Here is a 51,791-nt window from a genome sequence, read left to right as displayed (position 1 = left end):
CGGCGGTGCGGGCTTCAGTTCTTCAAACAGGTCTGGCTGCATTGGCTGCAACCTCCACCGGCTTCACCAGCACCTCCGGTACCAGCACGACGTCGCCACGGTGCAGTCGCACGAGCGCCCGGCAAAACGCCTCAAGGATCGTTGAGCCACCGGCAATCCGGCAGAAACCCACCGGCCCTGCATCGTGGGCAAAGGCGCGAAACTTCGGCGGCTCGCTGTCGGTAACCATGCCGAAGCATTTCGCATACTTGTCCATCAGCGGCCCGCCCTGATTCCAGTCCGTAGAAGGCCGGTAGGCGTAGCCGGTCGATGCCAGGGCGACACGCCAGTAGGTACCGTTGTGTGGGGCCGACAGCTTCACCTCTACACCCAACACCTGCGCCACCGCCCAGCCCAACGCCCAACCTTCCAAGTCGCGCAGCTCCACCTCAACCACGCTCATTTCGGCATTACCGAATCTGACGAATAGGCCTGAGCAAAAGCCTCTTGCAGCCGCTCTATCAAACCGCTCACGTCGTTCCGCTCCCACACCGCAAAAAGCTGATCTAGATCATATTCGCCGTCGCGCATCGACGTGTGGAAATCCAATGCGAATGACACACCTTCGTCCTCGGCGGTGATCAGGATGTGGTCACGCTCAGCCGATCCGCTGGCGTCCACTTCGTCGGTAAGGCTTGTGTACCGAAAATCCTTTAATTCACCATGGTGGTCGATTGATTCCAGCTTTACCATCGGCTCACGGATGATTGCAGGGTCGTACTTTGAAAAGACCGTTCCCTCTGGCATCGCCAGGAACGTCTTGAGGTCTACGATCCTCATGCTTGCTTACTCATGGCTGTTACCTAAAAGACTGATTGACGTGATAGAAACCGGCCCTAGGTTGTTTCTCGACTGGATAAGGTTTTCCAGCGCCTCGATATCTTTCGCCGTGGGCGTGCCTTGGAAGGTCTCAAAGCTGCGCCCGGATCCGCGCGCTTGGCCGTAGCCCACCAAATAGGTGTGCTTAGCCTCCCCCTGCGGCGGCAAGCCCATAGCTGACCGCAGTTCGTCGGCCATTTCACCGCGCACCGCCCGGCCCTCTTTGGCGTCACGATCAAGCGCATTGAGCACCATGCCCAGCACGCTCCTTAGTTTTTCATTCATCGACAGCCCCCTCTGGCATCGTCTCCACCACAATCACGCCGTATTGCTTCAGCGCGTCAAATAGATCGCTCACATACGCTCGGCCATTAAATTCTGGCCCGCCGTCAACATCCTCAAACGTCTCGTGGTACTTCGGATCATTGCGGGAGGGTACGCGGACGTAGCGCAGGTAAGTGTCTGCTGGCCGGGCGTACAGTGGTGCATCATCCGGCAAGGATCGCCCAGCAGCATTGAGGTACGCCCGCACCGGTAATGGATCGTGGTACACCCGCCCCACTACCTGATCAGTCACCAGCGCCTGCTTGCTCAGCAACCCAGCGCCGTCGTGGGCGGCGGTCATGGCATTTTCTTCTTGTCTTGCGCACATTTCTGGCACCCACCATCCGCTACAAAATCAAGAAAAGTGTGCGTGCAGTCCGACGCCAGCCAATCGGGAATGGTGAGTTCCTTCGTTGGCAGTTCAGGTGCCACAGTTATTCGACCCGTCCCATTGCAAGGTTCGCAAATAGTCGTCGGTGCTTCATCAATGCCGGTTCCGACCGTTCCATAACCGGCGCAGCGCTTGCACAGACTATCCTTGCTCATATGTTCGACCCGCTTATTGTCGGTCATCGTCAAACGCCCCCATGCCCTTGTTCGCTGATATGGCGGTGCTTATTAGATCGCGCAGATGCTCTATCAGTGGCTTGTGTTTACCCGGCACCCAATTGATTGCCCACTCGTTAATGGTGCCTCCGTTGTGCAGCATCCACTCACTGCTCGCGCGCTCTTTGGCCAGCTGTTCGTGCAGATCGTCGATCAGGTTGAAGTCCGGCGCAGCGCCAACCGGTGGCTTCCACAGTTCGGCGCCGTTGTAGGTGTAACCCTTGGCTTGCAGCGTTTTGATCGCCGCCGTGGCCGCCGACACTGTGTCGATGGTCAATACTGGGGTTATGGCGCACAGGGCGTCTATGTTGTTGGCGGCCTGTTCGGGAGTGAACACGCTCAGACCACCACCGTAAGCTGCATAATCGGCTATCCAGGCAAAAGGCTCTGTACCGATCCCCGGCGCAGCGCTACTTACAGCGGCATGAAATGCCGCACTGATGCCAGCGACATCCGGGTTGATGATCCGCAGCAGCTGCCCATATTGATCGCGGCTTATGGTTGCATCTGCCGCCGAACGTCCGTCTTTCCACAGCACGTTCAGTTGGCAAAGCCCGGTGCCGTGCTCGAGTTTTTTTCGAAGCTCCTGCACGTCGTCATCGTCATTTTCAGCCTCTCGCACCGCTTCAACCAGCGCCAGCCCGACATCCGTCATTTCGTAGCGACCGAAACCGAGCGAGCGAACAAGGCCTACACGCGCCAGCGACTTCATACGCGCTTTGGGCACGTCGTAGCCTTGGTCGTCTTCACAGGTTTCGTGGAACCGGAGGACGTCGGTACGCTGCTGCTCAGTGAGCGCCAGCGGCAATTCGATTGTTTGCTCAGTCATACCGCGCTCCAGGGAGTTAGTGGTGTTTCGTAGGGGAGTAACAACGGGTGCAATGGGTCGCCGCTTTTGGTCACGCCGAAGTGCAGCACCGGCTTCCCGGAATCAATCAGGCGTTTCATCAGTTCCGGGGGAGCACGGCGAAGCGCGCGCGGGATCTTGCTCAGGCGCCCCCAGCACGGCACCAGAATGTCGGCTTCGGCGATGATCTGGATTAGGTGCTCGCGCCACTCCAATCCGAAGGGCTCGTCAACACGCACCAGCTCGTCGACGTCGGTGGCTCGGTAAGCGAAGACATTGCCGACAATGAACCGGTGGCCACCATTCCGGATGGTGAAGCCGCGCCACTTACGCACGGTCTGATCGTCCAGGGTTGCGTCGGCTGTCGATGGGTTGATCCCGAAGTAGGCAATAACCTTGCTGCCTTCAAACGGTAGGCCGCAATCACGGTCAAGGCGGTACCGGTACTGCCCGCACGGGCTGATAATCGCGCTCATGTTCAACCCCAGCGATACGTGATGGCGTCAATGCATGCGTTCCACTCGTTCGCCATGCAGGTCTGCGTATAACTAGCATCACGGTATTCGTGCGGGCCTTTCCTATCGGGCAAAATCACTGTAACTGGCGGACGCTGGCCAGCCTGGTCTGCAACCCGTTCAAACTCGGCGGCGTAGTCGTTGCAATTGCAGTCAGCCACATTCGTTTCGCCGACAGGCTCACATTGGCATAACTGCGCTGTCAGCTTTTCATGCAACGTGTCTTGCATCCCCTCTTCAACTTCTGCCTTTGTCAGCCCGACGATGCGCACCTCGCTGCTGGCTGGATCTCGATACTTGAAGGTCAGCCCCTCCTGCCCTGAAATGCCTTGATGGGGCTTGAGGCGAAGCCCCTCGACCGCCTTGCTGTAAATGAACTTAATCTGATCCCACGAGATCGTGTGACGTTGGCTGTACTCGCCCTCACCATCGCAAATCTCGCAATGCTCGTTCGGCTCATCAAGCTCGCCGCAGTCGGGGCATTCATTCGTCACCTCTACTTTGAACTCCCCCAGCAGAAGCGCTTTAGCTCCATTCTCCGCAGTCAGCCTTTTGGGCATGATGCAGTAGCCATCAGGTATCGCGACCGGATCTTGCCGGGCGAGCGCAGGCGCATCGAGCAGGGCGCGCAACTCCCGTGCAGTCGGGTCACCCGCCATCATGTATTCGGGCGTATCACACTGGCCGCCCGCTTCTATGATTTGGTCATAGCCCGCCTGATAAATTCTTTTCATGGCGAGCAGTGCTTGCTCAAGAGCCTTTCGCGACAATCCGTCAATCGTTGGGTTATTCATCAAGCTCACCATCCTGTTCAGGCGCTATGAACTCGCAGGAGTCGCAGTGCCATGCGTAGTTGTTCTCTTTCAGGGTTCCGGTATCGCAATTCGGGCACTTGTGGCCTTCCGGCTTTTGAATAGTTGCGGGCAAGGCTTTCAGCCAGTTGCGCAGCGACTGATATTCCGCGTTGCGATAGCTGCCGAATGCGTAGGTGAATGGCTTGGTGTGGTTGTGGCCATCACGAGCCAAGAAGTCGATACAGCCTTGCTCGGTGAAACAGGCGGTCACAAACACGTCGACGTCCTTCACCGCGTAGCGCTGCCAGCCCTTCACCTCTCGTCCGGCGGCGTGTATCGCCTCCAGACGCCGGGTGGTGCGCTCGTCTGCCGTGGTGCCGCTGTCGGCGTCGTACCACTCAATGCGGTCGTGGTCGTGCGTGTCGAGGGTGACCATTGCGCGCTTTTCCATGACGGCGAACAGCGGCTGATCAGTGTGGCGGTTGTCTTGCGAATTGATCAGTCGACCAACAGCAGCGGGCAAGGCCAGCTGTGCGCGGAGGCTTTCAATCTCATCGCGCGCAGCGCTCGCCCGGTTAACAGCACGGTCATACTCGCCCTTTGCCTCGCCAAGCTCGGCGCGCAACCGCTCAATTTCACCCTCAGCTGTCGCCAGTTTGGTGTCGCGTTGATGTGCATCAAAACGCCGCTGCGCTTCATCGTCGCCAATCTTGATGTACTGGCGGAAGTCGTGACGCTTGAGCACGGTCTTGAACAGGTGTCCGATATAGCCGCGCCCGCCATCGGGCGTGTTCAGGTTGAATTCGGGCTTCTGGCTCATAGGTGCAATCTTCCTTTGATCTCGGTGTACTGATCGGCGCTGAGTTTGTTGTGGTGAATTGCGTCACGCAGCAGGGTTTGTGCAGCATCGACATGGGCAGCGGTCTGGCCAGCTGCTAGCTTTTCGACTGTCTGCTCAAGGTGGACACGGCTGGTGAAGTTGATCCCGTGCGCCTTCCACGGGAATTTCTGCTGGCCAGCGCTCACTGGTCACCGCCTTGGCTCTGATTGGCGGCGAGGAACGCGGCGACCGCGGGTGCAAGGGCGTCATTTGGGCGATCCAGACGCAGCAGGCACTTTTCCAGCAAGCGCAGAGCCTGGGCCAGCTCCGAATCATCATTGGCCGCGCGCTCCACCACTTGCGGAGTGTGGTGCGGCTTGCCGTATGCCAGCCCTTGAGCCTGGACGCAGCGCAGCGCTTCACGCACCGGCATGCGGCTGGTTCCATAGTGATTGGCGATAGCCTGCTGATTCAGCTTGGTGCCGACCGGCAGTGTTCCGTCATTGATGACTTGGGCGAGTTGTGCAGCGATAAACAGACCATCTACAGGGCCATCCGGACGCGGCCCCAGCGCTTTCAGTAGAACTTCACACATGAGTTTCTTCCTTCGCTCCGTCGTGCAAGCACAGCCGCTGGCCCGCCTGCTCGTAATGCATGTCTTCAATTGCAAACTGTTGATCAACCGTGAGCAGCGGGTTGCAGATGTTGCAGTGCCCGGCCACCTTGATGGCTTGAAAGTGAATCGACGCTGAGTTGTAGTCTCGATAACACGAGGGGCAGCGGATCCCTTCTACGCCGCAGCACTCCAGCGCTTTGTCTGGATCATCGTGAGAGCCTTTGCAGGCCGGGCAGACATAGACGCTCGTAATGGTTGGGGCACAGCATTCCTTTGCGTCTTCAATGCTGTCGTGAACTGTTCGGCAAGATCCGCAGCGGTGTCTCTCTTTGACTTTTATGCTCATTGCTGAAGCTCCCTTTCAAACGCCGCCCATGCTCAGGACGGCGCCGTTCCAGTTATCAGGCCTTGGCCCGCTTCAATTGGTCGAGCAGCGCCGTCGGCAACCCCTTCAGGGTCAGCGTGCCGTTCTCTTCGTCGAATTCGATCTTGGTGCCGAGCAGGTGCGCTTCGAAGCTGATCGACAGCCCCTCAGTGCGCCCGGTGAAGCGACGGAATTGATTGAGGGTGCGCTTGTCGGCGGGGATCTCCGGCGACAAGCCGTAGGCGGCAGCGCGGGCAAAGTCGGCGAACGCTTTCGGGTTCTCTTCGTCGATCACCTCGGACAGCTCGTCGAGGGTCACCAGTCCACCGATCTTGGCTTGACTGCTGGCGTAGTCGAGTAGGGTCTTGGCCTTCTCGCGCGCGGAGTCATCCGGCAGCTCTTCGCTTTCGACAAAGTCTTTGAAGGCCTTGAGCAAGGTGCGGGTTTCGCCGGGGCCGTCGACGCCTTCCTGACATCCGATGAAGTCGCGGAAATAGTCGGTCGCCTTGCGTCCGTTCTTACCCTTGATGAAGGAAATGTACTGCCTGGATTTGGGGTTGCTCTGCCACTCGGAAATGTTGATCCGCGCCGCCAGGTGCAACTGGCCGAGGTCGAGGTGCCGCGATGGGGTCACGTCCAGTTCATCGGTGACCGACACGCCGTCGCTGTGATGCAGCAGCGCGATGGCCAGATAATCGGTCAGGCCTTGCTGATAGTGCGCGAACAGGGCGTGGCCACCAACGGACAGGTTCGATTCTTCCATCAGTCGCTTTAGGTGCTCTACGGCGTCCCGGGTGAAGTCGACAAACCCATAACCGCCGGACAGGTAGCGATTCAGCCAGCCACTGAACGGAAAGGCGCCAGACTCAGCATGGAACAAGCCCCACGCTTTGCCCTGCTTGCCGTTGTAGGCCTCGTTTAAGTCGCCCAGCAGGTTCTCAGTGGCATCCGATACAACCAGCTCGGTGTCGCGGGTGTGCAGCATGGCCGGGGTGCCGTCCGGCTTCTTGTCGATGTGGAAAACGATGGCGTGGCGCAGTGGCATATTCAGATTCCTTGATGGATGGCGCACCTACAGCGGTGCGCCAGCGGCTCAGTGGCCGTAGGTGTGGTCGCCTTCACGGCAGTCGATGATCAGTTTCGCCGCGCCGAAATACATGGCCGCGATGTACCGTTTCCACTTTGATGTCATGCCGAAGTGGCGGCCGATTGGCTCACCTTCCAACAGGGCGGCAAACACTTCGCCGTATTCAAACCCGCGGTCGGTATGGCCCGTGATGCGAACGCTGATGCGGTTGGCATAGTCAAAATCTGAGCGAGGACGCTCGTGCAGACCATGCGCGGCGCGATAGCTGGTTTCTGGCTCGGCATCGAAGAGGATGTGGATGTAGCGCTGACGAGTGCCGTCGCCTTCGCTGATGGTGATATGGGGAAGGTGCCAGCCCTTTTCGGCGGCCTTCTCCTGATTCGCTTCGACGAACGCATCCAGCAGCTGATTGAGGCTGATGAACTCCGGGATCATGTCGTCGTGCAGAACCTCATTAATCGCCTGCTCTGCGCGCCGAAGCATGTCGCCGGTCACGCCCGCATCCATCCAGCGGTCTTTGAGTGCTGTAATGATTAGGTCGTTGTACCGCGGCAGCTCGATGACGTTGGCGATATTCGAAGGCAGTGCATGGGCGATCTCTTCGCGGATCTTGCCGCTGAAGGATCCGTGAGGGGCGAAAGCGTCTTTCAACGCCTCGGTAAACAACCGCTCCACGCAAGACTGGATAATCTCGCCGGGGCGGTCGCTGCTGGCAAAGGCAACGACATGTTCTGTCAGCACCTCTTCCAGCGTCTTTTTCTTCGATGCTGCACACATAGTGCTACTCCCTACTTCACACTCGTGAAAATCAGTCGGCGGCGTGAGCGATGTCGAGCATCACCCGGCGCCCTATGAACGGTTCCAGACGGCGCGCCAGCAGCGTGGCCAATTCCTGCCAGCCCGCTTTTGCGCCGATCCGACTGCCCTCCAGTGCCTCCACAAGAATCACCGTGTTGATCTGATCCATTTCCACCGCCAGACCCGCTTCCAGCCGCTGCGCCAGCTCGGCGGCAGCGAGCGCCCAAACATCTGCGCCAAACAACGGCTCTTCAGCCGCTTGGAAGGTTTCAAGCATCACCTGAGCGGTGGACAGGAACCGAAGCCGGTCGAGCAGAACACCCGCTGCGACCCGGCTGATAAGCATTGGTGAATTCATCGTCAAAGCCCTGGATGGCTAACCGTCCACGACATAATGACACAACATCACAATAACTCAATAGCGTTTTTATGTTGTTGCGCTCGACAATTCCACGAGGCTAAGCAGCGCCCCGGTTGTCGTGGTCTTGATACTGCTCGCTCTCGTACCACTTGCTGAGCAGCGCACGAACCTCCACCGGCACCACGCGCCCGGCCACCTCGACCATCTGCACACAAGCCTCCAGCAGCACGATCTCCCGCGCGTATTCGGCGATAAACTCGGCCTTGTTGCCGTGAACAGCCTTCATCGTTTTGATGGGGCCGGTACCGGGCTGGTGATGACCCGCACACAGCGGCAGTACATACCAGTGCGCGTGCCTTTTGGTGCGTCCGTCACAGTGGTGGATCGACACATACGCTTGCTCTTCGTAGTTGCGCCGCCTGCCGTCCAAGATGCAGCAGATACAGCCACACACGTCCGCTACGGTGTCGTGCCATTGCTTCTCGCCAATCGTCTTGCTTCTTCCGTCCATTGCCATGTCTCACCACCCCTACGCGGTCAGTCGCTCTTTCATCGGGCCGCCCACAAGCTGCCCGAGCTTTGCTCTGGCCTCTTTGGCGACGTTGGTAATCTCGGACTTGGCGCCAGCTTTTGGAGCGATGGCGGGCGCGACGGTCGTAGGCGCGGCCTTGGCGGCGGCCTTGGCGGCGGCCTCAACGACACGCTCTGTGTCTGCACGGCGGGCGCGCTGCTTTTCCTGCGCCTGCGCCTTCACCACGTAGGATTCACAGTGGCGAAGCAATGAGCTGATGGGGTGGCAATTGTCGGCAATGGCGGGAGTCTTCACCGCCTCTACGTAGTAACGGGCGGTAAGCGGGGCGATGTCTTGCCCGATGCGCTCGACCACCTTGGCCATCTGGCCGCCCAGTGTGGCGTTGAAGATCGGCCACTGGCGGTACTTGGCATTGAACGCCATGGCATAGGCGAGCCAGGTGCGGAACGTTTTGCTGGCCGGGTTCTGGGGGTAGTTGTCCGGCGCCTGCGACAAGGCTTTGCGCTCATCGTCGCTCAGTGCGCCCACTCCCACAGTGTCACCCAGTGGAATCGGCGAGTTGGCCGCCGATTGTGCAGTCTCCGCTCCCACAGGGTTGGCTGTGAGATTTTTAACTGCTCTTTCAGTGCTAACTGCTTGTTTATTATTAACTAAAGCGTCGGGCTTTGCCGGATCCGGCTGAACCGTATCCGGCAAATCCGTAACCGGCGCGACCGTTTCCGGATTTGCCGTAACCGGTGGCGCCTTGTCCTTTTTCTGGCTGGCGATGAAGGCCGCGCCCGCGGCCAGATCCGGGGTTTCCGATACTTCGTAGGTCATACCCTTGAAGGTGCCGCCCTGCCGGTCGTACCGGCGAATGACGTACCCGGACATCTGCAGCTCTTTGAGGATCCCGTAAACCTTGTCCCGGCCCGAACGCTTGCCCAGGCAATTGCGAGTGCGAGCCAGCAGATCCTCGACGCGGACTTCCCAGTGGTCTGGCTTGCTGAGCAGGTACACGAGCATGCCGCGAGCTTCCCAGCTCAAGCGGTTGTCTTCGATAGTGGTGGTCGGTAGGACGTAGAACTGGCTTTTACGTGCGGCGCGAATGATGCTCACAGGCACCCCCCGAATTGGCAGGTTGCATGAGCAATAGGCGAACTGATTGCGTTGATCCGGCGCGAACGCCTCTCAAAACTGGCAAAAAGAAGGATTGCAAAGCACAGGGAGGCTTTGCTATGGAAGCAATTATGGTAAAGTCGGGGCACGGTGTTCGACATCTCCTGATGTTATTGGGCGATGCGGCAGTTCCCACGGCTGATAGCTTTGATAAAAAGCAGGCCTAAAGCATGGAAGGCTTTGTGGTGCAAATGGTCTAAACATCGTATGCGTCTAAAAAAAGAACCTTCGCTTGCAGGCGGGATAGGTTCTTTTTTTTTGCCTCTAATTCGGTGAATCTTGGATAAGCTGCGCGCTGTATACCATACAGGCGTATTGCCAGCCAATTAATCCCGTATCCCCGGACAATGTAAATACTGTTCGTTTGAACAGCCCTCCCCCGATCAGGACTCCCGAGGAAGCTTTTTCAGCTTCGCGACCGCCTTTTCATAGAACGCTTCCGACACACCCCGTAGCCCTAAACAAGCTTGCTCCAGCTGTGCATAGTTGCGCTTTCCCACCGCTTCTACCGCCGCTTCTCCGCGCGCATCAGCCATACGCTTCAGGCGCTTAGCTCGATACAACGACGCCCGCAATTCCGGGTAAGGATAAGGCTGATCCAGATAGCCAAACGGCAGCCCCGCGGCCTCTTCGACCTTATGCGCCAGGAATTCGGGGAAGCCTCCCCTGTCTTGCATCGCCTGAGTGATTTGGTTAGCAAGGGAGTGGCATTCCGTCTCGGGGAGATGCGTGAACAGCGCGCGGATTCCCTTCGGACTATGCAGGTCTGCGTACAGGCTAAATCGCTGTTGTCGTGCCCGCTTCCCGGCGTCAACCGCTTCCTTCGCGGTGCTGGCGCCTTCAAACACTTCTAGGTTCATGCTCAAGATTCCATAAGTAAACCGTGGGTAATTTACGCGCAACCCCATAAAAACGCTATTAAAGTTTGGGAAACCTGTTTACTCTGCGCGATCTGGAAAAGCGAGCCGCAAACAGAGCCGTCCGGGGATCATTCAGGACAGGACAAGATAAGAACGGCTCCGATTGAGAGGGGCCATTCCCAGTCAAGTTCGTGCGCGGCTCAAGGCCATGCAGCCACCATCAGTAAGGAAACAGCATGTTTTTCACGAATCTTTTGCTCTACCGCATCACCCAAGCCATCGATCTTTCTGCCGATGCTCTGGAAGCGGCCCTGGCCACCAAACCGGCCCGCGCCTGTGCCAATCAAGAATTGACCACCTACGGATTCAGCGCCCCATTCGGTAAAGGCGAAGACGCCCCGCTGGTGCATGTCAGTGGCGACTTCCTGCTGGTGAGCGCCCGCAAGGAAGAGCGCATTTTGCCGGGCAGCGTTGTGCGTGATGCCGTGAAGGAAAAGGTCGAAGAGATCGAGGCCGAGCAGATGCGCAAGGTCTACAAAAAAGAACGTGACCAGATCAAAGACGAGATCATTCAGGCCTTTCTGCCGCGGGCATTTGTCCGCCGCTCCAGCACGTTCGCCGCGATTGCTCCGACGCTGGGCCTGATCATCATCAACAGCTCCAGCCCCAAGCGCGCCGAGGATCTACTGTCGACGCTGCGCGAAGTGCTGGGCACGCTACCGGTGCGCCCGGTGACGGTGAAGATGTCGCCTACCGCCACACTGACCGACTGGGTACGGACGCAGAAGGCAGCCGATGACTTCTACGTGCTCGATGATTGCGAGCTGCGTGATACCCACGAGGATGGCGGGATTGTCCGCTGCAAGCGCCAAGACATGACCGGCGAAGAGGTGCAGCTGCACGTCAGCACCGGGAAGGTCGTCACGCAGCTGTCGATAGCTTGGGAGGACAAACTGTCGTTCGTGCTCGACGACAAAATGGTGATCAAGCGACTGAAGTTTGAAGACTTGCTGAAGGATCAGGCCGAGAAAGACGGTGGCGAAGATGCCATGGGCCAGCTCGACGCAAGCTTCACCCTGATGATGTTGACCCTCGCCAAATTCATCCCGGCATTGCTGGAAGCGCTGGGCGGCGAAGAGACCCTTGAAGGTGTTTACGCCGTAGACACCGCTGCTGGCGTGTCAATGACCATCAGCACCCCGGAGGGCGTGACGATGACCATCGACGGCGACGACGAGCTGCTGGTGGAAGTAATCGCCTTCGTCCGCGAATCGGGCCGTGCGTCCACCAGCGCGGTGCAGCGCAAATTCAAGATCAATTACAACCGGGCCGCGCGCCTCATTGAGAGCATGCAGGTCAAAGGCATCGTGAGCGCGATGAACGAAAAAGGCGCCAGAACCATCTTGTAACAGCACTGCCAGGCGGGCCGCTGCGCCCGCCGCAACGCCAAGGATTAGCGAAATGATCGTGAATTTTGATGGCCGCCGGGATACCACCAGCGGCGATAAACCGAACAAGCCAGTGAAATGGACAGGCAGTTTTGTCGTAACAGATGCGTCCGGGAATAGCCTTGAGACGCTATGGGAACCCAACGGCGTCCCGCGCATGAACTATCAGGGCGCTCGTAACCGCGCCAAACAAGTGATCGAGAGCATGAAAGCGCGGCTCTTTGAGCAACACAAACAGCCTATCCGCAAGGCGGCTTTCACACTGACGACGCGATGAGACATTACGAGATAGAAGGCGCCGACCTGCGACTACCGCAGTTTCTGGTTTCTCCCCAGGTTGGCACCCGGATTCAAAGCGGCAAAGCGAGCCTGATGATCTTGCCATTCCGCCCACAACCGTCGGTGTGCATGAGCTCACTGGAACGTCTTGGGCTCGAGAGTTTTTCGGAAGACGACTTGCTGTCAGCGGCGCGATTGGCCTTCAGCTGGGGGTTTATCGCCCCACCGATTCGTATGGGATACGCCTTTGAACTTACACATGAATTCGTACCGGAAAAGTGTTCAAAAATTGGTACGGGGATAGTGCGACAAATGGGCATAACACGCCTACTTGATATAACTGCAAAGCACTGGAAGTTATGCGGCTACACCAGTCGAGAGGACTTTAATTCTTACTGGCACCAGGCTGCTGCCGACTTGAGCGAACACTCTAACCCGTGGTGCTGGCTTATTGAATTCACATACAAGGGGTGAAATATGGCTATACCTGTGATCGCCGCGTTGTTGCTTCACGTCATATGGCTTGCGCGCCGGTACCAGCACGCTACGCCGAGCGTAATGAAGCGAGTGCGAACACTTGCAGCTGTCACTTCGCTGACGCTGACCACTGTTCTGTTCTGTTTGATCCAGAACAATGTGAGCCAATTGGCACACAGAAATATTTATTTTCAGGTCGGTTCAGCCAGCGGACAGGCAACGCCTGTCACATCTTCTCCTGATAATTCAATTTGTTACACGGAAAGCAGCAATCTTGACGATAATGGTAAATGACAACTACCGTCCGTCGTCTAATTGCAGTGCTATTGGAACTTAGCTTTTCGCTTGATACCTTAGCGAGTGTGGGGCGCAGTGTGGGGTCAGCTTTTCCGGACATCCGGAAAACCCTTATTCCACAAGGCCTACAGGCCGATCCTGCCGGGGATACACCATCCCCGTAGCTTTCGGTAAAATCTGCGCCTCTAACCCCCAATGAAGTACGGACTGGGAAAGCTCCCACAACCCCTGTCACTCAGTCCGAGAATGGAAGCTGCAAGCAATGCGAACCCATACCGTTACACCCTGCAAAAAGGTCGAAAACTATGCCGCTCAATCAAAAGGTTATCGCGACGATAACAGTGCCAGGTGTCTACCAGGATAAAAACGGCCTGAGCCTAAAGGTCAGATCCGCCAGTTCAAAATCTTGGATCTTTCGCTACACATCACCCTCTGATGGCGAACGCCATGACATGGGCGTAGGCGCGTTCCCTGAAGTCAGCCTGACTGACGCCAGGAAGAAAGCGACCGAACTACGCGCCTTGGTCAACAAAGGGATTGATCCTCTTGAGCAACGCAAGGAAGCGTCGAATGCATCGGTAACCTTCGAAGACGAAGCGCTCACTTTCATTGAGCGCCATCGTGCAGGGTGGTCGGATAAACATGCCACTCAATGGCTGAACTCTCTGACCGAATACGCCTTTCCTGTCATCGGCAAATTACCAATCGGCTCCGTTGAAACGGCGGACGTGATCAAGGTTCTTGACCCTATTTGGCTGGAAAAACCTGAGACGGCGCGGCGTGTGCGTAACCGTATGGAGCGCGTGTTTGATCATGCCAAGGCCTATGAGCGTCGCGACGGTGAAAACCCGGCGCGGCTGAAAGGCCATCTGCAAAACCTCATGCCGAAAAACCAGAACACGGTCAAGCAGCTGGAAAGTATGGAGTTTTCCCGCCTCCCGTCTTTCATGTATGTGCTGGAAGGCGAAGACTCGCGCACCGCCCGTTGCTTGCAGTTCCTGATTCTGACCGCCTGCCGTACCAGCGAAGCGCTGGGCGCGAAGTGGGAAGAAATCGACATGATCAACCGCGTGTGGACGATTCCAGCGGCGCGGATGAAGAACGGCGAAGAGCATCAAGTGCCATTGAGTGAAGAGGCGTTGCAGGTACTGCGCGATACCGGCTCCCGCGGTCGCAGCGAGTACGTGTTTCACGGCCCTCGCTCGACGTCGATGCTGCCGGACAACTCACTGCGCCGCCTGCTGCGCAAGCTGGGCGAACACTGCACGCCGCACGGCTTCCGCTCGACGTTCCGCACCTGGGCCGATGAGAAAACCGCGTTCTCGTTCGAACTGTGTGAAATTTCGCTGGCCCACGTTGTCGGCAACACTACGTCGCGCGCCTATGTGCGGGGCAACCAGCTGGAAAAACGCCGTCCATTGATGGCGCGCTGGTCGAAGTACGCAATGGAACGGGTGACCCCACAGCACCCGGTTATGGCGAAAAAAGCCGTTCCCGAGCAGTCCGCGCGCCTACAGTAACCGGTGACGCAATAAAAACCCGGCAGCATCCTCGCCGCCGGGTTTTCCCTTACACCACCCTCCGCACCCTGAGCCAAAACCTACAAAATGTACTTTTTGGGTCGTTTTGAAGGCATTTAGCCATCAAAAAGAGTATCCCCGGACATTTTTTGTCAGAAAGTGACGCGGTGTGTCACTTTGCCACCTTGCTCTCCACGGACAGCGGGCCACGCCCCTGCATACCCTTCGCCGCGTTCTGCAAGTTGATGCAGTCGATCACCTGGCTCGCACAAGACGTCAGCGCGTCTTCCGTTTCATCAATGGCGTGATACGGATCCTCATTGAGTTTGAGCGGCGGTCGCCCCGGCAGACGGCACGGCACCAGACTCGCGCAGACCGGTGGCGGCGGCGCGATAAGCAACGGGGTCGGTGGTTTCGGGTCTTGCGTAGCGCAGCCCGAGAGCAGCAGGCACAGGCTGGCGGAGGTAATCAGCAATCTCTTTGTCATTGCGCTTGAGCTCATCAAAGTTGCGGTTTATCTGCGCCGACTGTGTGGCCAGCGTGCTTTCCATCTGGCGAGTCGCCTGGCTGACTTGCGCCAGCTGTTCCTGCACCAGCGTGCGGTCATTCAGCGCCTGAGCCAGCAGCTCGTTGTGCTCGGTCAGCGTGGTGACGCTTTTGGCCAGGGTGTCGACCTTCTGCTGTGCGGCGTTTTCGCTCTGCCGGTAGTGGTCAGCAGCCCACAGCGCCACCACCACGACCAAAGCCCCACCAAACAAGCCGTATACGTTCATGCCTACCTCTTCGGCGCCTCGGCGCTCAGTTATGCCTTGTCCGGCTCATCGCGCGGCGCCAGTTCCTTGCGCGGGCGCTCGACGGCTTTACCCGCGACGTAACCGGTGGTTACGGCCCCCAGTACCATGCCGGAAATGACCTCCAGTGAACCGGCGATGATCCGCACCAGCTCAGTGGCCTGCGGGCTGCCCTGCGCCATCCACACCACGCCGCCCATCACGCCGCCGAACACACACATGATTGCCGACAGCACGGTCACGCACAGCGCGAACCCGAAGCGCTTCACCGACGGTCTGCCGGTGGTACCCTCTTCGACAAATCGGCCCAGCCAGCGCAGTAGCTCGTTCATGCTTGCAACGCCTTTTGTGCTCGCGCCAGATAAGCCACACGCGAGTCATAGCCAATCAACCCGCCGTTGATCTTTTCGGTGATCAGCTTGAAGCTGCCGACGTCGGCCAGCGCATTGAGCCCGCGGCTGTGCCAGAACCATGCGGCCGATTGCGCCGCACCTTCTGGCTGACGCAAATAGTCCGGTACCAGCGACAGCTCCAGACCAACAGCCTTCCCGAATTCCAGATGGTTCGCTTTGAACGTCAGTTGCTTGAGCCCGGCGCCGCGATAGCGCCAGCCATCGCCGCTTTCTTCCGGCCCGTTGTCGAACCGATTGGCATAGACGTTGTTGGCAATGGCTTCCGGGGTGCGCGCCAGCTTCAGCCCCAAGGGGTTTGGCTTGTTGCGCAATTTGCCGTCAATCATCACTTTCACATAACCGCCCTTCCCGTCCGGCACGGCGTAACGGTTTGGCCAAGTGTTGGCCAAACCGTCGGCGCTGTAGTTCAGCCCCTCGGTCACCCGAGTGAACTCCATCGACTCATGGGCGATCTGCGCCAGAAATGCGGTGATGCGGTGAAAGGTGTTGATCTGCCGCGCACGCATGGCCGCATTGAGCGGCGCCAGGTACTGGGCACAGGCATCGCGCCCCTTTTGCGTGGTGCAGACCGCTTGCAGCTGCGCCAGTGTTACCAATTCTTTATCGGCCATTGCCCCGCTCCCGTTCCAGTTGCTCAACCTTGAAGCCGAGGCGAGCAGCGTCCTGCGCCAACGTCTCGTTTTTGTCTTCCAGCTTGCCCACGCGCAGCGTCAACGCAGCCACGTCGCGGTCGGTCAAGGTCTGTTTGGCGGCAATCTCACCGATGGACTTCACAACCCCGTCCAACTTGTTGCTGAAGTCGGTAACAGATCCTTTAACCGAAGAACTGATGTTGTTCCCCAGCCAGCAAATGAACGTGATGAACAGCACCTGCAAGCCGTTCATCACTGCCTTCATCACCGGGCTTTGCGATACTTGCGCCGTCATATCCTGATCCCATAACCCATAAGCACATGGCCATCATTTTGCGATGGCCATGCGGGTTTTCCGGGAGGGGGTTTGCGCTATCGGCGCCGTCGCCCGAGCACGTTGCCGAGCATGTTTAGGCCCTTGATGACGTTGTTGATGCCGCCGATGACGGCAGACAGACCCTTGCTCTGGTTTTCCTGGCTTTTCTTCCAGTTCTGATAGCTCGGGGATTCAAACAGTGCGACGACTTCACTTTGCGGCAGGCGACTGGCCGTTATCAGGTCTTGATTGAAGTACAGGGCCAGGTCAGCCCTGGTGTTCGTCATTTGCTTCCAGTAGTTCACACGCCCCTCTGCTGATTCCGGAACGGGGGTGAAATCGGGCAGGCCCCAGTTTGGGTACCTCCTTTCCGTCGCCGAGGTCAGCGCCCGGCTCAGTGACTTGCGCTGCCAGCACTCCGTGAGCATTGAAGACGGCATGGACAAAGTGCTGGAGCTTCTGCGCCGCCTCAAAATACTTATCAAACAGTTCCAAAAATTCGCTTTCCGGAGCGGTACGAAGCAGCTCGATGCGCTCCTTCAGCGCTTTCCGATACGAGCTCGGATCAACGTACACAATCGGGGCCTCTTCGGCCCCCCGAATGCAGGCCGACATGACCCCAAGCTGCCAGCTGAAATAAGTCTTGGGTAACGCACCGGTTTCTACCAACGATTCAATCGCTTCAGCCTGGTAGCCGTGCAACGGCGTGCAGATATAAGGCTCTCCACGATGTTCGAATTCCACATGTTCCACATAGTCCGAGGCCCCCAGCAGATAGTCATGCAGATGACCATCCCCCAGCTTGAAGTCCGGATTTTCATCAAGAATCGCCGCCAAGTAGAAAATGGTGACGTTCATGCGCTCATTAACCGACCACAACAAGGGATCAGTTACTGCTTCGTGGCCTGGCGGGCGCGGCAGGTGTTCGCAGACGGCATTCAGAAACGCGGTGATCGTCCGTTGTGCGTACTGGTAAGGGATCGTGCACAACTCCTGTACCTGGCCGATTGTCAGCTCTCGGGGCTGTACGGAAATGCGCAACGAATGCACGGGTTGGATTGACTTCATAGAGCCCCAAATGATTCGTACTGAGTGAACGTCAGGTTCAGCGCCGAAAACTCTTCGACGCCCCGGTTCTGCGCCACTTGGCAGCTCACCGGGACAAGAACCCACGAGTTTGCATAACCTCGGCCCTCTTCAATGGCGCCGTGGGTAATCGTGAAGGTGTTGGCGTAGTCGCCAGGCAGGCCAAAGGTGCCATCCGGATGCGCGTGTTGGCGCTTCAGCTCTTCGAACCACGTTTTGATTTCGCCGTCGACGTCGTAGCAAGTCAGGGTCAGCTCCACCGGGTCGGCGCCGCTCGGCACCTGCACAAAGCCGGAACCGATCTTTTTGGATTCATACCCGAGCTGCACGCCGTTGTAGCTGAACTCTGTAGCCAGCAAATTGACCCGGGGCGCGCTGACTTTGCCAATCGGCTCCACCAGCACATGCCACAGGTTCGAACGCTCACGCAGCACGCCCATGGATTCCTCATACATTGCGTACAAGGTCGCCCACGAGGTGCCCGCAAGGGCGACGTTCCCGGCGCCGTATGAACTGGTCGGCCCAAGGAAGTTATCCATCAGCCCGTTGGCTGCTGCCGAGAGGTTGCCGTTAAGCAGGTTCCCGGCAATCTTGGTGAACTTGACGACCGGCGCCGACGCGCTGATTGCGCCCAGCGCTTTATCCATCGCCTGGTTGCCGAGGCGTTCGAAGATGCTGGCCATCAGATGGTTACCCAGTCTTCACAGAAGCACAGCTGCGGCAGCGTCCGCAGATATTCTGCGATTCCCATTTCCACCTCGGCAACCGACCGCCCGAATAACTCGGCGCCCTGCGTGCGGGACGCCTCCAGCGCCATGCTGTTCTCTTTCTCCAGATACAGCAGCCACAGTGGACGGATGATCGACAATTCACTGGTGTTCAGGTCGACGTCTTGCTGTTCGTTGGCACCGACCAGCGCTGCGGCGTCCACGTCCACGCCGCTTTTCAGGTCGGCGTATCCGCAATACTGCCGCGCGGCATCCCGCAAGCTGCGCTCCACCTGTTCTTCGGTGAGAACGCAACCAATCGGCAGCTCGGCCATATATTGCGCGGTCAGTTGGCGGATCTTCATGCCAGCCCCTTACTGGTTGGCGAACCAGTGGAAGTGCAACGTACCCGCCAGCAACAGCGCCGTATCGTTTTCCCAGTCGCGATCAGGGGTATCCATCACCATAAAGGCGCCCTTGATGTCGTAGCTGTAGGCATGATCGTCCGGACGCCCCGCGTAAGCCGTCGCGTCGAAAACTGCACCGGCCTCGATCAGCTTGACCAGCTCTTGACCGACGGTGCCTGCCTGCACCTCGTAAATGGCTACTGGGCCTTCGAACTTGGTTTTGTTGTTCTGCGGCTGCGCCATCGCTTGACCGTTCGGGCCAAAAAACTCCATGGCGTCCTTGACCGTCGCCACTGGCCACGGGAACTGCTTAACCAGTAGTTGCAGCTTTTCCATCCCTGCGGAATGGATCACCAGCACCGCGTCGGCGGTCGAGGCTTTGCGCCCCAGGTCTAGCGTGTTCTGGAAGGTGCTGGACAGCACCTGATGCGTATTGACTGTCATCGGTGACACCCCTGAGTGTGTGTATTCAGGCCAATGATCGGGCATAAAAAACCCCGCTCAGTGGCGGGGTTTGCATGGTTTCACGCAGCGTTATCGAGCAAAGAATCGCTTGATGTCCGGGCGATCCAGCGCTGTGAGCGTGGCCATACTGACTTGCACCGTCAGGTTGAGGAAATTCCCCCTATCGTCCTTCGGGCCGTGCAGCGGGTAGCTGATCGTTTCCACCACCATCGGGGAATAGGTCTGCGCTGCATAAGTCAGCCCGAGCAGCTTCGGCGCGAACGATGGAAACAGCGCCTTGATAAAGCTGTCCACGTCGCGAGCAGTCTGCAATAGCTCGCTCAGAATCCCCTCTTCTGCCAGATCCTGCGGGAAAACCCACTCCAGTAACCGCTGTAGCGGGGCCATCACCTGCGAAGCGGCGTCCGTCGTCGCGCGAAACTCCATGCTGAAGTTGATGCGCGTAGGCGGCGAGCCACTGAACACCTGGCGGGAATTCAACTTGGTCATGCCCGTGCGACCTTCCAGCTCTTTTACCGCGGCCTTGAGCTTGTCGGCACCCGTATCGAGAAGATTGCCGACCTTGCCATTCGGGTCGGGGTTTACTGCTTGCAGGGCATTGATCACCGGCACCAGCGAACCGCTTTGAATCATTGCCGTCAGCGCTGGAGCCTTGGTTTCCGGCCCCATGTTTTCGAAAGGGCTTTGCCAGTTCAAGGTTGCCTCAAACGAACCCTCTTCCATAGGGCCAAACACCCCTTCGTATTCCTTGATGTCGGCCACGCCTTTGGAGTCGCACACAAATATGCGCGCCATCAGCAGCGGCGACATGCTCCCCCAGTCGCTGCCCAGGTCGTTGTTGGACATCTTCATGCCCAGCAGCGAATCAACGGCGCCACCGAATGCTATCCCGGCCTTATCACCGTCAAGCAACGCATCGACGGAACCGCTGATTTTCTCGCCGACCTCCGAAAAGGTTGTTTCCCCGTTCCACAGTGCCGAGACGGTGCCGGTGACCTTCTGGGCACCGCTTTTGAGCAGGTTCAGGTTTTCTTTACCACCGACGAACCCCGCAAGCTTGTTTTCCGCTTGCGTGGCCACGCCAGTGATAAGCCCTTCACCCGCTCGCTCTACGGCGCTTGCGGCAGACCCCAGCAGTTTGTTCGACGTGCTCCCCACAAGGGTGCCGGTCACACCCTTGAGAGAGTTGGACGCATACGCCACGCCCTTGTCGATGCTGAAGTCCATGGCTTACAAGCCCATTTTCTTGCGCAGGCGCATGGATTTGGCGCGGTGGATCTTTGCGGCGCCACTGAAGGCCTTGCGCTGCATCTTGCGAACCGCGGCCTTCTGCGCGGAGTTGAGGCGAATGGTGCCCGCGATACGCTTGTTGATCCGCACCTTCTTGCCGCCGCGGATCACCACCTTTTTGCGGTAGGTTGCATCCAGCATCTTGTCGTCGTCATCGCCATCAACAAAGCGCCCGGCGTCATCCAGCATGGCTTCTTCACCATCCGGCAGCTTGTCCAGCAGTGCTTCATGCACACGCTCGGCGACGTCGTTGTCGAAGGTGGCATCGCCGATCAGCGCGTCGATGTCCTCTTCTGGAATGCCCTTGTCTTCCAGATAGTCGCCCACGACTTCGGCGACCATGCCCGCGTATTGCACTTCATCTTCGGTCAGGTCGGTGTCGCTGTGCGCGGCGGTACCGACGATCAGCGCCAGCAGGCGATCACCGTAGCCCTCATCACCGTCGAGGTCATCGGTTTGCGCCCACTCGGCAATCACGCGCGTGGCATCCAGGCGCATGTCTTCGGTGTAAACAATGTCCGGCACTTCGGCGTCATTGTTTGCGTTGCTCGCGTTGTCGAGCATGTTGGCGCTGGTGTCGCTTTGACCAGCAGCGGCCTTATGCACGGCGTCCGCCATGGCGGTCGAGTTTTTCAAGATGTCACTGAGCAGGTTCATATAAGCCCCCTTAAGACTGGCGAATGATGCTTTGTTGAGCTTTGGTGATACGGTTCGTACCCTGGTAGCAGACGTCGAACATCACCGACATGACGTCGTAAGGCGCCGATTCGTCCGGCTTCACCTGTGTTTGCCAGGCCGCACCGTTCAGCTCGGCGGTGCCGTTGAACCAACCCGCCGATTCACAGGCAGGCAGCAGGTTTTTAGCCATGAATCGCGTCATCATGGTGATGGCGTCGTTCATTGGCTTTTGCAGCGTTTCCTGGCCGTAGGCCGCAACCTTGTCGTCGAGGAACGTCGCCATTTCGGCCACGGCGATCAACTTGCTGGCGCCAGTGGTTTGCGCACCGGTCAGCGAGTCGAGCCAAGCGTATTTGCCGCCGCTGGTTGGGTAGTCCTTGAAGATGCACGGGTTGATCTGGTTTTCCGCCAACAGCTCCAGGTCATCCACTTCGTTCACGTCATACGTCTGCGTGATGTTGGTACCGCTCAGGCCGTAATCACTGCCTGCAATCACGCGGTTACGCGGCGCGATACCCTTGGAGTTCACCTGAGCGTTACGCGCGCAGCGCAGGCCGATTTGTTGGCCTGAAGTGCCGAAGAACGCCTTACCACCGGCAATCGGATTGTCACGCTTGAGCGGTGCCCAGTAGGCTTGCGCATACAGGGTTTTGACGCTGGCGCCAATCGACTGCACAAACGACACCGCAGCCTCCGGCGACAAGCGCCCAGGCACGTCGAACGGGAACTGCTTGTTCAGCTCTTTGCCCAGGTCAGCGATCAGTGACAGCAGTGCAACGTTCTCGGTACCGCCCGCGTTCAGGTAAGTGAAGTTCGGCTTGGAGCGGCGCAGACGATCAGCACCGGCAGCCATTTCCGCCGCGGTGTAGACGGTTCGGCCTTCGGTAAAGTAGTCCAGCTTCGCCGACGCGAACTTGTCCTGATTGTTGGCCTTGCCGTAGAAGCCACACGCCACCGGTACTGACGCATCCGCCGCGACCTCGATCACGTCCAGATCATCGGTACCCTTGTCGATGACGTCGGCGATGTAGTTGCTGTTGCCGAACTCGTCGATGGCCCGAGGATCCAGGGAACCGGTGAATGGCCCGATGATGGTTTTATCGCTCGCCGGATCCACGAACTGCACAGTGATAATCTTCGACGGCACAGCCTTGCCCTGCGCGTCCTCAGCCGCTTGCGCGTTAATTTCACAGACCAGCCCATCGTTGAAGCACTCAAGGTGCTTGAACGCGATCAGAGCGCCTTCCGGCAGCCCCTCGCTTTGGAGCCCGGTGCTCCACACTACCGGAACCGCGCCACCGCCTTCCGGTGGAACAGTCGCGGTCGCGATCAGAAGCTTGTTCACAGAGTCCGTCGCGATCAGGCGAGAAACGATTGCCTGTTGCATGCCGGTGCGGAACGCCTCGGAGATCTGAATCTGCGCTTCGCCCAATGCAGAGACGGTCAGACTCACCGCAGCGCCCAGCTTGCGGTCAATGCGTTCAGCCGAAACAGCAAACACCTTGTCGACACGGCCACGGGTGAAACGACCGATAAACCCGCCGTTGTAATCCGATGCGACAGAACCGATCTCGGACTTGTCGGCGATGTAGTTCTGCTGGACGCCGGAGCGCTTGTTGATGGCGCGGGACATGTTATTCATTTGCAGCCCCCTCAGTCGTTACGCCAGCAGCCTTGTCGGCGGCTTTACGTGGCGATGTCTTTTCTTTCTCGACGTCCGGAACTTCGATAACCACAAAGCCTTCCTCGTCGCTGTTGTAGCGGGACGCCAACGCCGCGCTATCGGTGACCAGCACCCAGGCCTGCTCAAAGTTCTTAACCTTGAACGACACGCCTTCCTTGCCCGGAGCGATCACGTCACTCATGCCCGTCGAGGGTACGAACAACGGCTTGACCGCCTTGTGGGTGAGGGTTGCGGTAAATGGAAATTTCCCGATGGCACAGATGGCTTTCGCCAACTCGCTCGGGTCATCCCCGTCACCCTTCTTGATCTCAATCTTCGCCATGTTTCACCTGTAAGCCCTTGTCTGAATCCCAGCGCTCTCGCAGCGCACGGCCAGCGAATTCGCGTTTGATTGCGTCGTACTGCTTGGCCGTCGGGCACTGCACAACTGCCTGACCAAACTGCAAAAGCCTGGTGTTCAACGGGCGCACCACAAGGATGTTCCGGGTGTTGTTCACTAGGGTCAGTTCGGCAGGAAATTCGGCAATGTCCGGCAAACCCCACACCGAAGACTGTACGGCCTCAGCGGCGCCCTCTTCGTCGGTGGTTTGCGTGCCTCCGGCGTCGTCAGCGTCATCGCTTTCAGGCGGCGGTTTCGGCTTCCAGCCCTCCGGGAATCGCCCCATACCGGGGAAGAAAACCCGCTCCCGCACCACAAGCTGCGTGGTCGGTTGGTCGGCTTGGCCAGCGCCCTCAACCGGCGGCGCGTCGGCAGCCGGTGAAACGGGCGGATTCGTTACGGTTGAGGTGTCACCAGTTGCTGCCTTATCGACGGGTGAAGAAACGGGCGCATTCGCGCCCGTTTCTTTGGTGTCGAGGGCATCACTGGCTTTAGCAGCAGCCTGGCGAGTTGCCCGAGGCTTTTTAGCCTCCGTTTCGCTGGCGGGTTTAGTTGCCTTAGCCATGTAGCCCCCTTATCAGTCCACCAGTGTGTCGACGTTTTTGACGGTGATCAGCGCGCAGCCCATTGCAGACAGGTCGTGCGGGTTGATCTCGGTCAGGTTGCGGCCATACAGCGCTGCGCCCGATTTCAGGTCGCTCAGGATGCCCAGCGGGATCAGCGTTGGTGCCAGAGCGTCAGAGAACACAATCGGGTTACGCGCAACCTGCGCCGCACGACCGACAGCCAGCATTTCCAGATCGGTGTCGTTTTCATTGACGTGGCGCGGGGTGTAGTAAACGTCGTACTGATTTTTGTAGCGGCCTACGCGGTACACGCTCGGACGTGCCTGGACGCCCGACGGGGTGAAGTCATCAGCCCCCATGGTGCGGAAGTTGGAAGCACCCTTGGCACCCACGAACAGGTAGGAGATACCGTATTCCATGGTGTTGTTGGCGACTTCCTGATCCACTTCGCCCATGAAGGCCGCAAAGTCGCGCCAGCGTTGAGCACGCGACTTTTGCAGCAGCTGGTTCGCCGCGTCGAAGTCGAAGAAGCGACCGGTGTTTGCCGCCACTTCGCGCAGTTTTTCGAGGGCCAGGAAATAACGCTCTTGTGCCCACTGGCGACGTGCCGCGTTCACCGCGACAGTCAGGAAGTCTGCACCTAGTTCGTTTTGCCCCTGGTTACGGGCGCCAGGCGTGGTCTGCATCAGCACACGATCTTCGGTGCAGAACAGGCTGAGACTGATTGCCTTGGTCTTGATCGAAGGCGTCAGTTCCGGCTTGGCTTCGTAGTCAATGAAACCTACGACCTTGACCACAGTGCCCGCAGGAAGCGCAGGCGTGAAGGCCAGACCACCTTTACCCTGGGCAAACGTTACGTCGCCAGAAATGTTGTGGTCAGTCACCGCCTGGGTGTCTTTATTTTTGATCTTTACCTTGCCGCTGATTTGACGCGAAGCGGTGGTGTCGTTTGGATTGACTTCAATCGCAACCTTGAAACCCATGATTTTCACATAGGTGCGAGTCGGAATAAGCGGAACCGCGGCGCCGGTACCAGCCGTGTCGGTCGTGAATGCAAAGGTCGCTGTAGCGCGATCATCGCTCAGCTTCGCTTCCACACTGCGTTCCGCTTTGATGTAGCTCTGACCACCGTTAACACCATCAAGAATGTCGCCATCCTTGTGGGCGCCATAGTTGGAGCCCGCAACGCTATTGATGATCGCCAGCTTCGACTCGCTCGACGAAATATCGGACGGCAGGTAAGCACCAATCGGCAGAGACTCGGCCAAGCCACCGCAAATAGCCACCGCAATACGGTTTGGCTGGTGAGACAGAGGCGTCGATTGCAGCGAGCTGCTGACGCTATCCAGGGTTGCGCCGCCGGGCAGAATAGGCGCACTGCCGTCCGCAACCGCCAGGCCCTGCGCCAGCGCCGAGTCGATCATGTCCGCAGACGGGGTGAAACCGTGCTCATACTCAAAGCGGCGAATACCGTCGAGCATGGAGGCGAGAACCTGCGGGCGGTGCTTTTCGTCCACGGCAGCCATCAAAGGAGCCATACGGGCCGGAAGCATATCGTCAGGGTTCTTGATGGCCTCGCCGATGGCCTTTACCGCGGTATCCGACGTGCTGTCGAGCATGGCGCCACCAGCGCGGCTCAGGCGCAACAGCTCGCCGACTTTCTGCTCGTCCGCTGCCAGAGTCGTGTCGGGCGCGTAAATATTGCTCTTGCTCATGTCTTACCTCGTTGCCAGTTTTTGGGCTGCGCCCGATCTGTGTCAGCAACGATTTTGAGACGTAAAAAACCCCCGTCCGGACGGGGGTTTGCATGGTTTTCGCGCCGCCGGATCAGCTACTTGTGCAGCACGATCAGCCGGGCATTTGCCGAGGTTTGCGCCAAAAGCGCGTTGTCTTGGAACGTCCCGCCCTCCAGCTTTTCGATATCGGCGTTGTGGGAATCCAGCCAGGCGCGGAACTGCTCGGCCTTCTGATCCTGCCCAAAGAACACGCCCTCACCCGCAATCGCCACCAGCGTGCCGCCGCTGGCCAACATGCCGTAGGCGCGCATGATGTGCTCGGCGTCCTGGCGCTTGGAGAACGGCGGATTCATCAGAATGGCCTTGTAGGGCTCGTCTGGTGTGAAGGTGTTGAAGTCGTGGGCAACTGCCGTATAGCCCTTGAGCGTGAGGATGTCGCGCAGCTGGCTGCTGATCTCGATCACGTCCACTTCCCCACCGGCAGCCGCTGCAGCGTCGGCAAGGTTGCCATTCCCCGCGCTTGGTTCCAGCACCCGCATGCCCTTACTGATTCGCGCCAGGCGCGCCATGCGGTGCGCCACAGCAACCGGCGTTGGGAAAAAGTCGATCCCCACCTTTTGGCCGATAATGGCGCGCTCGGCTTTGACCACCGCGCTTTCTTCCTGCTTTTCGGCCAAGTGCGGCAGCAGCGCCCGGCACGCGTCCTGCAGCTGGGCATCATTGGTTATGCCCATGCGGTTCAAACGCTCGATCCGCGCCAGCATTTCCATCGGCTGTTTCAGATCCCACTGTTCCTTGACCGTCCCCAGCACTTTGTAGGCCTTGCGGGTGATGGCGATATCGCCGTCATTCACCAGCGCCCAGCGTTCGGTGCGGGCGCCGAGTTTGCTCAGGGCGGCGATCAGCTTGGAGTTGCCCGCCGCTGCCTTCTTCGCCATGGTCGTCGCGGCGTTCTTGTACCAGCTCGTCCAAACCAAACGCGGCGGCATGCTGACGTGTTGCAGGATCTCGGCCCCGAAAGGCTGACCACGGCGCGCCAGCTGCTCGCTATAAGTCAGTTCGCGCTCTGAGTCGTACTTTGCTCGGGTCAGCGCGCTTTTCAGCTCCTGCAGCTGCGCACGGCTGTTGAGGTTGGTGAGCGGCCCGGCGGCGCCGACCTCGATAGCGTCGGCGATGCTGTTGAGCGTCTTGCCGTCAGCCTCATCGGCAGCTGCTCGGGCGTAGGCGCTCGCCGCCATCCCGGCCCGGCGGTGCGTGTTGGTCTTGCGGTCGGCGTTCATGCCTTCCTGACCACCGGCAATAGCCTTGTCACCTGCAGCGCGCAGCTTCTGCACCTGGCTGGCAATGGCCTGCTGCTGGCGCTCCAGCGCCGCGCGGGTATCACGCTCCTGCTTTTCCGCTTCCTGCTCCGGAGTGAGCACAACCGGCGTCGGGGCGGCCTGAATCGCGCTCGTGTCGCCGGTCAGATGCTTTTCACGGATGAAGTAACCGCCATTCATACGCCAGGTGTAGGGGTCGATTTCCTTCGCTTCAGCCAGGGTCAGGTCGGTGCGAATGATCCCGCGCAGCACCTTGTCGCGTTTGGTCGTGTACTCAATGATCTCGTGCTGGGGTGTTGCTGGCGGAGCACTATCGGTGACTGGCTCGACCTGGCTTGCACCTTCCTTTGCTTGTCGCTCAGCAAGGTAGCGCTCCAAGTTGCGCGCCAGCTCAGCACCTTCGCGGTTGCCTTGCGTGGTCATGGCTGCACTGCTGCTGCGACCGGTGGCGGGAGCGAACTCACGCTGCATCGCGGCAATATGGCCCGCCGCGTCAGGTTTTGCCGACTCCATGATCTTGCGCACCTGCTCGATGCTCATTTTTCCGTAACGCGCATCAAAGTCCGCGTAAAAATCAGCGTTCGACTTCTCCCACCGTTGTTCTTTGGTCAGAAGCTCAGACGGGTCGGCCTTCGCATAAGCATCGCTCCCCTGCTCAATCGCACCCTCTTTGGTGGTCGCGAACAGCTCAGTAGCCCCAACCGCATAGCGATATTTCCAGCGCCCGAACACCTCGCGAACAAGGCCAAGATCAGCCAGCACCGCCTCATCAATGATCGGATTACCCTTCGCTGTTATCCTTGGCGCTGAAGCCGCTGAAGCACCTTTGACGCGCTCGGCCAGGTGCTCGTCAGCCCACTGGCGCACGTAGGCCAGGTACTCGTCTTTGTTGGCAGATATGCGCCCGCCCTTCTGGCGCTCAAACTCGCCCGCACGGATCCCGGCCCAACCGAGGAACCCGGCGTTGCTGCTTTGGGTTGGAAGCTCTTCCAGTGTGTCGAGATAGGCCTGATAAATCGGGTTTTCGGACACTCCGGCGCCGATAGTCCGGTCAAACTCGGCCCGTTCCTGCGCCTGGCGCTCCGCCACAATCCGCGCCGTCTCATTGGCTTCAGCCTCCTTTCGAGCCTTTTCCAGATCCTGCGCCTGTTGCTGAGCGGTCAATGCCTGGGCAGCGGTGTCGATGTTGTCCTGTTTGCGCTGGGCAATCGCGGCCTGTTCGTCTTCGTAGGCTTGGACGTCTTTCTGCGCTGCATCCTCGCCGAACACCTTGCGGTACTTCTCCGGCCCCCAGCGCTGCGCCATCAGGCTTTTCAGCTCGGGCAGATTGCGGGCAATACCGGATAGCTCCCCGTCGACGGCCACCGATACCCCGCCCTCGGCGTAGCTGTAGATGATCGCGCCCGACGGCAAAGCCTCTTGCGTGCTGGGCAGGTACTGCGCCAGCCGCGCTTGGCTTTTGCTCAGCAGCAAGCCCGTCGACGTCTTGGTGTACTTCGCCTGATCAAGATAGGCATGCGCGTAGGCGTCCAGCGCATCCACGTCGCCCATCACCAGCACGCCGCCGTTTTTCTGCGGTAGTAGACCGGTTATCAGTTGATGGCCCGTGATGGCACTCGGGGTGATATTGGAACGTTCGTCTGATACAGTGCCCGCGACGGCGCCGTCCGACACTTGTTGTTGGCCTGGCCCGTTAGCGGCGTCACCGGTATGCGGCCCTACCTGCGTATCGGAGACGCCGTTTTTGTTTTCCGGCCCATCACCAGCCTGAAGCGGCGCCGGTTGCCCCAGTTGCGCACGGATGGCCAAGCCTCGGGCACTGGCGCGAACTTTCTCAATAGGCGACAGCGCTTTACTGACCAGTCCCGCACGGATCTGCAATAACTCGGAACTCAGGCGCGCGCGCTCAATCGCCGAAAGCACGCCCGGTTGGCTCAGGTTACTCATCGAAACCCCCAAAAATCGAATCCAGCAATGCGGTGTTGGCCAGCGCCTTCTCAAAGGCCTTACCGTCACGCAGCGTCTTGAACAGCTCGTCGAACGCGGCGCCGATACGCGCCCGCTCTTCTCCCTCCGGGTACGGCTTGAACGGCAGGCCTTGCTCGGGGAAGTAGTGGTGTTTGTTGTCAGCCAGACAGCTCAGGTAATCGTTCTGGCGATCCATGGCCGTCAGCTTGTCTTCCAGATAGGACTGGAACGCCCGTGCCGCCATTTCGGGGGTCGACGACCAGTATTTGCCTTCCTTGAAGTTGTCCAGCACTGCGGCTTCGGCCATGAAGCGGGAAACACCCTTGCCGGTGTTCAGCTGCACTTCAGTTGTGCCCTCGGGCGAGAAATACGCCGCGGCAATGGTTCGCCAGTTCTTTTTGTACTTGAGCGAGCGGGTGTCAGTGCGATTGCCAAAATAGGCGTCGACGGCCAGCACAGCCGCTTCAGCGCTACCGGCGGCCTTGATGCGCCGGGCAATGTCGTTGCTCGGGTTTTCGAGATTCAGGCGGGCATTTCCGAAGGTGCGCGGCGTGAACTTGATCGTCTCCGGTAGCCGATGATCACCCTCGGTCAGCGCCTTCTTGAGCCCGACAAAGGCGTTGCGGATTGGCCCCTCGGGTACAAGCTCCGGCTTGTCGACGCCGAACTCATCAGCGGCGCCAGCCTCACCGCGCAGCAAGCCCGGCAAAATGTTGTCCATCGCGTGAAAGTGCTCGTGGCCCAGACCACCGCCGCCGTTCATCTTGGTGATGTTGATCGCGCGCAGTACAGGTTCGTATTGCGCGGTGGCGGCGCCCTTCCCGCCTTTGCCGCGGGCGCCGAACGCCAGCCCCAGGCGCCCGTCAAAGCCCAGGTGTTTCTCGTCGATGCCCAGCACGTCCGCCATGTCCATCATGGCGCCCGCAGACTGCTCCACATGCCACTTAGAGCTGTCGCGGTCATCCAGCACCCAGTTGCCGGACTGCACGGCCCTGAAGCCGCACAGCTGCTGTAGCGAGCGCGTGGAATTGACTTCCACCGGGCGCCCGCCCTTGCGGTCGAACTTGTCCACGACCTTGAGCGCGAACGTCTGGCGCTTCTTGGTCGGCGCCTTGGGCGCCCCTTGGATAACCTCGCCGCCCTTCTTGTCAGCCCACTCCCATTCCTTCGGGTCACCGGATAGCGCGTTGGACACATGCCGGGCGAACGTCTCAGAGCCTGAGCGGCTGCGGAACATCAGCGCTTTGACGAACTTATCGCCCATGGACATCCACGCGCGATTGATCGGCGAGTTCAGGTTGCGGGCCTTGGCCACACCCATGATCTCGGCACGCTCCTGATACAGCGCTGTGCGCGCCGCCGTCAGCTGCTCGATGGCGGGCTTGTTCTTCTCCAGAAGAGAGGCCCACGCTTTCATCGCATCGTTGTAGGCTTTCTTGGCGTCACGCGCCGCTTGCTCGTGTTCCGGACGAATGCCCCAGCCGCGGCTCACGCGGTTTTCGAGGTCACGCTGCGCCTTGTTGTTCTCGCCACTTGCCGCGTACATGGCGTTCTGCAGCTTGTTCTGGTCGGCTTCCAGCGTGCGGATCTGCTCCGTCATGCCCCGGGCGCGGTCGGTAACGTCTTCGTAGCGCTCCGCTTCGTCCGCCTCCAGCTGCGAGCCCAGCAGTTCGTCGCGGATCTCGTCCAGGGTGGCCACAACCTCTTTCGGGGTCTGGCACAGCTCCAGGCGCGTGCGCAGCGTCTCCAGACCCAAAACGTAGGCACGACGCGCCACAGGGCTGTCTTCAGTCGGTTCCTTGGCAATGGCGGCGTAAACGCGATCCATCAGGAACGCGGCGGCGGGCTCGGTACCGCCCTCTTTCATCGCGTCCCAGTCGACCACGCCGAACAGGTTGGACTTGACCACCAGCGCCCTGGCTTCGCGTGGCGTTTCTTCAATGGCATCGAAGTCGATATCGCTGCCGCGCAGCATGCGGCCCTCGGCACGCGCCTTGCGGATCGCACCTGCAGCCTCTTCCTTGCGGCTGCCGGGGATATAACCGACGTCGGCATAGCGATAGTTGGGGCTGTTGGGATCGTCGCTCAGGCCGTCGTCTGCGGCCTGCTCGGCGGCAGTGACTGGATCGACTTGCGGCGCCGTCAGCGGCTGGCCGGTCAACTTGCTGCGGATGGCCAAGGCTTCAGCGCTGGCGCGGACTTTCTCAAGCGCCTTGAGCGCGCCGCTGATCAACATCTGGCGCAGGGCCAGAAGCCGCGAACTCAGGCGGGCTTTCTCGATGGGGGAAATTTGCATGGTGTACAGGCCTGATCATTTGCAGGCCCGTATTTTGGGGCGCCAGCGGTGGGCGCCCCGGAGGGTATTTGCTCGGTTACTCAATGACTTCCGGTCGGCTCAGCCAAGCCACAATAAAGGCTCGATCCTCTATCGTCATTGCTCTCACGACCGGCCCAGGTGCGCCCGGATCATGGATCGTATTTGGTGGCAGCACCCCGTTCGGCGAAACCTCCCAAAGACGCCCGCCAAGCCAGATTTCTGGATAGCCCTCGGCATCCACCTTGAACTCTGTTTGCTCATCTTTGGCCAGAGCCATCAGGTGGGCAGATGGGGTAAGAGTGATGTCACCGACCTGAATAGGCCCAAGCCCTGTAACAGCCATAATCCCGCTCCTATCGTTATGAGGCCGTCACACTTCCCCGGCCATGAAATGCGGCGCGCCGTCGACGTCTTTGACCACGCCAGCGGCATACAGCACCAGCTCAATGCGGCGGGCGGCGGATCCTTGCACGAACGCAGCAATGGCGCTCATGTCGGCCCGGCCACCTTCTGGCAACACGGTTTTGTAGAAAGACTCCCAGGCCTTGGCCAGCGCCCCACGCACGTCTGAGTAGGTCGAAACGGCAAAGCGGCGCTTGAACACGCCCCCGCCGATATCTACCGTGTGCAGGTGCGTGTAGCCCTTCTGGCTTCCATCGTCATCCAGGCAGCGGATGCAGCCGCACGGCCCGGCGACAAAGGCGCCCATCAGGCAGTCAGCGAAGGCCAGCACAGGCTTGAGGAATAGGCGCTTGTCATCTTCGAACAAATCCACGGCTTACTCCTTGTTTTCGGCTGCCTTGGCTTCTTTCTCTTCCAGCGCGTCCAGCGCATCACCCAGCAGCTCGTGCAACACCTTTATGCCACGCTCTTCTGCCATGCGGTAATACCGATCATGCATCGGAACGGGGATCTTGATGTTCAGCTGCTTTTTAGGCTCCGCGGCGTTGAAACGCTTTGTTTTCGCGGCCTGCTCGGGCTTGGCTTCGCGGGAATGGAAGCCGTTATCTTTAGCTACCTGAGAGATATCTTGTTCTATCTCTTTGGTAACTACCGGCGCAGCGGTGGCGGATTTTGGCTTGAAGTCGCCGAGGATCGCGAAGGCGTTCGCAGCCTCAGCTGCCTCTTTTGGTTGATCTCCGCTCACGATGCGGGCTCCTGAATAGGTTTGAGTTTCAACAACAGTTCAGCGGTGACAGCTTCAGCATTGATAATCGCAGTATCAATCCCAGGCACCAGTGCTGGATCCAGAGTTTCCAGCGGGCGCTGGTACTTGAACATCGACTTGAAAGCATCGCGATCTTTCATTTCTGTTTCGAACATCGGTATTTCAAGCTTTTGCAGATCCTCGCGCAAACCTGCGGTGTTGCGAGTCTCGTAGGCAGCGGAGGTGCAGGTGAACAGGATGGAGTAAGGCAGGCTGTAGTTCGGCACGTGACGGCGAACTGCTTTTTCCTGATCCGTAACCAGCTTAATTGCCTTGCCCGCCTCTTTGGCATCCAGATGCGAACCACGCATAGGAATCAACACGTAATCCGCCTGTTGAAGCGCGTTAACCACGATCTTCGCCGCGGTGCCTTCCAGATCCACAAGAACAAACGGCACTTTCTCCGCCGCCTCACGGATCTTGTCACCGATGTTGTCCTCGTTGACGTCCGGGATGATCAGCAGGTTGTCCGGGCAATGGCCACCGGATGCGAAGTCTTTGAGTGGGTTGTTTGGGTCGGCATCCAGCAAAGCCACCTGGGCGCCCTTCTTGGCCAGTTGCAGCGCCAAATTGAGCATGGTCGTTGTTTTCCCTGCGCCGCCCTTGGGGCTCACTGCAACTGTTGTAGGCATATCCGACACCTTAAGTAGAAGAAGATAGAAAGAGTTATCTCTCGATACTGCGAGGTACGACTGTATATCCCTACCAATCTGGTATCAATGGATATCTCTAGATATCCATAAATATTATTGGTTATATGTAGGTATCAATTGATTTCCTTTTGACTTTCTACCTTGTGATATCAGTGGATATCTCTCGCTATCCGCTGTCCTGCAACGGTTGGATATCACTCCGTACTAATTCGTATCTTTTGCTGACCCATGAAAAGGCCCGCACGCGGCGGGCCTTTGAGGGGAGGTCGGTCATTCAGCGTCAGTGAACGCTGCTAGGCACTCAAGCGCGTATTGCGCCGGGTATGACCATTCATGCGTGCCCGCTATCCAGTTCTTGAGCGTGGCGTGCGACACGCCGACACGAGCAGCGCAAGCGCGCTGACTCATGCCGCTACGCTTGATAACCTGGGCGACGTAGGCGGCGTCCGTGTTGTGCTCTGCGGCATCGGGTGCGCTCAGTATTGGTTTATTGGCCATTGGATTCCTGAAGTGGCACGCTGTACACATAGACCCAGCTTGGCATGCCGGTGTAGCGCTCAGTGAGTCCGATCCGGCCACGAGTGAGTTGACCAGACATGTGCATTGCCGACAGGTCACGTCCAAGCTGTCGACACGAGTTCGCCCCAAAAGCTTGTTCGAAGTAGGGCGCCTGTGTTGCGTTGACGTACCCGTTCACAAAGTCAGCATTCAGAACGTCAGTTGCTCCGTGCGTAGCTATCCACTCCCGTATCCATTTAAAGCGAGCTTCAGGCTTTACTGCCATATCGGATACCTCGACTTTCGTTACGAAACAACCCCCCAGTTAAGGAGGTTGTCGACATACTCAACGGTCAGGCGACTACGGCATCCGACTCGACGGCCTTGCAATGCTCTACGGATACATAGCCAGACACGCCGCTGATGAAGATTACCGCCTCGCAGCTTGATACGAACGCTTCGCCCTTTGTTTCAGCGCGGAGGGTCACGCCGCTGCCGCGCGTTGACTCGTAGTCAACGGTAGTGCCCTCTGGGTACTTTTCGTTCCAGTCGAAGCACAAGGCTTTCGCATGGATTTCCATTTGTTTTAACGACATTTGCTTACGTGCTGGCATGGGTGAATCTCCTTGTGTTGGTACTGGCAAAGCCCCAATTAAGGGGCTGGAACTACTCGGCTGACGGGAAGATTTGTTTCAGCGTCCCAAGTCCATGCAAGCCAAGACCCATCAGGCTGACCGGTTCTGACGCGGACACCGCTCGCTAGGCTGCTGCATTCGTCGCAACGCGCACTCATGGTCTTGGGTAATCCCTGCGACAACTTCCGGTACGCCGTATGGCCACACTCGGCGAATGTTATGCAAATGCTCCCGCCCACGGAACGATGCTTGTGTGCTCCTGGGTTCATATGAATGCGGTGCGCCTCGATCCTGCGTTTTACAACCTTGTCCATACGTATGCACTCCAGTGACCGCCCAGCGACCCGGGCGGCTGTTACAAGCGGGTTAAAGCCACATGGCGAGTTGGCCATCGTTTTCGGCGTAGCTGTGCAGTTCGGTACCGCGGGCGGCCAGCTCGTCGCGCAGCAGCTGCTCGGCGGCCTCATCGTCCAAATCCATGTAATAGGCGTCTTCTACGAGGTTATCGACGTCATCCGCGGTCAGGCCGCACTTAACGGCCTCTCCGATCAACCGGCTGCACAACCGGTCATACTTGCCTGAGATCGCCATTTCAGGATGGTCTACAGCGTTGTTCGCCATGAAAAACGCATAGGCAAACCCTTCCGGCGTCACGCTGCGCGCGTTCTTTGTCGCCAAGCTGCTGCCGCCGTACATGCGGTGCATTTTGGAGCCTTCCACCGGATCAACCGGTGCGACCGGCAAGTCTGCATTGAAGCGGCCCCAAATGAGCGTCTTCTTGGTGTATGTGTCACCTACATGGAACGGGTCAAACGACAGGCGCCAGGGTGGCAAGCCGCCCAAACGCTCAATGCGGCCCACCGGGTTCTCAATGGCCCACATCACTGGCCGGAAATACTCAATCACCCGCAGGGTTTGGTGTACCAGCTCCACCGATGCAACGGTGCGCCCGTCGGAGTCCTTTGCCGCGAAGTGCCGGGCACCCGATACGGCGAAGTCCGTGCAGGGGCAGGCGGCCAAAATCGCGTAAATGTCGAGCCCGTCAAAGTCGCCGAACCAATCGCCAAAGAAGTCCACGCTGAACTTGTTCACGTCGCCGGTTTCCGGGTTCTCTTGGATATCGAAACGATAAACCTGATAGCCAGCTTCTTCCCACGGGCGTGACCACGCGCCGGACTTATCGAATAACGACAGCACAACCTTGTCGGCATTGCCGCCATTGATGCCTTGTGCTGCACAGTGCTCGCTCCACGCCTCAATACGTTGGCGGGCATGGTCTGGGGTCATCCAGCCGTGGTTCTTCTGGTACACGCTCGCCTTGTCATTCAAACGAATCACTTCGTCAGCCTGCGGAGCATCGAACAAGTGGTGTACGCGATCTTCCTGTGAGTTCATCTGACGCTGAGCCGCATTGAAGCACGCAACGATTTCCGACAATTCACGGTCATCCACGCCAACTGCCGCGTGTTCTGGCGCGTAGCTCACTACCGGGGGCAAAACTGCTGGCTGGCTCATTTACTGATTCCATCTGTTTCATTGCGCGAGGATCCGCACGCTTCTACTGACGAAGCCCCAATTAAGGGGCTTGAGGTGGGTCGGATTGGTTAAGCGTGTGCGGTTGCGCGACCAGTGCTTACCAGTGCTTCGCAGTCCTTTATGGTCATCAGGGTGCGCACAAGCTTGCCCTCCCAAAGAAGCGCGACAGAGCTGCCAGCAACCACGTAAACCGAACTTTCCTCACCAGCAAAATGCACTTCGTAGAATTTGGCCATCTCGTCTTGCTCCGTTGTTCGTTCCAATGCGCCTACTCTATGGGCTAGTTTCTAGCCCGTCAATTACTTTCTGACATAACATCATAAAAACACCGAAGGCCCGAACTGCCAGCCTGATAGCAGACACAAAAAAGCCCGCTCGCGGGCGGGCTCTACTACTCCCTAGAATGTTCTACCAAAAGATATCTATTGATAGAACATTCTAGATCCTTGTATCTCTACGCTGGAAGACAGCGGTTCTCCGCCGCCTCTCCGGCGTGCGGCGCCATCGGATCACACGCCGCCATTGCCACTTGGCACTGCAGCACCATCGCCAACACCGCCCCCAACATCACGCGCTTCATCAGCTTCTGGTTCATGGTTAGAAGGCCTCCGCCGTGGCTTTCAGTGCGTGCTGGCTGTACGCCTCTGCAGCATCGGCAAACAGACCGCTCAACTCGCCCTCACCGAAGTCTGCGTAGATGCGTTCCAGCTCTTTCATCACGGTGTCCGGGTCGCCCAAGTCGGCGGATCCGTCAATGATGCTGTCAAGGTAGGCTTTGGCTGTCTGCAAGGCGGTTTCCTTCTCGTCGGTGTTGGTCTGCTCAGTCGTCTGTGCAGGTGGCTGACTGAAGAGGTCATTCTGCTCGATGGCGAACACACCTTCACCGAATTCCTTTTCAAGCTCAGCGTTGGCGGCCTTGACGATATCGGCAAAGGTGGCGGGATCATCGCCGAACAGACCGGCAGTCTGCTTGCGGCGTGCTTCCGACTCCACGAACTGCGCCATGGCCTTGAACGCCGCGCCCAGGCGCTTGGCACTGCGGTTGTTCTTGCTGATGAACATCGCCATTGCAGCCACCGACGGATCTACGTCGCCGAACATATCGCCTTGGCGCAGGAACTCGTCCAGCCCCAGGCCACTGTCCTTGGCTTTGCGCAGTACGTTGGTGGCGTTGATGATCGCGTTTACCGCTTCCCGATCCAGCGACAGCTCCAGGGAGTCGGTGACCTTCTCGCCAGCGGTTTCCGCGCCTACCGCGTCCAGTTCCTTGGCGCGCATGAAATCCGGCGCCGCCATGTTCAGCGCGCTGACGATGTTGGCAATCTCGGGCTTGCTGGAATCGGCAGTGAGCTCCAGCAGGCGGTCATCCGAATACGCGCCAGCAAAGAGCGCTGCCTGCACTCGGCTGATGAGGCTGGCGGTCGGGCGCCCGTCGGTGGTGCTGTACTGCGCCGCCTCGGCATCACCCAGGCTCTGCAGGAACGCGCTCACAAAATCGCGGTTCGCCGCACTGGTAAGGTCGCCGTCGGCCAGTTTCGCCATCATGGCCGAGTCCAGGCGCTTGGCATCGCTGCGGGCCTTCTCAGTCGCGGTCATGGCCAGCTTGTCGTCTTGGTTGGCCTCTACAGCGAACTCCGCTCGATCCACGGCACTGACGCGCACACGCACCAGCACAGGGGCTTTCATGCTCTTGATCTTACTGGCGTTCACCTTGAAGTAATCGGCGTGCTCCAGCAGCCACTCACGGTATTCGTCAGCCTTGCCGATGCGGTAGGCCTCGCGGATCGCCATGGCGCGACCGTTGCCGGATTCCACCACACGGTCTTTACCGACGATAGGCGCGCCACTGTCGGCGCGGTTGGTGCGCCCCAGGCTATCCGGATCAAGATTGCGGGCCGTCTTCTGCACCCAGGCCTGCGAGGTAGCCCGTGCTCGATCACGCGGCTGCAGCTCGCTCGGGTAGTCCGGGTTCGCCGTGCCGTCAGATTCGTGGCTGATGATCAGGTTTTTCGCCTCAATCACCTTGAAACCGGTGACAACCTTCGTCCCCTTGGCGGTTTTTACGGTGTTCTCGCGGCCCTCCGGCGCGATCTCCCCGTTATCCTCGTCAATATCAGGGGTAGGTTTCTGCGGCTCACTCGCGGGCACTGGCGGCGCTTCTGTTAGCTGCTTGAGCTCTGCGATGTAATCGGAGGCGTCGGCGCCGCTTTCGTGAAGCTTCGCGATATTTTCGTTCAACTCAGCGATTCGCTGTTCACGCGCGGCGGCGTCAGGCGCTGGTAGGCCGCTGGCGGGCGCCTGAGCGGCTTCGGCGGCTTGCTTGTCCAGATCGCGCAGGCCGAAGCCGTCGACCTTGGCTTTTGCCGCCCGCACCAGATCGCGCCCGACACCGGCCAGGATCTCGTCTTTGGTGCCACTGGCGCCCAGGCTGAAGCCTGCTTTCAGCACCAGCTCACGCAACGCATCTACGTCGTCGATTGCATCCAGCACACCAAGAGCGCCCATCGGGTCGCCAGCGGTGAGTGCGGCGGTCAACTTCTCCAGGCCCGTCCGGTTGTCGCGCAGGGCCGGGTCATCGCCAAGCATGTCCGGCTGGGCGGATCCTGCGGCAGCTTGATGAATGAGTTGTGCGGCCACCTCCGGCGCGGTACCGGCCAGGTACTGGGCATCGGCGAGCGCCTTCTGCGCCTCAACGACACCGGACGCATCACCGTAGTCGACAGCCAGAAGCCCCGCGACGGCTTGAGTGACCGCTTCGTCCCAGGTCGTGCGGTCGATTTGCATCGGTGGCTGGTTGTCCTGATTCTCTTGGCCAGCGGTCTGCTGCGCTTCCAGATTGCGCAGCATTTCGGCGACTTGCCCGAGGTAGTTGCTGGCGTTGATAGTGGCCAGAATGCCGCCGCTGTCGATTGCCGCCTGAGTCTCAGCGATAGCCGTGGTCAGCCACTCAATGGCGTTTTTCTTGGTACCGCCTTTGCCGACGACTGAGCGGCCTGACTTCTTGCCGGACTGCACAGCTTGCAGATCCGCTTTGTGCTCGGCCAGCTTCGCGGTCAGGACGTCCAGGGTGAAGCCTTTCTGCTCGCCGCTCGCCACCTGCGCCATGAACTCATCGCGCGTCAGCGGCGTCCCGCCCAAGGCCTTGATCTTGTCGGCAATGCCGTCAGCCTGCGCCAGATACTGCTCAGCGTATTCAGATGCCTTAGCAGCGATCTCTGCGGTGGTAGTGGCGGCAGCATTGGCGACCGGCGCCGGGAGCTTGTCGACCTTGGCCTGCAGGTCGGCGATTTGCTCATCAAGGCTCTGCAGCTCGGCGGCCTTGCTCTGCACCTGGCCTTTCAGGTCTTCGATCTTCGCCGCGCTCTCGGCGCTGGCTCCACTGGCCTTGATGAACTTCGCGCTGTTCTTCTCCGCCAGCTTCATGATGCGGCGGGCCACCTGGCGCGGGCTGATGTCCTGGCCGCGCTCGGGCGCCACTACCAGTGTGATGTCCTTTTTGTTCAGCACCCACTTCCAGCTGATCAGCTCGTCGGTTGCGGTGAGGCGGTTGGGCGTGCTGTCCGGGTTGTGGAAGAACACCGACACGCTTTGGCCGTCGCTCATCGTGAACAGCATGGCCACCTGCGTGGTGCCACGGTTCTTGAATGGCTTGCTCACCTCTACGGCGTCGACCTTGACCGTCCCGGCAGCGGCTTGCATAACGCGCAACAGCTGGTTGGCCTTGCGCTCAAACTGGGCGTACTCGATCACCATGGCGTCGAGCATGTGCCCATCACTCAACAGCTCAGTGATATCGGCCATGTTCGCGCTGTCGAGCAGCAGTTTCTCGGGGTCACTCCGGCGCAGGCCATACATCACCTCGCCCAAGGTCATGCCCACGGGCAGATTGTCCTCGCCCCAGGCCACAACGGCGCCGGTCATAGGTTTCACCTCATCAGGAATCAAATCGGCGGCCTCAAGGGGCCGGGTTAGATCGCCTGACTTGAGCCAGGCTTTGAACTGTTTCACGGAGCACGCCACGTAGCTGCCCATGCCCTGCCAACCGCGCTCGTAGCTGTTGCGGTAGGCGGTGATAGCACCGTCAACGTCGTGGAAGCCCAGCACGGCCTTGTGCTCATCAAAGGTGCGGTCTTTCTTCACCTGATTCACGACGACCACCAGCGTGCTTTCCGGGATCGGCCCGACGTACACGTCAAAGGCATCACCGTCGGCGCCGGTATAGCCGTTCAGGTAGCCATAGTTCGCCATGCAGACAATCGACCACGGCTCACCATCCGCTTTACCGGTGCGCGGGGTGAACATCGGAGTTTCAATGGTGAAGCTCAGGCCATGCAGACGCATGCTGCCTTTCTGGTAGTTACCCGCCCGGACTTGTGCCGGAGTCGGCGCGCGCTTGGCGCCAAGGCCGAACGCACCGCTATGCGCGGCAGCGTTCAACTTTGCATAGGGATCAGTCATTTACGGGGCTCCGCTGGAAAGCCTCACGATACCCCGGCACAAAACAGCGTCCCGGCGGGGGTTTTCACAAACTGCGGGCACAAAAAAGGCGCCGCGTGGGCGCCTTCGATACTGAGCGGTGATCAGCTGGTGGTCATTTGCGGGGAAGGCGTTGGCGCCTTTTCCAGCAGGTCAGTGGCAATCTTCGAATGCGGCACATGCTGAGCAAACGCCATCGCCCGAACCTTGTATGCCAGGCCCGGCTCCATCCAAAGCGTTACGCGCTCTTTGTCGACGTTGCTTTGATCGGCTCGTGAATACTTGGCTGCGGGTTCCTCGGCGCCACTGCGGGCATTGGGCTCCAGCACAGGAGTAGGCAAAGGCCGCACCAGATCGTTGAACACAGCGGAATGGGGTTTCTTCTGCTCAAACGCCAACGCACGCAGCTTGTACGCCAAATCAGACGCGATATAGAACGTCATGCGCTCTTTAGGCTCGGCATTTGAGACAGGCCTGCCCATTTTCTTACCGCCTTTTGGCGCCTGTTCTTTACCAGCTGCTGCCATGTCGAGCCCTACACTGTGGATATGGTGACATTATGATAAGGCACTTTGGCGCCAAAGCGAAACCACGTCCAAAATCATCGAAAATGGTACGGGGATAGTTTTTTATCGACCAAAAACGCAAAAAACCCCGTTTACGGGGCTTTTTGAGGGTTTTGCTTCACAAGTTCGCGAGGTGCAGCCCTGGCTCAGCTTCAGGTGCCGGACAGTTCAGCTCCGGTCGTGGCGGCCACAACTTCTTAGCCGACATCTCGCAATACCGCTCGGCGCTGGCGATCTGTTCCTGATAATCAGACTCGCCCACCCAGCCATAAGCGCCAATGCCCGCAGCGATCAGCAAACCCACCATGAACGGCTTAGGCACACACTCGATAATCTTGCGCATAACTTCTTCCCTTTCGTTTAGGCCGTAACCTTCGGCAAGAGAAACGTTATAATTTTATTGTTTTATCCGCAAGCAAAACATTAGCGTTTTATTGTTTATTTGAGGTTCGATATGAAAATCATGGCTTCGGTCAGTGGCTACACCGGGGAAAGCGTGACACTCGTAGGCCTGATTGACCCGGCCACGGGTGTCCTGGCCATCGCCAAGAGCGTGAAATTCCGAGACGTCGGCGATGAGGGGTTTGCGTTCGTGACCAACACGCGAACGGAGGCCTATGACAGCTTATTCACCGAGGAACACTGGGCCCAAGCGATCCGTGATTACGTGATTGCCCAAGGCTGCCAGACGCTCGCGATTGCTGACGCCGCGTCTCGTTGGGCGCCGCGACTGGAAACTGATGGGGTAGATGAGAAGGGGCAGAAATACCGCCTTCCTGAAGACTTGCAAAACGGAGAGGTGGCGGTGCTGGCGATGGTTCATTTCCAGCAGCGCCAGCGGGCGCTCAACACTGCGGACGACGCAATGGATGAGTGGTTTGACGTAGTGATGGTTTAAGGCGCTGGCTCTTTCCACTTATCCCCTTGCGACCGATGAACCATGCGCAGCATTGGCCCTTCTTTGCCCGGCTCTTCAGCCAGGGAGTATTCCGGCAGATCGTTGTCGGCGATCAGCTCCCTGAGCAAGCGGTTGAATTCTTTCAGCGTGCCGTTGCTGCCGCTACGCTCATAGATCGTCTTGAAGCCCCACAACGCCGAATCCTTGCCCGCGGCTTTACGTGCCAACCGATAGACGAACCGGCCTATGCCTGATTCACGCAGGAAGTAGTCCGGATGCACGGTCAGCACGTCAGGTTTCGTTCCCTTTGTAATTTCGTCATACATCCAATCGGCCAGCTTGATCTCGATGTATTCGATTTTCTTGGTCTTGGCGTTGCTGATGATCTTGCTCGGGCCAATAAGGTTCTCGCCCTCGGTTACCGTGCGCATCTCACCGCGCAGCATGTTCGTCCGCTCGATCCCCACATACGTCGTCTGAAGCCGTTGGAGCGCCCCAGCCACGGCGTCTTTCTGATTGCCACCGTTATCCTTGCGACAGAACTTGAGCACGTCGCCAATGTGGGGCCGGAATATCTGCGAAGGCTTTTCACCTTTCCCGTCGCGATAACGGTTCATCGCTTCCGTCAGGTGCGATACCGCCATCAGAACTATGTCGTAGTCCCATACCGAAGCCATGCCATACGGGCCGGATGACACCTCTACAAAGCCGTCAGGCAGTTCATAACGAATAACCGAGTTCGCGCGCTTGTCCTTCTTCGACAACCTGAACACAGCCACATCCATGGTGCCGCGGTTGTCACGCGCGCCGACGTCGTACAGGAGCGGTGTGAAGAAGTCCCCCTGAACAGCGGGGATCGCTTTCTTGCGCCGATCTGGTTTCGCGGGTTGCGCGACCGGCTCAGCAACAGTAGCGGGTGGGTTAATTACGGGATTTTGATCATCTGACGAAAGCAAATCAGCCTGGGCCGCTCTCGCTTGCATCTCAGCGATTTTCTGCGCAATTTTGTTTGGCGCGGCCATGAAATCCCCCGTCGTAGTCTATCCGTATGGCGATAATACGGGTTTTGCAGAACGCACGCCCTCCTGCTGTGGGTGGGTAAATTACGGAAACTGTGGCGAACATAACCGCTTTAAGCCCCGTCTACGGGGATGAACGGTCAGGTCGAGACACTTGTTCACAGGCAAAACCGCTAAAACCCGTAATTTACCCACCCAACATGGCTGGGTGCGTAATTCACCCACCCAAAGCCGTAAATCACCCACCGATATCAGTAATTTGCCCACCCTTTTCAGTAATTCACCCACCCACCCACAGGTTTGTACACAGGCGCAAAAGCAAGCCCTGTAAGGGGCAAAGCCCGTTATTAACAATCGGCAAATCTTAGATATAAAACACGTTAAAGCTATTGAATCCCACGGACACGCTCAAGCAGGCTTAACCGGCTTGAGATTCTGCCCCGTAGGACGGCAGCGGTAACAGGTGCAACCGCCAATACGCTGGCCGCTGGTGCGGCAGTAGATGGGCGCTTTCATTGTGTCGGGGTTTCCTTGTTGGGTGTCATTGGGTAAGGGCAGTCGAACAATCCCAACCGCCCGTTGATGCTGAAGAACGGAAGCGGGCGCGGATCTCGGAGCACTATTGCTTTGCAGCCAGCCATGTACCAGGGCGAGCAGTGCTGCTCCACACTGTCGACCACTTCGACTTCCCCGATGACGCCGCCGCGCAGCAGCTCAGCGGCTGGCGGAACGGTGACACCAATGCTCTGAGCGAACTCAGCAGCAAAGGCGTATTCCTGTTTGGTCATGCCTTTCGATGCGTGAACCAACAACCGCCCGCGGAACTTGGTGAGCCAGGTGCGATTCTCGATGTCCTTGCCGCCGTGGATGATCAGCCACGCCCATGGTTGGCGAATGCTCAATGTCTTCATTTTCGGCGCCCTCGATTACGGGCTTTCTCGCCCTTGCTGCGACGTTGTGGGTGATGCGGGTCACTTTGCCCTGCATTCTCGCGGATACGCTCGGCGCGACAGTCAGCCAAGCTTCGCATCCATGGCCCATCTACATGTGTTTCTTCGTAAAGCGGGTCACCCTGAACGATCTCTACCGCCTCGCTGGCTGCGAAGTTTAGCCATTCAATATTCTCCACTCTGCATGGCATTGAATGCCCGCAGATAATCAACACCGCGTTCGGTTTCATACCAGCTCCAATTGCTTGCGAATGGGCGTTGCAGGTTCAGCGCTCGGCAGCACCACGTTGTTGTCTTTCAAATATTTTTCCGCCAGCGATCTCAAGTGGTTCTCGCCAACGTCGAGGCGTTGCAGAAGATCGTCCGTAGGGTTGCGCACACCCTCGATCTGTTCGCGCTTAATGCCAAGCACGTCAGACACAATCGGGTCACTCCCTTCGTTGGAAAGCAGGTAGTACGCCATCACCCGGTCAATCTGGCCATCACGGTGTAGGCGGCCCATGCACTGCTCATGCACACCCGGTGACCAATCCAGCTCACCGAATACTGCTGAACTGCACCCATGCTGCAACCCGTCGACGCCAGCGCCAGCGCGCAGACTGATCAGCATCACCCGGCTATTCCCACTGACAAATGCGTCTTTGGATGCCTGTTTCTGGTTGGGTGACTCGCTACCGGTGTACATAACCGGGTTGTATGCGGCCAGTTTCTCTTTCCAAATTTCGTAAACGTCGCGGTGCCAACCGAAAAGCAGCACGCGCTCTTCCGTCTCCAGTAGCAACTTCACGAACTCGGCAACGTAAGGCGCTTTGGCCACGCCGGTCGCATGACGTACCAGCAAGTCCAGCTCACCCGCCGCTTTCATCTTCTGGCCACGGTGCTGTTCGTTGGCGGCCATGATGGTTTTCGCCAGCGCCACGGCATCCCCGGTGATGCTCTCCATCACCTTGGCGTCAAACTCGATCTCGTGGGCAATCTTCGACAGGGCTGGCAACTCGCGGCCTACCTCGCGACGGGTTCGGCGCAGCATCAGGCCTTCGCGGCGCAGGTACTCACCGAATGCTATGGAATCCTTGAGTCGAGGTTTTCCGTCGTTCCCACGGTCACACCATTCGCGCAGGAACTCGTCCCATCCGCCCAACGCATCAGGGGTCAGCACGTTCACTACAAAGAAGAACTCGCCGCCGTAGTTATAGATCGGCGTGGCCGTGAGCCCCATTCTCAGATCGACCTTTTCAGCCAGGTACTTACACGCCGTATAGATCTCGCTGCCCGGGTTGCGCAGCTGCTGACACTCTTCGAATACGGCGTATTGCGCGATCTCGCCCAGCACTTCCGCCCAGCCGCGCAGCTTGTGGTAACTGACCAGAATCACGTCTGGCAATGTGTCCCACAGGTCTTTTCGGCGTTGGCCAGGCTTCTTGATCAGGTCATACGGCTTGCCGCTGTTGACGTGATGCACGCGCAGGTTTGGCAGGAACTCCGCCAGTTTCTCGGGCCAGTGGTTTGGGAGTGACGCCGGATACACGACAACGGCGGGCAAGTTGCCCTTTGCCGCCATCAGACACATGGCGGTTACGGTCTTGCCCAGTCCGAGGTCATCGGCCACCAGCAGCCCGCCGCGGATGCCTGTTTGAGCCGCTGCGAAGCGTTGGTATTCACGTGCAGGTTTTGCCAGTTCGAAGGGAGGCAGCTCTACGCGCCCAGCCAGCAGCTCGGCCAAGCTCGATTCCATGTGTACGTGCTCGGACGCCAGCCCATCCAACTTGTTGGCAGTCTCCGGCGGCATCGTCATTGGATAGCGCTGAAGAAACCACAGCAGCTCTCGGCTGTTTTCCGCGGTGGCCATCAACTTGATCGTCTCGGCGGCCTCTTGCGGGGCGCGCGGAAATACTCGCTTGAGTCGCGCCCGCACTTGCGGCTCACATTTGACATGCCAATAGCGCCCTTCGAAGGCTACTTGTCCGTAGCTCATAGGGATTGTCTCGCCAGCCTGAGCATCTGAAACGGCTTATCCAGCCATACCGGCGGCGACTGCAATGCTTCGCCAGCCCAGCGCGGCGTCCCGGCAAGGATCACACCTGTCACGTCAGGCAACTTGATGTATCGCCCTACTTGGTGCAGCGCCTCGGACAGCCCACCGCCTACCTTGACCTCGATCACCAGGCCATCCAGCCAGAAGTCGGCACGATTGCGCGCATCCAGCACGCGCTCACGTTCGAACTCAAAACCGTGCAGGGTCAGAACCTGTGCAATGCGCTCATGCAGTTGGATTTCGTCGCCGTAGCGGTAGGCGTAACGGCCTAAGTGGGTGGCCAGCGCGTTCAGGACAATTCGGGGCTCAGACATGGCAGCCCTCAATCGTCAGCGGGGTAGTGTTCCAAAGGGTCACGATGCGGCCGATAGACATGCATTCGTCTCTTTTGATCGGCACGTCTCGCTCGCAAACCTTGCAGATCATTGCCCGCTGGAAAGTCCCTCGGACATGTTTCAGGTCATATTCCGTGCTGCCATAGGACGGGTCTTGGCCGCAGCCACGGCACTCGCGCAGCAGTGAGAACAGCAGCTGCCGTTTACCCTCTGCTCCCAAGACTTTCGCCACTTGGTCGACGTCGCGCTCAAACTCCGAATCACTTTCGTAGTTGGTGCGGCTCAAAACCCGCTTCCGCTGCATAAAACCCCCAAAAAGCCACCAAAAACGCGAAAACCATGGATTAAAAACTATCCCCGGACATCATAGGTCAAGATTACCAGCTATTCGCTATTGTTTTGAATGTTATTTGAGAGCCAGAAAGACAAACGGCGCCGAGGGGCGCCGTGTACTTTGCGTGATGGTCATGCTGCTGCCAGAAGCTCGGGTACCGGCTCGCCGGAGTCGATGAAATACCAGTCGCTGTCTGTCAGGTTGTTGATCAGAAACTGCGCCACCTGTGCCTTGTTCATGCTCCGAAGCAAGCGCTGCATCTTGAGTGAAGGGCCGCGCCATTCAGGCTCTACGCCCGCAAGCTTGGCAGCGGCCAAGTTGTGGTGCCCGTCGAGCATCACCCGATACTTGGCGCCACGCAGTTCAATGGTCAGCGTGCTGACGATGAACGTCTTGAACGTCAAGGCTTTGCGCAGCACCTTCTTCGGGTTCAGGTAGCGCTGCGAGCTGATCAGGGGCGGCAAGCTCACGGCTTCACCTTCTCTTCTGGATCAAGCTGGAACTCCTTGCACATGGCGTATGCCGCCATTGAGCCCAGCCCGAAAGCATCACGTACCAGCGCCCAACGCACGCGCACCGGTTGATCTTTGGCCGGGCGCATGTTGCGCAGCGCTCTTTCCAGCAGTGAGCGCTCGTCGAATTGTTGACCGGCCAGATTCATTGGGCACCCCCTGCGGCGCCGGAGCGCACCAGTACGCCTTTGTGGGAGCTGGTACCGGCCACCACCATGGCGGTGATGAAATACTGGTTACGACGGCGGCGGTAAATAACTTCCTCACGGTCGGTACCAGCGAATAGAACATCCTTCGCCTTCACGCACAGCGGCTTGCCGCCCACGGTGAAGCTGAGAAAGTCGCCGGGCTTAATCTGTCCGGGCGCTGCCAGTACCGACCACTCATTGGCTTTTTCCTGTTGCGCGCCATGCAGTGCCTGCACCAGTCGCGGGTGCAGCTCCAGCACATCGGAGTCCGGCGCCAGCACCCCGCTACGGGGATCGAATAGCTGACGCATACCCAATACGGCGCGGCCAATGCTGCCCTTGCTCACGACGTCCAGCAGATGCCGCACCACACGCTGGCACTGGATAGGGTCTTCGACGTTGAATGCTTCACCCAGCTCCACCAGGCACATTTCGTCTGGCAGATGACCGCGCTCAATCGCTTCCATGGTGTACACGATCTGATCGGCACACTTCAAATCTTCCTCGCTGGCCTTGGCTGCGAGCAACAATCCTATTCTTCCCTGCATAAAATAATCCCCGTACAAGACAATGATTATTAAACAATAATTTTATAATGTTTTGTAGCGTTAAATTGGATCAAATATCACGTTTACTCACTGAACGGCTCACCGTACGCATCCATGCCGTTTTCATTGAGGTACTGGCGGCCCTTCTCGGTCAGGAAGTAGATGCCCTCGGCCACGTCGAGCATCGACTGCGCCAGCAGCGTGCCCAGCGCGTCCTGATCGGCGATTTCATCTTCAGACGCAGCGTCTGCCTTCGCAATGGCCACCAGTTGATCCAGCGCTTTGTCATCCATCTGACGGTCTTTCACGCTGTCGAGCATCGCAATGGCCGTCCGGAACGATTCAGCCATCCGCATTTCATGCAGCGCCTGCTCTACGTTGCCTTCTGCCAGGTTGATTGGGCCGTTGTTCTCAACAACATCAAGCCCCACTTGCAGATGCGCAATAGCCCCGGCGGTAGCGGCATCGTCGAGCATGGTGCCGCTCGCGGCCACGATTTCCCGGGCCGCCACGTAGGCGCTTGCCAGGGTGAGAAACTTCGGGATTTGATCTGGTGCAAGACCCTTGTATGGCTCCAGCGATTCGATAGTTTGCGGCGCCTCGGCGCTGTCCATCATGGCGGCGTTGATCCCCGATACAAATACGGAGTCAAGGTCGTGCAGCACTGCGTAGATGGTCTGGCCGGAGTCAGCATCAGTCTTCACCGGCAGCGCCACCGAGTAGTAAACCTTCGGCGCACTGAACTTGACCGCCACCACGATGCCAACGACGTCCAGCGGCGCACCGTCGGCCAGCGAGATATTCAGGCGCACTTTGCCCGCCAGGCTTTCCGCGGATGGAAGGACTGACGCCGACGTTTTGTCGACAAACACCTGATCAACCAGCTTGAAGCCAAGCCACGAGATCCCATCCGGCAGCGTGACAAGCTCAGGCTCTGCGCTGTCGAGCATAGCCGCGCAAGCCCGGCCTTTGTCGTTGAGCACATTGGCACCCTTGTCGGTGTAACGGTCGATCAAACCGAGATCGATCAGCGTGTCACGCCCGGCCTTGCTCGGCACGTCCCCATCCTCCAGCACCTGGCCTTCAGCCTTGGCCAGTTTGGTCAGCACGTCGCGGGCAGCATCGTCCAAGCTGGCCAGCTCCGTCGGTACCGAATCGGTCATAGCACCGCCCAGCTTGGATACCAGTTCGGCAATGGTCGATTTGCGTTCGGTGATTAGGGTGTCCAGCTCGGCCACCTGTTGCGCCAGCGCGTCGACTTGCTTGGGTTTGGGCGTGGACATCCCGCGAGGCAGCGCTACGGCTTTACGGGCTTGGGCTTTCTGGAACGCGGCCTGATTCTTTTCGGCCATCGTGGCAATCTCGCCCACGGCCTTTTCAACGTCGGAATGTTCCTTGAGCGGCTTCACCGATCCATTGAGCAGCACCTGATAAATATCACCGGTACCGTTCACTCGTAGGGTGATGATCTGGCCACTGGCAAGGGTCAGGTAGGCTTCACGGTAGGTCGTATCAGAACTGCGGCGGGGTTTCTGATTGAATTCAGACGAAACAACGGATTGTCCCGCACGCCCCATCTGCTGGCTGATCTGCTTGATTGCCTTTTCAGCACCAGCGGGCGAAGAGAAGTCCAGGGTATTGGTTTTGGGCATGGGGGCGATACTCGGGAGTGGGGAAATACCCGCCATTTTGAAGCGGAAAAGCGCGGGCGTAATGTGGCGCTTTGCGCCGCAAACCCTCCCGCTTGCCTGTTCTTTCGCTGCGCTTCAGAACAGGCAAGCCCTCCCGGCCCCGTAAAGGTTTCGAGTGGTTCGCCTTGCTACTCACTTTTGGAAGAATCGGCGAGATTCCTGCCCCCATTGCCCGCTGAGTAGACACTTCATAGACCTGCTGCATTACCGGATCTTGTCCTGTGGGACGATCCCCGCGGCGTTTTTTACGTGGTGCCGGTCTATTCCCCTTGCCCACATGGTAATGCCCCCAGGTTGCGAGCCCGGGAAGGCGTGAAGCGCGTCGCACGGTCGGCCCTGTGCAATGAATCCCCATTGGGCCGTACAGTCGCAAAAGTGGGTAACAAACGCTTGATATCCAACCCCACCAATCGCATACGCTTACGTCCATTTCAGGCGCACGAAAACAGCTCGGGCGCGCGAAAAAGCGCGACTGCTCGATGAGTGAGGGGGCGGATCTGTAGACAAGGGCGCGTGTTCGCGCCAGAATTGGGCCTACAGAGTCGAGTTCCCCCGCCTCCACAGCAAAGGATTCCCCTCGACTCAAGGCTAAGGGAGTTTGCACCTCCGCGTAGCCCTTCAAGACCCGCTTATAGCGGGTCTTGTCGTATCTGGCGCGCAGAATAACCGCGAGAATCATCAATGCGCCATAGTGGCTGTTTGTACAGCCTGTATAAAAACACAATCCTATCCGTGTTTATCCCCGGACAATCGGGGGCCGCGAAGCCCCCTATCTACGTCGCTTCCCGACGAACGGTAGTCCTCTCCTAGCTTGGCTGCGGAACGCTGGTTTTGGAGCCAGGTGCGGCGCTGATGTGCGGATGCTTCTGCACGCTGATGCCGTCGCTGGTGATGTCTCCACCGGTCTGCGTCACCGGCCCTTTGATGCTCAGCGCCGAGGCAATGGCCGCTATTGACTCAGGTGTCAGCACCAGACTGGTACCGCCGACGATGAGCGCGATTTTCTCGCCCGCGTTGATGGTAAACACCTTGTCGGCGTTGAATTCGAAGTTATCGTGGTTCCAGCGCCGGGTTGATTGCTCGTTGCCAGTGTTCACCGGGCGGTGCCCCACGATGATCGGGTAACGCTCATCACCGTTGCGGAACGCCACCCACACCGGCATGCCGACGACTATACGGATTTCCGTGTTGGTCGAATCACACCCCATCGGGTAGCACATTTCCGCAACGGGCAGCTCTTGGGCGCCGTCCGTGTAGGGCGGGATCTCGACGCGGATCTCTCGCCGTTCACGGTTGGCGTCTACCGCCCGCACAAAGGCCGGGCAAAAGTTAGGAAGCATTGACCAGTTTCCCCATCCACAGGCGGCTGGTGCTCTCCATCGCGCCGGTTTTCTGCATGGCCGCGTGTGCGGCAGTAATGACCACGAGATTTTCCCCGCCGACCGTCACCACATTACCGGCCTGTATCTGCTGGCACTGCTGAGAATCGACAGTTTTGGTACGCACCAGCACGCACGAGGCGTTACGCAGCTGGCGCTGATCGCCGCGCGGCATGAAATTGATTACCCGCGATTCGCCCATCTGGCCGGTGACAATGGCCCCGCTGTCATCAACGCTGTAAAAGCTCGGGACTTGCTGAAGCTCAAGAAACTCGCTGTCGACCTTCGCACTTGAGTCGACCTGGCCAATGTCATCAACCGGCGCCTGTTTGGCGAGGTCAGTCAACCGCATCACCTGCAACTTGCCACCGGCCAGCACCAGCGCGGCACCTTCTTCCTGTAGCACCCTGGCCACGCCGTAGCTTGGCTGAGTGCCACGAAAGCAGCTGAATCGCGGTACCGCAAAGTCGCTGCCGATTCGCATGTAAGCGCCGCAGCTTCGCAATACGGCGGAGAACGGTGCGTTCTGCATCACCACGGCCTGCGCCATCGGTTCGGCCAAGGGCGCGCAGCTGTCCAGCAATGCGATCACGCTCATTGCCTGCTGCTGCTCTTTGCCCTGTACTTCACCCAACGGCGGCGCCTTTTGCGTTTTGACGATCTTGTAAGCGAGGTTCTCCCGGCCAGACCAGACGGTGACGCCTCGCTTCAGCTTGGCCTCCAAACCGTCGACCAGCTTCACCGTGAACTCCAGGCTGCGCGGGATCGGCGTAAGGTCTGACCGGCTCACCCACCGGATCACGACGTCGGTGGGCAGTTGGTCGCCGTTCTCACTCAGATAGACGTTCATCGCCTTCCACCATCTTCGTGCTGTCGTGCCCCATCCGCTGCTTGGAATGCACATGCTGCACAACCGGAAAGCCTGGCGGTACGTTGGTGCTTCCGTCGTTCGGTTCGCCCTCAGCTGGCGCCCGGAAAATCGGCACAACGCACTTGAGCGCCACGTCGGCGGCCAG

Annotated in this window: 66 protein-coding genes and 2 pseudogenes (1 of these 68 running past the window's edge); 6 read left to right on the top strand and 62 right to left on the bottom strand. The window is 58.7% G+C overall.

Going from position 1 to position 51,791, the window contains the following annotated elements:
* From AC3WMT_RS24990 to AC3WMT_RS24900, 19 genes are all read right to left on the bottom strand, one after another.
* Window positions 1-42, bottom strand: the beginning of a protein-coding gene (locus AC3WMT_RS24990) for a hypothetical protein (RefSeq protein ID WP_103305993.1). The gene continues 324 nt to the left of window position 1, outside the view; 42 of the gene's 366 nt are visible here — the first part of the coding sequence; it begins with the start codon at window positions 40-42; the stop codon falls past the left edge of the window.
* Complete coding sequence (locus tag AC3WMT_RS24985; RefSeq protein ID WP_103305992.1) at window positions 23-442, bottom strand: phage protein NinX family protein; 420 nt, start codon at window positions 440-442, stop codon at window positions 23-25. The genes AC3WMT_RS24990 and AC3WMT_RS24985 overlap by 20 nt, the downstream gene beginning before the upstream one ends.
* Entirely contained in the window at window positions 439-819 is a 381-nt protein-coding gene (locus AC3WMT_RS24980; protein WP_103305991.1) for a hypothetical protein, read from the bottom strand. The genes AC3WMT_RS24985 and AC3WMT_RS24980 overlap by 4 nt, the downstream gene beginning before the upstream one ends.
* A 6-nt stretch (window positions 820-825) precedes the next feature.
* The gene (locus tag AC3WMT_RS24975; RefSeq protein WP_146041271.1) at window positions 826-1,143 is read right to left on the bottom strand and encodes a hypothetical protein; all 318 of its coding nucleotides are present in this window, start codon (window positions 1,141-1,143) and stop codon (window positions 826-828) included.
* Window positions 1,136-1,483 (bottom strand): hypothetical protein, encoded by a 348-nt coding sequence (locus AC3WMT_RS24970; protein ID WP_103305989.1) that lies wholly within the window; start codon window positions 1,481-1,483, stop codon window positions 1,136-1,138. The genes AC3WMT_RS24975 and AC3WMT_RS24970 overlap by 8 nt, the downstream gene beginning before the upstream one ends.
* On the bottom strand, window positions 1,480-1,755 hold the full coding sequence (locus tag AC3WMT_RS24965) for a hypothetical protein (protein ID WP_146041270.1): 276 nt from the start codon (window positions 1,753-1,755) through the stop codon (window positions 1,480-1,482). Before AC3WMT_RS24965 ends, AC3WMT_RS24970 begins: the two co-directional genes overlap by 4 nt.
* Window positions 1,742-2,617 carry a hypothetical protein gene (locus AC3WMT_RS24960; protein WP_103305988.1) on the bottom strand — a complete coding sequence of 292 codons (876 nt, stop codon included), beginning with the start codon at window positions 2,615-2,617 and terminating at the stop codon, window positions 1,742-1,744. The genes AC3WMT_RS24965 and AC3WMT_RS24960 overlap by 14 nt, the downstream gene beginning before the upstream one ends.
* Window positions 2,614-3,111 carry a DUF1643 domain-containing protein gene (locus AC3WMT_RS24955; RefSeq protein WP_103305987.1) on the bottom strand — a complete coding sequence of 166 codons (498 nt, stop codon included), beginning with the start codon at window positions 3,109-3,111 and terminating at the stop codon, window positions 2,614-2,616. The genes AC3WMT_RS24960 and AC3WMT_RS24955 overlap by 4 nt, the downstream gene beginning before the upstream one ends.
* A 2-nt stretch (window positions 3,112-3,113) precedes the next feature.
* A complete protein-coding gene (locus tag AC3WMT_RS24950) occupies window positions 3,114-3,944 on the bottom strand; it encodes a hypothetical protein (RefSeq protein ID WP_103305986.1) in 831 nt (276 codons plus the stop codon).
* A complete protein-coding gene (locus AC3WMT_RS24945; RefSeq protein WP_103305985.1) occupies window positions 3,937-4,764 on the bottom strand; it encodes a hypothetical protein in 828 nt (275 codons plus the stop codon). Before AC3WMT_RS24945 ends, AC3WMT_RS24950 begins: the two co-directional genes overlap by 8 nt.
* Complete coding sequence (locus tag AC3WMT_RS24940) at window positions 4,761-4,970, bottom strand: hypothetical protein (protein WP_103305984.1); 210 nt, start codon at window positions 4,968-4,970, stop codon at window positions 4,761-4,763. The genes AC3WMT_RS24945 and AC3WMT_RS24940 overlap by 4 nt, the downstream gene beginning before the upstream one ends.
* On the bottom strand, window positions 4,967-5,359 hold the full coding sequence (locus tag AC3WMT_RS24935; RefSeq protein ID WP_103305983.1) for a GntR family transcriptional regulator: 393 nt from the start codon (window positions 5,357-5,359) through the stop codon (window positions 4,967-4,969). Before AC3WMT_RS24935 ends, AC3WMT_RS24940 begins: the two co-directional genes overlap by 4 nt.
* Complete coding sequence (locus AC3WMT_RS24930) at window positions 5,352-5,726, bottom strand: hypothetical protein (protein ID WP_146041269.1); 375 nt, start codon at window positions 5,724-5,726, stop codon at window positions 5,352-5,354. The genes AC3WMT_RS24935 and AC3WMT_RS24930 overlap by 8 nt, the downstream gene beginning before the upstream one ends.
* 55 nt (window positions 5,727-5,781) lie before the next feature.
* Entirely contained in the window at window positions 5,782-6,789 is a 1,008-nt protein-coding gene (gene yejK / locus AC3WMT_RS24925) for a nucleoid-associated protein YejK (RefSeq protein WP_103305982.1), read from the bottom strand.
* Between the two features lie 48 nt (window positions 6,790-6,837).
* On the bottom strand, window positions 6,838-7,608 hold the full coding sequence (locus tag AC3WMT_RS24920; RefSeq protein ID WP_103305981.1) for a hypothetical protein: 771 nt from the start codon (window positions 7,606-7,608) through the stop codon (window positions 6,838-6,840).
* 31 nt (window positions 7,609-7,639) lie between these two features.
* Window positions 7,640-7,975: a hypothetical protein gene (locus AC3WMT_RS24915; protein WP_103305980.1), complete on the bottom strand. Its 336-nt coding sequence runs from the start codon at window positions 7,973-7,975 to the stop codon at window positions 7,640-7,642.
* Between the two features lie 112 nt (window positions 7,976-8,087).
* Window positions 8,088-8,507, bottom strand: a complete 420-nt coding sequence (locus AC3WMT_RS24910; RefSeq protein WP_256583581.1) for a Ref family recombination enhancement nuclease — start codon at window positions 8,505-8,507, stop codon at window positions 8,088-8,090.
* Between the two features lie 12 nt (window positions 8,508-8,519).
* On the bottom strand, window positions 8,520-9,620 hold the full coding sequence (locus AC3WMT_RS24905; RefSeq protein WP_103305979.1) for a hypothetical protein: 1,101 nt from the start codon (window positions 9,618-9,620) through the stop codon (window positions 8,520-8,522).
* Window positions 9,621-10,063: 443 nt separating this feature from the next.
* Window positions 10,064-10,540 carry a hypothetical protein gene (locus AC3WMT_RS24900; protein ID WP_103305978.1) on the bottom strand — a complete coding sequence of 159 codons (477 nt, stop codon included), beginning with the start codon at window positions 10,538-10,540 and terminating at the stop codon, window positions 10,064-10,066.
* Between the two features lie 236 nt (window positions 10,541-10,776).
* On the opposite strand from AC3WMT_RS24900, the pseudogene rdgC reads away from it, so the two are divergent.
* The 5 genes and pseudogenes from rdgC to AC3WMT_RS24875 form a co-directional block, all read left to right on the top strand.
* Window positions 10,777-11,694, top strand: a pseudogene (gene rdgC / locus AC3WMT_RS24895) (recombination-associated protein RdgC); the annotation flags it as partial.
* A 30-nt stretch (window positions 11,695-11,724) separates the two neighbouring features.
* The gene (locus AC3WMT_RS24890; RefSeq protein ID WP_256583586.1) at window positions 11,725-11,949 is read left to right on the top strand and encodes a DNA translocase FtsK; all 225 of its coding nucleotides are present in this window, start codon (window positions 11,725-11,727) and stop codon (window positions 11,947-11,949) included.
* 52 nt (window positions 11,950-12,001) lie between these two features.
* Window positions 12,002-12,265 carry a hypothetical protein gene (locus tag AC3WMT_RS24885; RefSeq protein WP_103305976.1) on the top strand — a complete coding sequence of 88 codons (264 nt, stop codon included), beginning with the start codon at window positions 12,002-12,004 and terminating at the stop codon, window positions 12,263-12,265.
* 479 nt (window positions 12,266-12,744) lie between these two features.
* Complete coding sequence (locus AC3WMT_RS24880) at window positions 12,745-13,038, top strand: hypothetical protein (RefSeq protein WP_146041268.1); 294 nt, start codon at window positions 12,745-12,747, stop codon at window positions 13,036-13,038.
* 308 nt (window positions 13,039-13,346) lie between these two features.
* Window positions 13,347-14,561 carry a tyrosine-type recombinase/integrase gene (locus AC3WMT_RS24875; protein ID WP_103305974.1) on the top strand — a complete coding sequence of 405 codons (1,215 nt, stop codon included), beginning with the start codon at window positions 13,347-13,349 and terminating at the stop codon, window positions 14,559-14,561.
* A gap of 172 nt (window positions 14,562-14,733) precedes the next feature.
* Here the strand turns inward: AC3WMT_RS24875 and lysC are convergent, their stop codons facing one another.
* The 30 genes and pseudogenes from lysC to AC3WMT_RS24725 all read right to left on the bottom strand — a co-directional run bounded on the left by lysC (window position 14,734) and on the right by AC3WMT_RS24725 (window position 41,229).
* On the bottom strand, window positions 14,734-15,048 hold the full coding sequence (gene lysC / locus AC3WMT_RS24870; protein WP_218276684.1) for an Rz1-like lysis system protein LysC: 315 nt from the start codon (window positions 15,046-15,048) through the stop codon (window positions 14,734-14,736).
* A gap of 22 nt (window positions 15,049-15,070) precedes the next feature.
* Window positions 15,071-15,334: pseudogene (locus tag AC3WMT_RS24865) on the bottom strand (DUF6746 family protein); the annotation flags it as partial.
* A gap of 29 nt (window positions 15,335-15,363) precedes the next feature.
* Window positions 15,364-15,684, bottom strand: a complete 321-nt coding sequence (locus AC3WMT_RS24860; protein ID WP_103305972.1) for a hypothetical protein — start codon at window positions 15,682-15,684, stop codon at window positions 15,364-15,366.
* Window positions 15,681-16,376, bottom strand: coding sequence for a glycoside hydrolase family 19 protein (locus AC3WMT_RS24855; RefSeq protein WP_492577991.1), 696 nt, complete (start codon window positions 16,374-16,376; stop codon window positions 15,681-15,683). Before AC3WMT_RS24855 ends, AC3WMT_RS24860 begins: the two co-directional genes overlap by 4 nt.
* On the bottom strand, window positions 16,366-16,692 hold the full coding sequence (locus AC3WMT_RS24850) for a hypothetical protein (RefSeq protein WP_103305970.1): 327 nt from the start codon (window positions 16,690-16,692) through the stop codon (window positions 16,366-16,368). Before AC3WMT_RS24850 ends, AC3WMT_RS24855 begins: the two co-directional genes overlap by 11 nt.
* A 77-nt stretch (window positions 16,693-16,769) precedes the next feature.
* The gene (locus AC3WMT_RS24845; protein WP_103305969.1) at window positions 16,770-17,000 is read right to left on the bottom strand and encodes a hypothetical protein; all 231 of its coding nucleotides are present in this window, start codon (window positions 16,998-17,000) and stop codon (window positions 16,770-16,772) included.
* Window positions 16,981-17,781, bottom strand: coding sequence for a hypothetical protein (locus AC3WMT_RS24840; protein WP_103305968.1), 801 nt, complete (start codon window positions 17,779-17,781; stop codon window positions 16,981-16,983). The genes AC3WMT_RS24845 and AC3WMT_RS24840 overlap by 20 nt, the downstream gene beginning before the upstream one ends.
* Window positions 17,778-18,482, bottom strand: coding sequence for a hypothetical protein (locus AC3WMT_RS24835; protein WP_103305967.1), 705 nt, complete (start codon window positions 18,480-18,482; stop codon window positions 17,778-17,780). The genes AC3WMT_RS24840 and AC3WMT_RS24835 overlap by 4 nt, the downstream gene beginning before the upstream one ends.
* Window positions 18,482-18,871, bottom strand: a complete 390-nt coding sequence (locus tag AC3WMT_RS24830) for a hypothetical protein (protein ID WP_103305966.1) — start codon at window positions 18,869-18,871, stop codon at window positions 18,482-18,484. The genes AC3WMT_RS24835 and AC3WMT_RS24830 overlap by 1 nt, the downstream gene beginning before the upstream one ends.
* A gap of 9 nt (window positions 18,872-18,880) precedes the next feature.
* Window positions 18,881-19,357 carry a hypothetical protein gene (locus tag AC3WMT_RS24825; protein WP_103305965.1) on the bottom strand — a complete coding sequence of 159 codons (477 nt, stop codon included), beginning with the start codon at window positions 19,355-19,357 and terminating at the stop codon, window positions 18,881-18,883.
* Between the two features lie 90 nt (window positions 19,358-19,447).
* On the bottom strand, window positions 19,448-20,605 hold the full coding sequence (locus AC3WMT_RS24820; protein WP_103305964.1) for a hypothetical protein: 1,158 nt from the start codon (window positions 20,603-20,605) through the stop codon (window positions 19,448-19,450).
* Window positions 20,606-20,608: 3 nt separating this feature from the next.
* Entirely contained in the window at window positions 20,609-21,325 is a 717-nt protein-coding gene (locus tag AC3WMT_RS24815) for a hypothetical protein (protein ID WP_103305963.1), read from the bottom strand.
* Window positions 21,326-21,335: 10 nt separating this feature from the next.
* Window positions 21,336-22,988, bottom strand: a complete 1,653-nt coding sequence (locus AC3WMT_RS24810; RefSeq protein WP_146041267.1) for a hypothetical protein — start codon at window positions 22,986-22,988, stop codon at window positions 21,336-21,338.
* A complete protein-coding gene (locus AC3WMT_RS24805) occupies window positions 22,981-23,352 on the bottom strand; it encodes a hypothetical protein (protein WP_103305961.1) in 372 nt (123 codons plus the stop codon). The genes AC3WMT_RS24810 and AC3WMT_RS24805 overlap by 8 nt, the downstream gene beginning before the upstream one ends.
* Window positions 23,339-23,974: a hypothetical protein gene (locus tag AC3WMT_RS24800; RefSeq protein WP_146041266.1), complete on the bottom strand. Its 636-nt coding sequence runs from the start codon at window positions 23,972-23,974 to the stop codon at window positions 23,339-23,341. The genes AC3WMT_RS24805 and AC3WMT_RS24800 overlap by 14 nt, the downstream gene beginning before the upstream one ends.
* Window positions 23,975-23,986: 12 nt before the next feature.
* A complete protein-coding gene (locus AC3WMT_RS24795) occupies window positions 23,987-25,690 on the bottom strand; it encodes a hypothetical protein (protein ID WP_103305959.1) in 1,704 nt (567 codons plus the stop codon).
* A 116-nt stretch (window positions 25,691-25,806) separates the two neighbouring features.
* Window positions 25,807-28,839 carry a hypothetical protein gene (locus AC3WMT_RS24790; protein WP_146041265.1) on the bottom strand — a complete coding sequence of 1,011 codons (3,033 nt, stop codon included), beginning with the start codon at window positions 28,837-28,839 and terminating at the stop codon, window positions 25,807-25,809.
* Window positions 28,840-28,969: 130 nt separating this feature from the next.
* Complete coding sequence (locus tag AC3WMT_RS24785) at window positions 28,970-31,294, bottom strand: LPD1 domain-containing protein (RefSeq protein WP_103305957.1); 2,325 nt, start codon at window positions 31,292-31,294, stop codon at window positions 28,970-28,972.
* 76 nt (window positions 31,295-31,370) lie between these two features.
* Window positions 31,371-31,658: a hypothetical protein gene (locus AC3WMT_RS24780; RefSeq protein WP_103305956.1), complete on the bottom strand. Its 288-nt coding sequence runs from the start codon at window positions 31,656-31,658 to the stop codon at window positions 31,371-31,373.
* Between the two features lie 27 nt (window positions 31,659-31,685).
* On the bottom strand, window positions 31,686-32,090 hold the full coding sequence (locus AC3WMT_RS24775; protein WP_103305955.1) for a hypothetical protein: 405 nt from the start codon (window positions 32,088-32,090) through the stop codon (window positions 31,686-31,688).
* 3 nt (window positions 32,091-32,093) lie between these two features.
* Complete coding sequence (locus AC3WMT_RS24770; RefSeq protein WP_103305954.1) at window positions 32,094-32,462, bottom strand: stability/partitioning determinant; 369 nt, start codon at window positions 32,460-32,462, stop codon at window positions 32,094-32,096.
* Window positions 32,459-33,154: an AAA family ATPase gene (locus AC3WMT_RS24765; RefSeq protein WP_103305953.1), complete on the bottom strand. Its 696-nt coding sequence runs from the start codon at window positions 33,152-33,154 to the stop codon at window positions 32,459-32,461. The genes AC3WMT_RS24770 and AC3WMT_RS24765 overlap by 4 nt, the downstream gene beginning before the upstream one ends.
* A 291-nt stretch (window positions 33,155-33,445) precedes the next feature.
* Window positions 33,446-33,673, bottom strand: coding sequence for a helix-turn-helix domain-containing protein (locus AC3WMT_RS24760; protein ID WP_103305952.1), 228 nt, complete (start codon window positions 33,671-33,673; stop codon window positions 33,446-33,448).
* Between the two features lie 353 nt (window positions 33,674-34,026).
* A complete protein-coding gene (locus AC3WMT_RS24755) occupies window positions 34,027-34,287 on the bottom strand; it encodes a hypothetical protein (protein ID WP_103305950.1) in 261 nt (86 codons plus the stop codon).
* A gap of 387 nt (window positions 34,288-34,674) precedes the next feature.
* On the bottom strand, window positions 34,675-35,823 hold the full coding sequence (locus AC3WMT_RS24750) for a DNA cytosine methyltransferase (protein WP_103305949.1): 1,149 nt from the start codon (window positions 35,821-35,823) through the stop codon (window positions 34,675-34,677).
* Window positions 35,824-35,912: 89 nt separating this feature from the next.
* Complete coding sequence (locus tag AC3WMT_RS24745) at window positions 35,913-36,080, bottom strand: hypothetical protein (RefSeq protein ID WP_158249181.1); 168 nt, start codon at window positions 36,078-36,080, stop codon at window positions 35,913-35,915.
* A 218-nt stretch (window positions 36,081-36,298) separates the two neighbouring features.
* Window positions 36,299-36,439 (bottom strand): hypothetical protein, encoded by a 141-nt coding sequence (locus tag AC3WMT_RS24740; RefSeq protein ID WP_158249180.1) that lies wholly within the window; start codon window positions 36,437-36,439, stop codon window positions 36,299-36,301.
* Window positions 36,440-36,441: 2 nt separating this feature from the next.
* A complete protein-coding gene (locus AC3WMT_RS24735; protein WP_103305948.1) occupies window positions 36,442-40,302 on the bottom strand; it encodes a defense against restriction DarA-related protein in 3,861 nt (1,286 codons plus the stop codon).
* A 122-nt stretch (window positions 40,303-40,424) separates the two neighbouring features.
* Window positions 40,425-40,802: a hypothetical protein gene (locus AC3WMT_RS24730; RefSeq protein WP_146041264.1), complete on the bottom strand. Its 378-nt coding sequence runs from the start codon at window positions 40,800-40,802 to the stop codon at window positions 40,425-40,427.
* A gap of 202 nt (window positions 40,803-41,004) precedes the next feature.
* The gene (locus tag AC3WMT_RS24725) at window positions 41,005-41,229 is read right to left on the bottom strand and encodes a hypothetical protein (RefSeq protein WP_103305946.1); all 225 of its coding nucleotides are present in this window, start codon (window positions 41,227-41,229) and stop codon (window positions 41,005-41,007) included.
* Window positions 41,230-41,340: 111 nt separating this feature from the next.
* Here AC3WMT_RS24725 and AC3WMT_RS24720 point away from each other — a divergent pair, with 111 nt between their 5' ends.
* A complete protein-coding gene (locus AC3WMT_RS24720; RefSeq protein WP_103305945.1) occupies window positions 41,341-41,784 on the top strand; it encodes a hypothetical protein in 444 nt (147 codons plus the stop codon).
* Here the strand turns inward: AC3WMT_RS24720 and AC3WMT_RS24715 are convergent.
* The 13 genes from AC3WMT_RS24715 to AC3WMT_RS24655 all read right to left on the bottom strand — a co-directional run.
* Window positions 41,781-42,806 carry a replication initiator protein A gene (locus AC3WMT_RS24715; protein ID WP_103305944.1) on the bottom strand — a complete coding sequence of 342 codons (1,026 nt, stop codon included), beginning with the start codon at window positions 42,804-42,806 and terminating at the stop codon, window positions 41,781-41,783. The two genes, AC3WMT_RS24720 and AC3WMT_RS24715, sit on opposite strands and share 4 nt — an antisense overlap.
* 509 nt (window positions 42,807-43,315) lie before the next feature.
* Entirely contained in the window at window positions 43,316-43,714 is a 399-nt protein-coding gene (locus tag AC3WMT_RS24710) for an ASCH domain-containing protein (protein ID WP_103305943.1), read from the bottom strand.
* Window positions 43,711-43,983: a hypothetical protein gene (locus tag AC3WMT_RS24705; protein WP_146041263.1), complete on the bottom strand. Its 273-nt coding sequence runs from the start codon at window positions 43,981-43,983 to the stop codon at window positions 43,711-43,713. The genes AC3WMT_RS24710 and AC3WMT_RS24705 overlap by 4 nt, the downstream gene beginning before the upstream one ends.
* Window positions 43,980-45,668 (bottom strand): DEAD/DEAH box helicase, encoded by a 1,689-nt coding sequence (locus AC3WMT_RS24700; RefSeq protein ID WP_256583580.1) that lies wholly within the window; start codon window positions 45,666-45,668, stop codon window positions 43,980-43,982. The genes AC3WMT_RS24705 and AC3WMT_RS24700 overlap by 4 nt, the downstream gene beginning before the upstream one ends.
* A 56-nt stretch (window positions 45,669-45,724) precedes the next feature.
* Entirely contained in the window at window positions 45,725-46,102 is a 378-nt protein-coding gene (locus AC3WMT_RS24695; protein ID WP_103305941.1) for a hypothetical protein, read from the bottom strand.
* The gene (locus AC3WMT_RS24690; protein WP_146041262.1) at window positions 46,095-46,409 is read right to left on the bottom strand and encodes a hypothetical protein; all 315 of its coding nucleotides are present in this window, start codon (window positions 46,407-46,409) and stop codon (window positions 46,095-46,097) included. The genes AC3WMT_RS24695 and AC3WMT_RS24690 overlap by 8 nt, the downstream gene beginning before the upstream one ends.
* A gap of 179 nt (window positions 46,410-46,588) precedes the next feature.
* Window positions 46,589-46,927 carry a hypothetical protein gene (locus AC3WMT_RS24685; protein WP_103305939.1) on the bottom strand — a complete coding sequence of 113 codons (339 nt, stop codon included), beginning with the start codon at window positions 46,925-46,927 and terminating at the stop codon, window positions 46,589-46,591.
* Entirely contained in the window at window positions 46,924-47,118 is a 195-nt protein-coding gene (locus AC3WMT_RS24680; protein WP_103305938.1) for a hypothetical protein, read from the bottom strand. Before AC3WMT_RS24680 ends, AC3WMT_RS24685 begins: the two co-directional genes overlap by 4 nt.
* The gene (locus AC3WMT_RS24675) at window positions 47,115-47,705 is read right to left on the bottom strand and encodes a Rieske (2Fe-2S) protein (RefSeq protein WP_146041261.1); all 591 of its coding nucleotides are present in this window, start codon (window positions 47,703-47,705) and stop codon (window positions 47,115-47,117) included. The genes AC3WMT_RS24680 and AC3WMT_RS24675 overlap by 4 nt, the downstream gene beginning before the upstream one ends.
* Window positions 47,706-47,788: 83 nt before the next feature.
* A complete protein-coding gene (locus AC3WMT_RS24670; protein ID WP_103305936.1) occupies window positions 47,789-49,357 on the bottom strand; it encodes a defense against restriction DarA-related protein in 1,569 nt (522 codons plus the stop codon).
* 845 nt (window positions 49,358-50,202) lie between these two features.
* Entirely contained in the window at window positions 50,203-50,736 is a 534-nt protein-coding gene (locus tag AC3WMT_RS24665) for a hypothetical protein (RefSeq protein ID WP_146041260.1), read from the bottom strand.
* On the bottom strand, window positions 50,726-51,625 hold the full coding sequence (locus AC3WMT_RS24660; protein WP_103305934.1) for a hypothetical protein: 900 nt from the start codon (window positions 51,623-51,625) through the stop codon (window positions 50,726-50,728). Before AC3WMT_RS24660 ends, AC3WMT_RS24665 begins: the two co-directional genes overlap by 11 nt.
* On the bottom strand, window positions 51,606-51,791 hold a 186-nt coding region (locus tag AC3WMT_RS24655), incomplete at its 5' end, for a hypothetical protein (protein ID WP_256583579.1). The genes AC3WMT_RS24655 and AC3WMT_RS24660, both read right to left, overlap by 20 nt.

This window comes from Pseudomonas sp. FW305-7 (assembly GCF_058786735.1).
This window is presented reverse-complemented; position numbering and strand designations above follow the sequence as displayed.

What these genes read in the sequence shown, in the direction of transcription:
- AC3WMT_RS24985 (WP_103305992.1), bottom strand. Translation starts at nt 442, where the DNA reads ATGAGCGTGGTTGAGGTGGAGCTGCGCGACTTGGAAGGTTGGGCGTTG.
- AC3WMT_RS24980 (WP_103305991.1), bottom strand. Translation starts at nt 819, where the DNA reads ATGAGGATCGTAGACCTCAAGACGTTCCTGGCGATGCCAGAGGGAACG.
- AC3WMT_RS24975 (WP_146041271.1), bottom strand. Translation starts at nt 1,143, where the DNA reads ATGAATGAAAAACTAAGGAGCGTGCTGGGCATGGTGCTCAATGCGCTT.
- AC3WMT_RS24970 (WP_103305989.1), bottom strand. Translation starts at nt 1,483, where the DNA reads ATGACCGCCGCCCACGACGGCGCTGGGTTGCTGAGCAAGCAGGCGCTG.
- AC3WMT_RS24965 (WP_146041270.1), bottom strand. Translation starts at nt 1,755, where the DNA reads ATGACCGACAATAAGCGGGTCGAACATATGAGCAAGGATAGTCTGTGC.
- AC3WMT_RS24960 (WP_103305988.1), bottom strand. Translation starts at nt 2,617, where the DNA reads ATGACTGAGCAAACAATCGAATTGCCGCTGGCGCTCACTGAGCAGCAG.
- AC3WMT_RS24955 (WP_103305987.1), bottom strand. Translation starts at nt 3,111, where the DNA reads ATGAGCGCGATTATCAGCCCGTGCGGGCAGTACCGGTACCGCCTTGAC.
- AC3WMT_RS24950 (WP_103305986.1), bottom strand. Translation starts at nt 3,944, where the DNA reads ATGAATAACCCAACGATTGACGGATTGTCGCGAAAGGCTCTTGAGCAA.
- AC3WMT_RS24945 (WP_103305985.1), bottom strand. Translation starts at nt 4,764, where the DNA reads ATGAGCCAGAAGCCCGAATTCAACCTGAACACGCCCGATGGCGGGCGC.
- AC3WMT_RS24935 (WP_103305983.1), bottom strand. Translation starts at nt 5,359, where the DNA reads ATGTGTGAAGTTCTACTGAAAGCGCTGGGGCCGCGTCCGGATGGCCCT.
- AC3WMT_RS24930 (WP_146041269.1), bottom strand. Translation starts at nt 5,726, where the DNA reads ATGAGCATAAAAGTCAAAGAGAGACACCGCTGCGGATCTTGCCGAACA.
- yejK (WP_103305982.1), bottom strand. Translation starts at nt 6,789, where the DNA reads ATGCCACTGCGCCACGCCATCGTTTTCCACATCGACAAGAAGCCGGAC.
- AC3WMT_RS24920 (WP_103305981.1), bottom strand. Translation starts at nt 7,608, where the DNA reads ATGTGTGCAGCATCGAAGAAAAAGACGCTGGAAGAGGTGCTGACAGAA.
- AC3WMT_RS24915 (WP_103305980.1), bottom strand. Translation starts at nt 7,975, where the DNA reads ATGCTTATCAGCCGGGTCGCAGCGGGTGTTCTGCTCGACCGGCTTCGG.
- AC3WMT_RS24910 (WP_256583581.1), bottom strand. Translation starts at nt 8,507, where the DNA reads ATGGCAATGGACGGAAGAAGCAAGACGATTGGCGAGAAGCAATGGCAC.
- AC3WMT_RS24900 (WP_103305978.1), bottom strand. Translation starts at nt 10,540, where the DNA reads ATGAACCTAGAAGTGTTTGAAGGCGCCAGCACCGCGAAGGAAGCGGTT.
- AC3WMT_RS24890 (WP_256583586.1), top strand. Translation starts at nt 11,725, where the DNA reads ATGACCATCAGCACCCCGGAGGGCGTGACGATGACCATCGACGGCGAC.
- AC3WMT_RS24885 (WP_103305976.1), top strand. Translation starts at nt 12,002, where the DNA reads ATGATCGTGAATTTTGATGGCCGCCGGGATACCACCAGCGGCGATAAA.
- AC3WMT_RS24880 (WP_146041268.1), top strand. Translation starts at nt 12,745, where the DNA reads ATGGCTATACCTGTGATCGCCGCGTTGTTGCTTCACGTCATATGGCTT.
- AC3WMT_RS24875 (WP_103305974.1), top strand. Translation starts at nt 13,347, where the DNA reads ATGCCGCTCAATCAAAAGGTTATCGCGACGATAACAGTGCCAGGTGTC.
- lysC (WP_218276684.1), bottom strand. Translation starts at nt 15,048, where the DNA reads ATGACAAAGAGATTGCTGATTACCTCCGCCAGCCTGTGCCTGCTGCTC.
- AC3WMT_RS24860 (WP_103305972.1), bottom strand. Translation starts at nt 15,684, where the DNA reads ATGAACGAGCTACTGCGCTGGCTGGGCCGATTTGTCGAAGAGGGTACC.
- AC3WMT_RS24855 (WP_492577991.1), bottom strand. Translation starts at nt 16,376, where the DNA reads ATGGCCGATAAAGAATTGGTAACACTGGCGCAGCTGCAAGCGGTCTGC.
- AC3WMT_RS24850 (WP_103305970.1), bottom strand. Translation starts at nt 16,692, where the DNA reads ATGACGGCGCAAGTATCGCAAAGCCCGGTGATGAAGGCAGTGATGAAC.
- AC3WMT_RS24845 (WP_103305969.1), bottom strand. Translation starts at nt 17,000, where the DNA reads ATGACGAACACCAGGGCTGACCTGGCCCTGTACTTCAATCAAGACCTG.
- AC3WMT_RS24840 (WP_103305968.1), bottom strand. Translation starts at nt 17,781, where the DNA reads ATGAAGTCAATCCAACCCGTGCATTCGTTGCGCATTTCCGTACAGCCC.
- AC3WMT_RS24835 (WP_103305967.1), bottom strand. Translation starts at nt 18,482, where the DNA reads ATGGCCAGCATCTTCGAACGCCTCGGCAACCAGGCGATGGATAAAGCG.
- AC3WMT_RS24830 (WP_103305966.1), bottom strand. Translation starts at nt 18,871, where the DNA reads ATGAAGATCCGCCAACTGACCGCGCAATATATGGCCGAGCTGCCGATT.
- AC3WMT_RS24825 (WP_103305965.1), bottom strand. Translation starts at nt 19,357, where the DNA reads ATGACAGTCAATACGCATCAGGTGCTGTCCAGCACCTTCCAGAACACG.
- AC3WMT_RS24820 (WP_103305964.1), bottom strand. Translation starts at nt 20,605, where the DNA reads ATGGACTTCAGCATCGACAAGGGCGTGGCGTATGCGTCCAACTCTCTC.
- AC3WMT_RS24815 (WP_103305963.1), bottom strand. Translation starts at nt 21,325, where the DNA reads ATGAACCTGCTCAGTGACATCTTGAAAAACTCGACCGCCATGGCGGAC.
- AC3WMT_RS24810 (WP_146041267.1), bottom strand. Translation starts at nt 22,988, where the DNA reads ATGAATAACATGTCCCGCGCCATCAACAAGCGCTCCGGCGTCCAGCAG.
- AC3WMT_RS24805 (WP_103305961.1), bottom strand. Translation starts at nt 23,352, where the DNA reads ATGGCGAAGATTGAGATCAAGAAGGGTGACGGGGATGACCCGAGCGAG.
- AC3WMT_RS24800 (WP_146041266.1), bottom strand. Translation starts at nt 23,974, where the DNA reads ATGGCTAAGGCAACTAAACCCGCCAGCGAAACGGAGGCTAAAAAGCCT.
- AC3WMT_RS24795 (WP_103305959.1), bottom strand. Translation starts at nt 25,690, where the DNA reads ATGAGCAAGAGCAATATTTACGCGCCCGACACGACTCTGGCAGCGGAC.
- AC3WMT_RS24785 (WP_103305957.1), bottom strand. Translation starts at nt 31,294, where the DNA reads ATGCAAATTTCCCCCATCGAGAAAGCCCGCCTGAGTTCGCGGCTTCTG.
- AC3WMT_RS24780 (WP_103305956.1), bottom strand. Translation starts at nt 31,658, where the DNA reads ATGGCTGTTACAGGGCTTGGGCCTATTCAGGTCGGTGACATCACTCTT.
- AC3WMT_RS24765 (WP_103305953.1), bottom strand. Translation starts at nt 33,154, where the DNA reads ATGCCTACAACAGTTGCAGTGAGCCCCAAGGGCGGCGCAGGGAAAACA.
- AC3WMT_RS24760 (WP_103305952.1), bottom strand. Translation starts at nt 33,673, where the DNA reads ATGGCCAATAAACCAATACTGAGCGCACCCGATGCCGCAGAGCACAAC.
- AC3WMT_RS24755 (WP_103305950.1), bottom strand. Translation starts at nt 34,287, where the DNA reads ATGCCAGCACGTAAGCAAATGTCGTTAAAACAAATGGAAATCCATGCG.
- AC3WMT_RS24750 (WP_103305949.1), bottom strand. Translation starts at nt 35,823, where the DNA reads ATGAGCCAGCCAGCAGTTTTGCCCCCGGTAGTGAGCTACGCGCCAGAA.
- AC3WMT_RS24745 (WP_158249181.1), bottom strand. Translation starts at nt 36,080, where the DNA reads ATGGCCAAATTCTACGAAGTGCATTTTGCTGGTGAGGAAAGTTCGGTT.
- AC3WMT_RS24740 (WP_158249180.1), bottom strand. Translation starts at nt 36,439, where the DNA reads ATGAACCAGAAGCTGATGAAGCGCGTGATGTTGGGGGCGGTGTTGGCG.
- AC3WMT_RS24735 (WP_103305948.1), bottom strand. Translation starts at nt 40,302, where the DNA reads ATGACTGATCCCTATGCAAAGTTGAACGCTGCCGCGCATAGCGGTGCG.
- AC3WMT_RS24730 (WP_146041264.1), bottom strand. Translation starts at nt 40,802, where the DNA reads ATGGGCAGGCCTGTCTCAAATGCCGAGCCTAAAGAGCGCATGACGTTC.
- AC3WMT_RS24725 (WP_103305946.1), bottom strand. Translation starts at nt 41,229, where the DNA reads ATGCGCAAGATTATCGAGTGTGTGCCTAAGCCGTTCATGGTGGGTTTG.
- AC3WMT_RS24720 (WP_103305945.1), top strand. Translation starts at nt 41,341, where the DNA reads ATGAAAATCATGGCTTCGGTCAGTGGCTACACCGGGGAAAGCGTGACA.
- AC3WMT_RS24715 (WP_103305944.1), bottom strand. Translation starts at nt 42,806, where the DNA reads ATGGCCGCGCCAAACAAAATTGCGCAGAAAATCGCTGAGATGCAAGCG.
- AC3WMT_RS24710 (WP_103305943.1), bottom strand. Translation starts at nt 43,714, where the DNA reads ATGAAGACATTGAGCATTCGCCAACCATGGGCGTGGCTGATCATCCAC.
- AC3WMT_RS24705 (WP_146041263.1), bottom strand. Translation starts at nt 43,983, where the DNA reads ATGAAACCGAACGCGGTGTTGATTATCTGCGGGCATTCAATGCCATGC.
- AC3WMT_RS24695 (WP_103305941.1), bottom strand. Translation starts at nt 46,102, where the DNA reads ATGTCTGAGCCCCGAATTGTCCTGAACGCGCTGGCCACCCACTTAGGC.
- AC3WMT_RS24680 (WP_103305938.1), bottom strand. Translation starts at nt 47,118, where the DNA reads ATGAATCTGGCCGGTCAACAATTCGACGAGCGCTCACTGCTGGAAAGA.
- AC3WMT_RS24675 (WP_146041261.1), bottom strand. Translation starts at nt 47,705, where the DNA reads ATGCAGGGAAGAATAGGATTGTTGCTCGCAGCCAAGGCCAGCGAGGAA.
- AC3WMT_RS24670 (WP_103305936.1), bottom strand. Translation starts at nt 49,357, where the DNA reads ATGCCCAAAACCAATACCCTGGACTTCTCTTCGCCCGCTGGTGCTGAA.
- AC3WMT_RS24665 (WP_146041260.1), bottom strand. Translation starts at nt 50,736, where the DNA reads ATGCTTCCTAACTTTTGCCCGGCCTTTGTGCGGGCGGTAGACGCCAAC.
- AC3WMT_RS24660 (WP_103305934.1), bottom strand. Translation starts at nt 51,625, where the DNA reads ATGAACGTCTATCTGAGTGAGAACGGCGACCAACTGCCCACCGACGTC.